General features: G+C 44.2%; 37 protein-coding genes and 1 pseudogene. 17 read left to right on the forward strand and 21 right to left on the reverse strand.

What is annotated here, in order from left to right; all coding sequences use genetic code 11:
- On the forward strand, positions 1-131 hold a 131-nt coding region (locus KTR07_RS22770; protein WP_217315515.1), incomplete at its 5' end, for a DUF4248 domain-containing protein.
- Between the two features lie 219 nt (positions 132-350).
- On the opposite strand, the gene KTR07_RS22775 is transcribed toward KTR07_RS22770, so the two are convergent.
- Positions 351-2,189: a DUF3987 domain-containing protein gene (locus KTR07_RS22775; protein WP_008767833.1), complete on the reverse strand. Its 1,839-nt coding sequence runs from the start codon at positions 2,187-2,189 to the stop codon at positions 351-353.
- A gap of 66 nt (positions 2,190-2,255) precedes the next feature.
- The gene (locus tag KTR07_RS22780) at positions 2,256-2,882 is read right to left on the reverse strand and encodes a BT4734/BF3469 family protein (RefSeq protein WP_008767834.1); all 627 of its coding nucleotides are present in this window, start codon (positions 2,880-2,882) and stop codon (positions 2,256-2,258) included.
- Between the two features lie 153 nt (positions 2,883-3,035).
- Between KTR07_RS22780 and KTR07_RS22785 the strand changes: the two genes are divergently transcribed.
- The 5 genes from KTR07_RS22785 (at position 3,036) to KTR07_RS22805 (ending at position 8,541) form a co-directional block, all read left to right on the forward strand.
- The gene (locus tag KTR07_RS22785; protein ID WP_008767835.1) at positions 3,036-3,185 is read left to right on the forward strand and encodes a hypothetical protein; all 150 of its coding nucleotides are present in this window, start codon (positions 3,036-3,038) and stop codon (positions 3,183-3,185) included.
- A gap of 164 nt (positions 3,186-3,349) precedes the next feature.
- Positions 3,350-4,912 (forward strand): ATP-binding protein, encoded by a 1,563-nt coding sequence (locus KTR07_RS22790; protein ID WP_008767836.1) that lies wholly within the window; start codon positions 3,350-3,352, stop codon positions 4,910-4,912.
- A 275-nt stretch (positions 4,913-5,187) separates the two neighbouring features.
- Positions 5,188-5,448 (forward strand): OadG family protein, encoded by a 261-nt coding sequence (locus KTR07_RS22795; RefSeq protein WP_008767837.1) that lies wholly within the window; start codon positions 5,188-5,190, stop codon positions 5,446-5,448.
- 28 nt (positions 5,449-5,476) lie between these two features.
- The gene (locus KTR07_RS22800) at positions 5,477-7,306 is read left to right on the forward strand and encodes a biotin/lipoyl-containing protein (RefSeq protein ID WP_008767838.1); all 1,830 of its coding nucleotides are present in this window, start codon (positions 5,477-5,479) and stop codon (positions 7,304-7,306) included.
- On the forward strand, positions 7,306-8,541 hold the full coding sequence (locus KTR07_RS22805) for a sodium ion-translocating decarboxylase subunit beta (protein WP_008763355.1): 1,236 nt from the start codon (positions 7,306-7,308) through the stop codon (positions 8,539-8,541). The genes KTR07_RS22800 and KTR07_RS22805 overlap by 1 nt, the downstream gene beginning before the upstream one ends.
- Positions 8,542-8,656: 115 nt before the next feature.
- On the opposite strand, the gene KTR07_RS22810 is transcribed toward KTR07_RS22805, so the two are convergent.
- From KTR07_RS22810 to KTR07_RS22825, 4 genes are all read right to left on the reverse strand, one after another.
- On the reverse strand, positions 8,657-9,928 hold the full coding sequence (locus KTR07_RS22810) for a TolC family protein (RefSeq protein ID WP_032813712.1): 1,272 nt from the start codon (positions 9,926-9,928) through the stop codon (positions 8,657-8,659).
- Positions 9,929-9,979: 51 nt separating this feature from the next.
- Positions 9,980-13,018, reverse strand: a complete 3,039-nt coding sequence (locus KTR07_RS22815; protein WP_008763357.1) for an efflux RND transporter permease subunit — start codon at positions 13,016-13,018, stop codon at positions 9,980-9,982.
- Positions 13,015-14,067: an efflux RND transporter periplasmic adaptor subunit gene (locus KTR07_RS22820; protein WP_008767840.1), complete on the reverse strand. Its 1,053-nt coding sequence runs from the start codon at positions 14,065-14,067 to the stop codon at positions 13,015-13,017. Before KTR07_RS22820 ends, KTR07_RS22815 begins: the two co-directional genes overlap by 4 nt.
- A gap of 645 nt (positions 14,068-14,712) precedes the next feature.
- Positions 14,713-14,967 (reverse strand): type B 50S ribosomal protein L31, encoded by a 255-nt coding sequence (locus KTR07_RS22825; RefSeq protein WP_005678397.1) that lies wholly within the window; start codon positions 14,965-14,967, stop codon positions 14,713-14,715.
- A 400-nt stretch (positions 14,968-15,367) separates the two neighbouring features.
- On the opposite strand from KTR07_RS22825, the gene KTR07_RS22830 reads away from it, so the two are divergent.
- Positions 15,368-16,372: a class II fructose-bisphosphate aldolase gene (locus KTR07_RS22830; protein WP_008763359.1), complete on the forward strand. Its 1,005-nt coding sequence runs from the start codon at positions 15,368-15,370 to the stop codon at positions 16,370-16,372.
- A 79-nt stretch (positions 16,373-16,451) separates the two neighbouring features.
- On the opposite strand, the gene KTR07_RS22835 is transcribed toward KTR07_RS22830, so the two are convergent.
- The 7 genes from KTR07_RS22835 to KTR07_RS22865 all read right to left on the reverse strand — a co-directional run bounded on the left by KTR07_RS22835 (position 16,452) and on the right by KTR07_RS22865 (position 23,733).
- Complete coding sequence (locus KTR07_RS22835) at positions 16,452-17,786, reverse strand: tetratricopeptide repeat protein (protein ID WP_008767841.1); 1,335 nt, start codon at positions 17,784-17,786, stop codon at positions 16,452-16,454.
- Between the two features lie 213 nt (positions 17,787-17,999).
- Complete coding sequence (locus tag KTR07_RS22840; RefSeq protein WP_011107939.1) at positions 18,000-19,160, reverse strand: sodium ion-translocating decarboxylase subunit beta; 1,161 nt, start codon at positions 19,158-19,160, stop codon at positions 18,000-18,002.
- Position 19,161: 1 nt separating this feature from the next.
- Positions 19,162-19,596, reverse strand: coding sequence for a biotin/lipoyl-containing protein (locus tag KTR07_RS22845; protein ID WP_048695632.1), 435 nt, complete (start codon positions 19,594-19,596; stop codon positions 19,162-19,164).
- Between the two features lie 24 nt (positions 19,597-19,620).
- Complete coding sequence (locus tag KTR07_RS22850; protein WP_008767844.1) at positions 19,621-20,541, reverse strand: OadG family transporter subunit; 921 nt, start codon at positions 20,539-20,541, stop codon at positions 19,621-19,623.
- A gap of 31 nt (positions 20,542-20,572) precedes the next feature.
- Positions 20,573-22,126 (reverse strand): acyl-CoA carboxylase subunit beta, encoded by a 1,554-nt coding sequence (locus KTR07_RS22855; RefSeq protein ID WP_008763364.1) that lies wholly within the window; start codon positions 22,124-22,126, stop codon positions 20,573-20,575.
- A gap of 30 nt (positions 22,127-22,156) precedes the next feature.
- On the reverse strand, positions 22,157-22,561 hold the full coding sequence (mce, locus tag KTR07_RS22860) for a methylmalonyl-CoA epimerase (RefSeq protein ID WP_002561104.1): 405 nt from the start codon (positions 22,559-22,561) through the stop codon (positions 22,157-22,159).
- A 173-nt stretch (positions 22,562-22,734) separates the two neighbouring features.
- Entirely contained in the window at positions 22,735-23,733 is a 999-nt protein-coding gene (locus KTR07_RS22865; protein WP_008763365.1) for a GNAT family N-acetyltransferase, read from the reverse strand.
- 248 nt (positions 23,734-23,981) lie between these two features.
- Here KTR07_RS22865 and KTR07_RS22870 point away from each other — a divergent pair, with 248 nt between their 5' ends.
- The 3 genes from KTR07_RS22870 to KTR07_RS22880 all read left to right on the forward strand — a co-directional run bounded on the left by KTR07_RS22870 (position 23,982) and on the right by KTR07_RS22880 (position 29,872).
- A complete protein-coding gene (locus KTR07_RS22870; RefSeq protein WP_117578843.1) occupies positions 23,982-27,176 on the forward strand; it encodes a TonB-dependent receptor in 3,195 nt (1,064 codons plus the stop codon).
- A gap of 11 nt (positions 27,177-27,187) precedes the next feature.
- Positions 27,188-29,143, forward strand: a complete 1,956-nt coding sequence (locus KTR07_RS22875) for a RagB/SusD family nutrient uptake outer membrane protein (protein WP_008767847.1) — start codon at positions 27,188-27,190, stop codon at positions 29,141-29,143.
- A gap of 186 nt (positions 29,144-29,329) precedes the next feature.
- On the forward strand, positions 29,330-29,872 hold the full coding sequence (locus KTR07_RS22880) for a carbonic anhydrase (RefSeq protein ID WP_008763367.1): 543 nt from the start codon (positions 29,330-29,332) through the stop codon (positions 29,870-29,872).
- A 113-nt stretch (positions 29,873-29,985) separates the two neighbouring features.
- Here KTR07_RS22880 and KTR07_RS22885 read toward each other — a convergent pair whose 3' ends face one another.
- Positions 29,986-30,171 carry a hypothetical protein gene (locus KTR07_RS22885; protein WP_008763368.1) on the reverse strand — a complete coding sequence of 62 codons (186 nt, stop codon included), beginning with the start codon at positions 30,169-30,171 and terminating at the stop codon, positions 29,986-29,988.
- Between the two features lie 99 nt (positions 30,172-30,270).
- Here KTR07_RS22885 and KTR07_RS22890 point away from each other — a divergent pair, with 99 nt between their 5' ends.
- From KTR07_RS22890 to KTR07_RS22910, 5 genes are read left to right on the forward strand one after another with little or no spacing between them, the layout of a single operon-like run.
- Complete coding sequence (locus KTR07_RS22890) at positions 30,271-30,807, forward strand: nitroreductase family protein (RefSeq protein ID WP_008767848.1); 537 nt, start codon at positions 30,271-30,273, stop codon at positions 30,805-30,807.
- 2 nt (positions 30,808-30,809) lie between these two features.
- Positions 30,810-31,145, forward strand: a complete 336-nt coding sequence (locus KTR07_RS22895) for a hypothetical protein (RefSeq protein ID WP_008763370.1) — start codon at positions 30,810-30,812, stop codon at positions 31,143-31,145.
- Between the two features lie 7 nt (positions 31,146-31,152).
- Positions 31,153-31,947, forward strand: a complete 795-nt coding sequence (locus KTR07_RS22900; protein ID WP_048695640.1) for a Rossmann-like and DUF2520 domain-containing protein — start codon at positions 31,153-31,155, stop codon at positions 31,945-31,947.
- Positions 31,928-32,449 carry an HAD family hydrolase gene (locus tag KTR07_RS22905; RefSeq protein WP_048695643.1) on the forward strand — a complete coding sequence of 174 codons (522 nt, stop codon included), beginning with the start codon at positions 31,928-31,930 and terminating at the stop codon, positions 32,447-32,449. The genes KTR07_RS22900 and KTR07_RS22905 overlap by 20 nt, the downstream gene beginning before the upstream one ends.
- 30 nt (positions 32,450-32,479) lie before the next feature.
- A complete protein-coding gene (locus KTR07_RS22910; protein ID WP_016267006.1) occupies positions 32,480-33,061 on the forward strand; it encodes a Maf-like protein in 582 nt (193 codons plus the stop codon).
- On the opposite strand, the gene KTR07_RS22915 is transcribed toward KTR07_RS22910, so the two are convergent.
- From KTR07_RS22915 to pheS, 7 genes and pseudogenes are all read right to left on the reverse strand, one after another.
- Positions 33,056-35,260 (reverse strand): tetratricopeptide repeat protein, encoded by a 2,205-nt coding sequence (locus KTR07_RS22915; RefSeq protein WP_016267007.1) that lies wholly within the window; start codon positions 35,258-35,260, stop codon positions 33,056-33,058. The genes KTR07_RS22910 and KTR07_RS22915 overlap by 6 nt on opposite strands.
- Before the next feature lie 48 nt (positions 35,261-35,308).
- A pseudogene (locus tag KTR07_RS22920) lies at positions 35,309-36,301 on the reverse strand (porin).
- Between the two features lie 62 nt (positions 36,302-36,363).
- Positions 36,364-37,335 carry an ABC transporter substrate-binding protein gene (locus tag KTR07_RS22925; RefSeq protein WP_048695648.1) on the reverse strand — a complete coding sequence of 324 codons (972 nt, stop codon included), beginning with the start codon at positions 37,333-37,335 and terminating at the stop codon, positions 36,364-36,366.
- Between the two features lie 88 nt (positions 37,336-37,423).
- Positions 37,424-38,683, reverse strand: coding sequence for a phosphoglycerate kinase (gene pgk, locus KTR07_RS22930; RefSeq protein WP_008763375.1), 1,260 nt, complete (start codon positions 38,681-38,683; stop codon positions 37,424-37,426).
- A gap of 94 nt (positions 38,684-38,777) precedes the next feature.
- A complete protein-coding gene (gene nth, locus KTR07_RS22935) occupies positions 38,778-39,455 on the reverse strand; it encodes an endonuclease III (RefSeq protein WP_008767855.1) in 678 nt (225 codons plus the stop codon).
- On the reverse strand, positions 39,452-40,651 hold the full coding sequence (locus KTR07_RS22940) for an MFS transporter (RefSeq protein WP_008763377.1): 1,200 nt from the start codon (positions 40,649-40,651) through the stop codon (positions 39,452-39,454). The genes nth and KTR07_RS22940 overlap by 4 nt, the downstream gene beginning before the upstream one ends.
- A gap of 147 nt (positions 40,652-40,798) precedes the next feature.
- Positions 40,799-41,818 carry a phenylalanine--tRNA ligase subunit alpha gene (gene pheS / locus KTR07_RS22945; RefSeq protein WP_008763378.1) on the reverse strand — a complete coding sequence of 340 codons (1,020 nt, stop codon included), beginning with the start codon at positions 41,816-41,818 and terminating at the stop codon, positions 40,799-40,801.
- Between the two features lie 121 nt (positions 41,819-41,939).
- Here pheS and KTR07_RS22950 point away from each other — a divergent pair, with 121 nt between their 5' ends.
- Both KTR07_RS22950 and KTR07_RS22955 read left to right on the forward strand, forming a co-directional pair.
- Positions 41,940-42,992 carry an energy transducer TonB gene (locus KTR07_RS22950; RefSeq protein WP_011107933.1) on the forward strand — a complete coding sequence of 351 codons (1,053 nt, stop codon included), beginning with the start codon at positions 41,940-41,942 and terminating at the stop codon, positions 42,990-42,992.
- Positions 42,993-43,054: 62 nt separating this feature from the next.
- Entirely contained in the window at positions 43,055-43,267 is a 213-nt protein-coding gene (locus KTR07_RS22955; protein WP_008767859.1) for a hypothetical protein, read from the forward strand.
- The last annotated feature ends 149 nt before the right edge of the window (positions 43,268-43,416 follow it).

Below are 43,416 nucleotides of genomic sequence, written 5' to 3' on the forward strand. Positions count from 1 at the left end.
AAATGAATAAATGGATTGTCCGCTGTCCCGGTCTTCAGGAACGCCTGTCCGATTTAGGTTATCAGCCGCAGCACCGTTCTTACACTCCGCTGGAGGTAAGGGTGATTGTGGATGCATTGGGAGAACCATGAGCAGGTAATAAGTATTAGGTAACAGGTAATAAGTGTTGTAGACTGCGAGGGGCGTTTTGTATTAGCTAAAGCTAAGCTTTAGAGGCCATAAAGCACCGCTTTAGAAGTCGTAAAGCATAGCTTTAGCCAATACAAAACGCTATACTCTGATTTTCATAAAGAAACGATAAAAGACGATGTTATCAACAGGTACAGTAGGTACACTTTTCCGGCCCTTCCCTAACACACGCACACGCGTGCGTGCGCGTAAGTACCTTTACCGTCAAGATTGACAATCAGTCCCTGTTTTACCAGTCGTTTCAGCCAGGTGAGGGCAGTGTTGGGCTTGATTCCCATAGTCGTAGCCTGCTCCAACAACTGTGCACGGGTAAATTGGATACCCAGTGCCTCAAAGAATGCGTCACGGTCGGCATTGGCCCTATGGCTGACTTCTGAAGGAGGAAGGAAAGACAAGATATGCGTGGCATGCTGATAGAGTGGTTTCACAAGGTTCAACACAGCCTTAAAATCTTCGGGAGTGATCGTCATATCCCAACGGGTAATGATACCGTCTTTGATATTATCAGTGGCGATTTCCTTGTCCGGTGTAAGCAGGGGATGAGAAGATGCCTGGTATTGATACGGCTGAGGATTTTCAAAAGCACGAAGCATGGCCACTACTGACATGATACGGCAGATGTTGACAGCCATTCGGGCGATGGAACTGTTCATTTCTCTGCCATTGGCAATCGTTGACCGGGTGAACAGTTCGGAAAAGAGATCATTGAACTCCTGTTTCTGTTCATCTGTGAGCCGGAGTGTGTGGAGACCATGTTCCTTGAGTAAGTTCAAGAGCTTTTTCCATTCCAGACCAATGGAGGTGAAGATGGCTTCCAAGTCCGTTTCGTTCTCGTCAAACTGATTGATCCATTGATAGATGCCGTGCATATAATAGAACAGCTGGCGTGAAAAAAGTCCGTTCTCTACTGAAGGAATGAGTGGTTTCACCTGTGCGGGTGTCCCCGAAAGCAGGAGAGAGAGGTAACTTTTCTTGTTTTCCCGGTACTCCTGATTGGTACGTCGGTTGTATGCTAACCAGTCATGGTCGAATGCTCTGCGAAGCGTCTCACTCCAGTGACCGTATTCCGAACCGATGGCGGTAGAGATCGTATCCGCCTCGGTTTCGCAGATGAGGCCTGTTCCGTTGTTATCCATAATATTTTGAAGGATACCGGTACCGGTATTGTTGCCGGAGATGAGGAACATTCTGTTTAAAGGTATTTCGGGGATTTCCGCTTTGGCACGCTCTTTGCCCATCATTTCGTAGGCGACTTTTGCCTTTTTGTAGACATTCATCTCTTTTTCAACTTGTTGGCGGATATCATCGTGGATAGGCATAACGAGCAGGCGGATGAGTGATAGTACTCCCTTGCCCGAGGCTGCCGGAGCTACAATGAAGGATTGCATGCAGGGCGATTGGTATTTGCCGGCATAATGACATCTCACGTATCGTTCCATGGTGGCACCCAGGGCAGTCAATGCTCCGAGCAAGAGTACGTCTTTTTGAGTGGCGGTAGTGCCATAACTTATGATACGTAGCAGTAGCTTCGGCCAGTCTTCTAAGGTGAAAGTAGGTAATGGGTGATGCGGGTCGCTGCCTTCCAGCAGTTCTTCTGATTCACTCTTTTCTTCTTCTACTTTATTATATACGTGCGCGTGTGTGGAAAAATTGTGCGGTGAACTTTCTGTACCTACTGTACCCGTCCGGTTGTTCATAACTTCCTTCCGGTCTTCCCTGCAGATTTTTACTCCTGTCGATTCAGCGAGGTGAAATGCCGTTCCGAGATGTATTGCTCCCTGCTGTTTCGTGAGTGCATTGGAAAACATTCGTTCGGCATGGGCGGATTGATACTTGGCGGAAATCCGGCACAGGCGATGAAAAAACTCCCGTCCTGCTTCACCACAGTCCGTTGCGATGGCGAATGCTAATTGTACGTACTCGGCGTAAGTGGGTGCAATGTCGGCACCTGCTGTTTCGACTGCTTCGGTGAGGAGGCGTAAAGATTCAATATCGGTCATTTTTTGATAATTGACAATTGACAAATGATAATTGACAATTGAAGTTTGATCATTCGTGATTATAATTTAATATTCTCTGAATAGTGCTTGTGGGTCATGGCTGAGGAAGCAGGCTCTTACGATGTCTTTGCCGGAGGTGTCTACGGCTTTTTGAACTGTTTCGATGGAGTTGTTCATTTCTGATCCGTAGGTCATTTCTACGTATTCCATTGCCCAGCTCATACTCTCTCTTACATTACGGCTCTGATCGTCTGTGTACAGGTTGCTGTAAGGTACGAATGTTTTCACACCCCGGTTGCTGGGACTGATAAATGCGAGTACAGGGTGGAGAAAAGGATCGTCGAACAGTGTACGACGCATTTCTACGGCTTTCTGATAGGAGTCGAGGTTATCTATATCTACCACTACGAGTCCGGAAGGAGATGCGAAGAATTTACTGTTCCGGCGGATGAATGTGCCGCACGGAGTCACGTATGGCAGCAAGGATGTTTTCGCCATTCGTATATCTTCGGCGCTGCGCACCTGTTCGGTCAGTGCTTTGAGATTTTCATTGCAGGTGATCATCTGATATACTTGCTCTACTGAGACTTCGCAGAAGGGAGTGAGAGTGGCGGGTGTAACGGTTTGTCCTTGTTCGTTCCTGATGGGAGCAATCGGGGGCATGAAATAAGACATTCTGAAAAAGTTTTGCATAGAATACTTCTATTAGGACGTTTAATAAATGACTTTGACTTTCAAAGCATGGTGCGAAAGTAAGACAAATAAAATAAGTCGAGTTCAGATATGTCTGAAGTAGTGTGAAAATGTTTAATATATAAGACGTGTTTTTAACTAATAATAAGAAAAATGGAAAATAAAATCGTGCATCCTAAACTCGGTGAGTTTATTGAAAAGGTGCTTAAAGTAGCACATGTGAATCTTTCAAAAATGTGTCAAGAGATACATATGGGACCTGCTACTTACCAAAAGGTAAAAAAGGGGAAGAAAAAGCTCTGATTCATTATGAGCGTATTCTTGAATATTATTATAGGACTCGCACCGAAGAAGAGTTTTTGGAGAAAGTGAATGAGTGGGCAAAACTTTATATTCGATATAAGAAGGAGAAGAATGACATTTGAATATTGGAATTTTTTAGTAGCTTTGTGAAAAAGAAAGTTGTTATGGAAGATTTGCAGAGATTATATCCTATAGGGATACAGACATTTTCTAAGATTCGTGAGGGAAATTTCCTCTATGTAGATAAGACAGAATACGTTTACCGGATGACGCATTCTGCTTCCAGTTATATGTTCCTGAGCCGTCCGCGTCGTTTTGGTAAATCATTGTTAACCTCTACGTTGCATAGCTATTTCTCCGGTCGTGAAGAACTGTTTCGTGGATTGGCGATGGAGAAGCTGGAGAAAGAATGGATACAGTATCCGGTTCTGCACTTCGATATGAGTATGGCCAAGCACGTGGACAAAGATAAACTGATGAATCTTTTAGACTTCATGCTAACAGAACACGAACGTACACTAGGGATTGATGCAGCAGGTACAGACCCTAATTTGCGCCTGACTAATCTGATAAAACGTGCTTATGAACAGACTGGCAGGAAGGTCGTGGTCCTTATTGATGAATATGACGCTCCTTTGCTGGATGTGGTACACGAACGGGAGAACTTGGGGGTATTGCGTGACGTTATGCGTAACTTCTATAGTCCGTTGAAAGCCTGTGATCCTTATTTGCGCTATGTGTTTCTTACAGGTATCACTAAATTCTCACAGCTCAGCATTTTCAGTGAACTCAATAACATCAAAAATATCAGCATGGATGAACCTTATGCTGCCATTTGTGGCATAACGGAGAATGAGATACTTACCCAAATGAAAGAAGATGTGGATAGGATGGCTGTCAAATTGAATATTACTGCGGAGGAAGTACTGGCTAAGTTGAAAGAGAATTATGACGGCTATCATTTCACTTATCCATCGCCCGACATCTATAATCCATTCAGTCTGCTCAATGCTTTTGCAGATGGGAAATTTAATTCTTATTGGTTTGGTAGCGGCACTCCTACCTATCTGATAAAGATGCTGGATAAGTTTGGAGTAGAGCCTTCTGAAATAGGAAATAAATTGGCGGCGGTCGAAGAATTTGATGCTCCCACTGAAACGATGAGTAGCATTACTCCATTGCTGTATCAAAGCGGCTATGTCACTATCAAGGATTACGATAAGGAATTGGAACTATATACGTTGGATATTCCTAATAAAGAGGTGAGGGTGGGATTGATGCGAAGCTTGTTGCCTTATTATGTAACCAATGACACACGTGAGGCGACGAACATGGTGGCTTTTATTTCCCGTGATATCCGGAAAGGTGATATGGACGCGGCATTACGGCGTTTGCAAACCTTTCTGTCTACTATACCTCAATGCGATCATACAAAGTACGAAGGTCATTACCAGCAGGTATTCTATATCATATTCAGCTTGCTGGGATACTATGTGGATGTCGAAGTACGTACTTCCCGTGGTCGTGTGGATGTAGTGTTGCGTACTGAGGCCACATTATATGTGATGGAATTGAAACTGGATAAGAATGCGACAGTTGCTATGGAACAGATAAATTTAAAGAATTATCCGGAACGCTTTGCTCTATGTGGACTGCCAGTGGTGAAGGTGGCTGTTAATTTTGATAGTGAAAGTGGCACACTGGGGGATTGGATGATTGAAAAATAGAGATTGATAAGTGAATATAAAAAGTGTAAGGACGAAGGCCATTTTCTTTAATTATCAGATTAATAACATTTTAATAACTCCCTAAAATAAAAAGAGCCCCGCAAGGGGCTTTTCCTTTGTCTTTTTAATAGACATGCAAAGAATAATGTGTTTTTTCTTATTGTAACCTTACGATTTATACTTTTTTATTCCTCTCTTAATTAATTTTATCACAAATATTTGGTATTTTCGGACGCTTTTTGGACAAACGACTTGAATTACTAATAGTTTATTATATGGAAAATATCGAAACAGCGATCCTGCTGATGGTGGTCGGCATGGCTACCGTATTTGTTATTCTGCTGATTGTGATTTATTTAGGTAAGTTACTGATTACTCTTGTCAACAAGTATGCTCCCGAAGAAGTGATTCCTGCGAAGAAGGAAGCGCTACAAGGTCCTGCGCCTATTCCGGGTAATATAATGGCGGCTATCACAGCAGCTGTGAATGTGGTGACATTAGGAAAAGGAAAGATTACAAAAGTAGAAAAGTTATAAACCTATCAAAAGTATATCATAGAAAAACATGAAAAGAGAAGTTAAGTTTAGTCTGGTTTTCCGAGATATGTGGCAATCTGCCGGAAAATATGTACCTCGTGTAGACCAACTCGTAAAGGTAGCTCCTGCCATCATTGAAATGGGCTGTTTCGCCCGTGTAGAAACAAATGGCGGAGGTTTTGAACAAGTGAATTTATTGTTTGGTGAAAACCCGAATAGAGCCGTGCGCGAATGGACGAAGCCGTTCCACGAAGCCGGCATACAGACACACATGCTCGACCGTGCATTGAACGGACTCCGTATGAGCCCCGTTCCGGCAGACGTCCGCAAGTTGTTCTACAAAGTAAAGAAAGCACAAGGCACAGATATCACCCGTACATTCTGCGGATTGAACGACGTACGCAATATCGCTCCTTCCATCACGTATGCCAAAGAGGCAGGCATGATCTCACAGTGTTCACTCTGTATCACCCATTCGCCGATCCACACGGTAGAGTACTACACCAATATGGCGTTAGAACTTATCAAGCTGGGGGCGGACGAGATTTGCATCAAAGACATGGCAGGTATCGGTCGCCCCGTTTCATTGGGCAAGATCGTGGCCAATATCAAAGCGGCACATCCTGAAATTCCTATTCAGTATCATAGTCATGCCGGTCCCGGTTTCAACATGGCAAGCATCCTCGAAGTATGCGAAGCCGGTTGCGACTACATTGACGTAGGTATGGAACCGCTTTCATGGGGTACGGGACACGCCGATCTTCTCAGCGTACAGGCTATGCTGAAAGATGCCGGATATCAGGTACCGGAAATCAATATGGAAGCCTACATGAAAGTGCGTGCGCTGATTCAGGAATTTATGGATGACTTCCTCGGCTTGTATATCAGCCCGAAGAACCGTCTGATGAACTCGCTGCTGATCGGTCCGGGACTTCCTGGCGGTATGATGGGTAGTCTGATGGCTGACCTCGAATCGAATCTGGAATCTATCAACAAGTATAAAGCCAAACATAACCTGCCGTTTATGACACAGGATCAGCTGCTGATCAAGCTATTCAACGAAGTGGCGTATGTATGGCCCCGCGTCGGTTATCCTCCATTGGTAACTCCGTTCAGCCAGTACGTGAAGAACCTTGCCATGATGAATGTGATGGCAATGGAGAAAGGCAAGGAACGCTGGGGAATGATTGCCGACGATATCTGGGATATGCTGCTAGGTAAAGCAGGACGCCTGCCGGGTACACTGGCTCCCGAAATCATCGAGAAAGCCGAACGTGAAGGACGTAAATTCTTCGAAGGTAATCCGCAGGACAATTACCCCGACTCACTCGACAAGTATCGCAAGCTGATGAAGGAAAACAAATGGGAAGTGGGAGAGGACGACGAAGAACTCTTCGAATATGCCATGCATCCGGCTCAGTATGAGGCTTACAAGAGTGGAAAAGCGAAGGAAGACTTCCTGGCAGACGTGGCAAAACGTCGTGCAGAGAAAGATAAATCGCCGGAAGAAGATGCAAAACCAAAAACACTGACTGTACAGGTGGACGGACAGGCTTATCGTGTGACGGTAGCATACGGAGATGCCGAACTGCTTGCTGCACCTGTAGCTGCAGCTCCGGCAGGAGAGGGCAAAGATGTTCTTTCTCCGCTGGAAGGTAAATTCTTCCTGGTGAAGAATGCGCAGGAATCTGCCTTGAAAGTTGGCGATGCGGTGAAAGAGGGCGATGTGCTTTGTTATGTGGAAGCAATGAAGACTTACAACGCTATCCGTGCCGAATTTAGCGGTACGATAACTGCTATCTGCGCTAATCCGGGAGACACTGTTTCAGAAGATGATGTATTAATGAAGATAGGATAATGAACGAGATATTTGAGAACTTATATGACATGACTGCGTTCAGCAATATCATTGCCGAACCGCAGTTTCTGATAATGTATGCCATCGCGTTCGTCCTGCTTTATCTGGGTATCAAGAAACAGTACGAACCGTTGCTGCTTGTTCCGATTGCTTTCGGTGTGTTGCTTGCCAACTTCCCCGGAGGAGATATGGGAGTGATACAGGCAGACGAGAATGGTATGGTGATGATAAACGGTGTGATGAAGAATATCTGGGAAATGCCTTTGCATGACATTGCGCATGAACTGGGAATTATGAACTTCATCTATTATATGCTGATCAAGACCGGTTTCCTGCCTCCGATCATCTTTATGGGGGTCGGTGCGTTGACGGACTTCGGACCGATGTTGCGTAATCTGCATCTTTCCATCTTTGGAGCTGCTGCACAGTTAGGTATCTTTACTGTTCTGTTGGTAGCCATCCTGATGGGATTCACTCCGCAAGAAGCTGCTTCACTGGGTATTATCGGTGGTGCGGACGGACCGACAGCCATCTTTACAACGATCAAGCTGGCTCCGCATTTGCTGGGTCCGATCGCTATTGCCGCTTATTCTTATATGGCACTGGTGCCTGTGATCATTCCGTTGGTAGTGAAGCTGTTCTGTACTAAGAAAGAACTGAGCATCAACATGAAGGAACAGGAAAAGAAATATCCTTCGAAGACGGAAATCAAGAATCTGCGTGTACTGAAGATTATTTTCCCGATTGTAGTGACTACGATTGTAGCTCTCTTCGTCCCAAGTGCAGTACCTTTGATCGGTATGCTGATGTTCGGTAATCTGGTGAAAGAAATCGGAAGCAATACTTTCCGTCTGTTCGACGCTGCTTCCAACAGTATCATGAATGCTGCTACTATCTTCCTCGGACTTTCGGTAGGTGCAACCATGACGGCTGAAGCCTTCTTGAACTGGACGACAATCGGTATTGTCATCGGTGGTTTCCTTGCATTTGCTCTTTCTATTACCGGTGGTATCTTCTTTGTGAAGTTAGTGAATCTATTCTCCAAGAAGAAGATTAATCCGCTGATCGGAGCGACCGGACTGAGCGCTGTTCCGATGGCAAGCCGTGTGGCGAATGAGATTGCGTTGAAATACGATCCGAAGAATCATGTATTGCAGTATTGTATGGCAAGTAACATCTCAGGGGTAATCGGCTCGGCAGTAGCTGCGGGTGTACTGATCTCCTTCCTTGCATAATAAAAAGAACAACCAATAAAAATTAGGCACGGATTACGCGGATAAACACGGTTTTTAGTTACTCAACTCTTAAAACCGTGAAATCCGTGTCATCCGTGCCTAATTTTGTTTTTATCTATTCGCTGGTCACCTTCTTGTATTCAGCCACAGCCATCTTCTCTGCCAGATAAGCATTGATCAGATTGGTGTGTGCTTGCGTCCATGACAACTGGGCGGAAAGTACATCTACCATGCTCGCTTTTCCTTCATTGTAGGAGAAAGTGGCCAGATCCAGATTCTCATTTGCCAGACTCATGTTTTCTTTCGCTGTTTTCACCTGAGATTCTGTTTCCGTCAGTTTGGTGAGAGCTGCCGACAGTTCTTCGTTGATATTGTCCGTCATATAACTCTGTTGCAACTTTTGTATTCCGATATATGCCTTCTGCTGTCGGTTCGTCTTGAAACGGGCTCCCCAGCGGAAAATGGGAATATTCAGATTGACTCCTACGATGGGATTAAAAGATACGTCGTATCCCAAGTTGGGTGTGGCCGTTGCCCAGCCACCGCTGAAATACATGTTTAATTGGGGATTGAACTGGCTGAGAGCCGCTTTACGTTGTGCCTGGCTCTTCATGATGTTTACTTCCGTACTGGCATAATCGGCACGTCGTTGCAAAACATCTTCCAGAGGCAGTATCCGGACAGGAGCGGAGATCATTCCGATGTTGTACAGGCTGTCTACAGGAGTATTCGGTGCTTCTCCCATCAGAATATTCAGCTGTTGCAGCGCTAATGTATAATTCTGGCGGGCTTTGATATACTGCAGTTCCGCTTCTTTCAGCCGGGTGGAAATCATCAGAAGATCTGTACGGCTGATCATTCCGTCATCGAAACGGTCCTGAATAATGTCATATTGCTGTTTGACAATGCTCTGGTATTTGTCGGCTGCTTGTAGCATGGCTTTTGAAGCGGAGGCATTCCAGTAGACAGCATCACTTTGATAGTGAATCTGGTCTAACGTGAGTTCCTCGTTCAGCTGGTTCAGCTTTTCGTCTGCCTTCGCTATCTGATGTTGGGCATTGAGCGCACCGCCTGTGTAGAGTGGCTGTGATACGACAAATACTCCCTGGTAGGTATGGTTGCGGTATTCGCCCACCGGTTCGTTCCATGCGCTAAGGTCGCTCATGTTCAGGGTACCGTCTGCATTTACGTCGATTTTCGGCAGGAAACCTGTATGGGCTATCTTTCGCGCCTCCGAACTGGCCAATGTCTTTAGTTTTTGTTGTTTCAATATCTGGCTGTAAGCCTCCACTTTTTCGCGGTAGGCGTCCTGACTCAGGCAGGGCTGTTGCGCCCAGGCTGTGGAGCCAAGGAGCAACAGTGAAAATAGTATGAGTTGGGTTTTCATTTCTTTCATGGATAATCTTTTAATGGATAATGGATAGTTGATAATGGATAATTATTGTTCTCCTTTGATCCGGTGGATGGCGCAATAGGCTACAGGAAGGACGAATAGTGTCAATGCCGAGGCTACTAACAGTCCGCCCATGATGGTGGCGGCCATTCCGCCGAACATGGCGTCGAACAGTAGCGGTAACATACCCAGAATCGTTGTTCCGGAGGCCATCGCTACCGGAATGATGCGACTGGTCGTGGCACTGATGACTGCGTCCAGCGGTTTTTTGCCTGCTGCTGTTTCCAAATCGATTTGGTCTACCAGTACGATAGCGTTCTTGATGTTCATACCAATCAGACCTAGCAGACCCAATATGGAGAAGAAGTCGAACGACTTGCCGAGTACGAGCAGTCCCAGCACGATACCGATGAAGATCAGCGGCAGCATTAACAGGATGACGGTCGGCTTGCGATACGTCTTGAACAAGAAGAGCAGCGTCACAAACATCAGGAAGAATGTCAGCGGTAAGTTTTTGGCCAGCGCTTCATTCGATTCCACCTGACTTTCCTGTTCGCCGAAATACTTCATGGTATATCCTTCCGGTATTTTTATCTCTTGCTGTACTTGCGACCATACCTGGTTGAAAGCGGAAATCGCATTGGTTCCGCGACGCGGGTCGCATTGTGCCATCATCACCATCTGCCGGTTATAGTCTTTCACGTTCGAGAACCGGTACTGGAAGTCAAATTCAGATACTACCTGTTCCAGGCTGGTCGTCTCGTTGCCTGTCCCGAATACGGGCAGTGTGCGCAGATCATTGATCCGGAATGAATCCAGCTGGTTATTTTTCAATAGGATAGGAAGTACCTGATCTCCCTGCCGGTATTCTCCCAAAGTCATTCCTGTGGTACCGATCTGAATGCTCTGTGCCATTCCCTGTCGGGATACACCCAGCGGTTGTGCCCGTTCCGGGCTGTAAACCGGTTTCCAGACGGGTATCTTGTTTCCCCACGAATTGCGGATATTAATTAAATCCGGATTCTGGTGCATAATGGCTATTGCCTGATTGGTAAGTGATACAAGCGTATCCACATTCGGACCGATAAAGCCGATTTCGATAGCCGCATCCACTGCGGGGGACAGTTTGAACAAGCTGGTCCGTGTGATTGCACTCGGATAATTGGCTTTCATATATCCGTCAAAATCTTCTTCGTATTCTTTCGTATATTTACTGTCTGTCAGTTCGACGAGTACATTGGCAAAATTCGGTTTCGGACCTACGGAAGTGGAGGCAAGGTAATACCTTAGCGGGGTGCTGCCGAATGTGATGGATACCTTTTTTACTTCCGGCTGCTTCGCCAGGTGCTCTTCTACCGATTTCATCTCTTTCACTACGTCATTGATGCTGTATCCGTCCGGATAGAATACATCCGCCCGGAAATAAGGCTTATCGAGCGACGGGAAGAAGTTCTGCGGCATCGTTCCCATAATAATGAGCGAGATGATGAAGAGGATCACCATGGATACCAGTGTCACTGCTTTCTTGCGGATCAATACTCCGAGAACGGAAGCGAACTTATGATAGAACGGCTTGTCGTATGGATCTTTCGTGCTGTCGCCTGTTTTGGCTTTCAGAATGAAATTTCCGAATACGGTAGTCTGCGTCAGGGCAAGTACCCAGCTCAGTCCTAGTGAAATGGCAAGTACCACAAACAGCGGTTTTACGATTTCCGCTACAGCAGAGGGAGCAAGGTAAAGCGGCAGGAAGGAGCAGATGGCAATGAAAGTTGCTCCGAGCAAGCCCCATTGTGGTCCGGTTGCTCCGTCTATCAGGGCTTTCCGTCGGTTTACACCTCGGGCAATGGCTATTTGGGCGTTGTCCGTCACTACGATGGCGTTGTCCACCAGCATACCCATGGCGATGATAAATCCTGCCAGAGACGTTCTGTTGAGTCCGACGCCGAAGAAAGACATGATGAGCAGTGTACCTCCGATAGAGAAAATCAGCGAAGAGCCGATGAGCAGACCGGCACGGAGCCCCATCACCAGCATGATAATGACAATCACGATCAGGATGGATTCGATCAGGTTGATGATAAATCCGTTGTTGGCTTCGTTGGCGATCTCGTTTTCGAGGTAGAGGCTTTGCAGTTCCAGTCCCACAGGCATGAGGGGGAGGAGCTCGTTCAGTTTTACTTTTACGTTCTCACCCGTCTGCACTACATCTCTTTGCGGGTCGGTGGAAACACCGATGCCGATAGCCCGTTTCCCGTTCACATGCATGATGTTGGATGGAGGGTCGAGATAACCTTTCTCGATCACGGCTATGTCGCCCAGTTTCACCTGTCCGGCTTTGGTGGTGATTACCTGGTTGCGGATATCGTCTATGTTGGCATACATTCCGTTGGCTGTCACCCGTAACTGCTGTACGCCTGCACGGATTTCTCCGGTGTTGATAATCTGGTTCTGCGATTGCAGCAGGTTGGCCAGCTGTTTGGGATCGATCCCCATTCCCACCAGTTTGTTGGTAGAAACGAAGATGTTGACTACTTCCGTCTGTACGCCAAACAGCGCTACTTTCATCACGCCGTCTGCTGTGACAACCTGCGTCTTGATCCGTTCCGCCCAGTTGCGCATTTCCTCATAGGTGAAGCCGTCATCTGCCGTCAGTCCATAATAAATGCCGAATACGTCGCCGAAATCATCGGAGACGGTCGGGGTGGAAGCACCGCTGGGCAGCTGCGGTTGAATATTGAGCACTTTGCGTCGCAGTTCGTCCCATTTCTGAGGGATGGAACTGGCGGAAAGTGAAGGTTGCAGTTCGAACGTGATTTTGGAGAGCCCGTACATGGACTCTGATTTTATCTTGTACACGCCGCTCATACTTTGTATCTCACGGGAGATAGGCTCTGTGATCAGCCGTTCTACTTCTGCCGGTTCGGCTCCCGGATAGCGTGTCATGATGACCGCTGATTTGATAACGAAGGGGGCATCTTCTTTCTTACCCAGCTTTCCGAAGGAGGTAATACCTCCAATCAGCAGTACGGCAAGGAAGAAATAGATGATCTTCGTGTTATCCAGTGAATATTTTGCTAAATTCATTTGTCTATTGATTTAATACTTTCTCCTTCTACCAACTGGTATACTCCTGCTATGACGATTTGTTCTCCGGGTTTCAGTCCTTCGGACACGAGTACTTGCGCCTCTCCTGTGGGGGCATTGACGACGATTTTGCGTTTGTGCACTTTGTTGTCCTCTACTACCCAGACATACATGTTGTTTCCGTCACTTTCGCCGAAAACAGCACTGAGCGGGATGATTGTCCAGCTATCCTGCACCAATGGGCCTACATCGGCTGTGAAACGGATGCTGCAAGTGAAGCCGGGCTTCACGGCATATAAGTCCCGGTCGAATGAAGGGTCGTCGATAGTGATGCTGACCGGAATACCCGTTCCTTCGGTGGATATGTCCAGATATTCCTCCAGTCTCGCCTTGAACACATGGCCCTTGAAGGTATCAAACTCTACAAGGAAACGGGGATCTTTGGCACGGAGGAGATAAAGATATGCATCCGGTATGGTGAACTTGATACGCAGGTTCTGTGTGTTGACCAGTTGTACGATCCCTTCTCCTGAATTGACACGCTGGTAGTTCTCCACCAACCGCTTCTCGATAGAACCGTCGAAAGGGGCCGTCAGTTTGGTGTCACGCATGTTGTTGCTGGACAGTTCGTACTCCGATTTTGCTTTCTGATAATTGGAAAGGCTGATTTCATACTCCTGCACGGAGATCGCTTGCCGGGAGAGCAGGCGCTTGTTGCGTTCCACTTGTGCGGAAGCCGTTTCGTAGGCAGACTTGGTGGCAGCATACTGCAATGCGATATCTCTGGGATCGATAGCTGCAATCAGTTGCCCTTTTTTCACTTTCTCTCCTTCGATAACAGGCAGGCTGATGATCTGTCCGCTGACGCGGAATGCCAGTTTGACATACTCCACTGCTTCTACAATGCCGGAGAAGTCTTTTCTGATTACTGACCTTGATTCGACAATAGTTGTCTTAACAGGTCGGGTGGCGGGTGCCGTCATCTCTTTTTTTTGCCCGCAGCCTTGAAATAGGATGGCTGCGAGTGCAATCACATAGATATTTTTCATAAGTCGTTCATTGTTTGGGAAGTAAACAATTTGATACTTGACTATGTTCAGTAGAGACGGGTATATTAGAAATGTGAAATTAGTATCAACATTAAAGGAAAATGATTGTTTATAGATAAAAAATGCCTTTTCTGTTGATTTTATCAGAGATTATTCCCACTTTTGCACCGCACTAGTATTACAGTCGCGGAATGCGATATGAGAATTTAATTCTCGAATTTAAGCTACGAGCATGTGGGAATATGCTCGTGGCTTCCTTAGATATACGGTTCTGTCCCCCGTGTGGAGCGTTAATGCGCCCACTGTATCTCATCCCTCGTGGACTGTAATATGTAGTGCAACGGGTCAGCAGGACCGTCTTTTTTGCCTGCTGAATATTATTATATATAATAGGAAGTATTTCTCCTGAATAGTACTATTTAATAAACCATCATTTTTCAGGAGATCAGACAATATAATGGTATGGTATATTCCCTTAACTATACCATTTTTATATTACCTGGTAATAGTTCCCCTTAGCCAGTTAATATACGGACCGCACTACTCTGTGAAGAATGGTGCGGTCCTTTAGTTTATCTATGAAACGAAAAAGAGGAAATTTCCAACCGGAAATCTCCTCTTTTTTCATCTTAACGAAAGATTGAATTATTTCTTCTTACGGTCACCGTAACGGCTCATGAACTTATCAACGCGACCTGCAGTATCTACCAATGTAGATTTACCTGTATAGAACGGGTGAGAAGTGTTAGAGATTTCAATCTTCAGCAACGGATAAGTTTCACCTTCGAATTCGATGGTTTCTTTAGTTGCTACAGTTGATTTAGACAAAAACATATCACCATTTGACATATCTTTGAATACTACCGGACGGTATGATTCTGGATGAAGGCCTTTTTTCATTTCAGTATCTGTTTTTTTAATTTATATTCTGTTACTATTTTGGTAAGAAATAGTGTAATGGTCATTTTCAGAGCGCAAAGATAGCACATTTCTCCGGAATAGAAAAAACTTTGCTGAAAAAACTTCTGTGAATTATGCTATTTCTATGAATTATATGATTGGCACGAAAAGAATGTCTTGTGCTTTTTATGGTATAATACCTGTTTTGGGATAGAACCTTTCAGCCGTTTATTTGCTAGGTGGACATTACAATCTAATGTCAGACCCGCTTACGGATGAATATTTGCTGATCGATTTAAACCTTTTTCTATTATATTTTTCTTTCCGATGCTCGTTATTCGGTGGATAATGCTTACTTTTGCGTAGAATTTTAATTCACTAACAATAAACTTTAAACAAAATGGTTAATTACAAAGACTTAGGATTGGTAAACACAAGAGACATGTTTGCTAAGGCTATTAAGGGTGGATACGCTATCCCAGCATTCAACTTCAACAATATGGAACAGATGCAGGCTATCATCAAGGCTGCAGTAGAAACAAAATCTCCGGTGATTCTTCAGGTTTCTAAAGGTGCTCGTCAGTATGCTAACGCTACTTTGTTGCGTTACATGGCTCAGGGTGCTGTAGAGTACGCAAAAGAATTAGGTTGCGCACATCCTGAAATCGTTCTTCACCTTGACCACGGAGATACTTTTGAAACTTGCAAATCTTGCATCGATTCAGGTTTCTCTTCAGTTATGATCGACGGTTCTCATCTTCCTTACGAAGAAAACGTTGCTTTGACTAAGAAGGTGGTTGAATACGCTCATCAGTTCGACGTAACAGTTGAAGGTGAACTTGGTGTATTGGCAGGTGTAGAAGATGAAGTTTCTTCTGACCACCACACATACACTGACCCTGAAGAAGTAATCGATTTCGCTACTCGTACAGGTTGTGACTCATTGGCTATCTCTATCGGTACTTCTCACGGTGCTTACAAGTTTACTCCGGAACAGTGCCACATCGATCCGGCTACCGGTCGTATGGTTCCTCCTCCATTGGCTTTCGAAGTATTGGATGCTGTAATGGAAAAACTTCCGGGATTCCCTATCGTACTTCACGGATCATCTTCAGTTCCTGAAGAAGAAGTTGAAACAATCAACAAGTTTGGTGGTGCTCTGAAAGCTGCTATCGGTATTCCTGAAGAAGAATTGCGTAAAGCTGCCAAGTCTGCTGTTTGCAAAATCAACATCGACTCAGACTCTCGTCTGGCTATGACTGCTGCTATCCGTAAGACTTTCGCTGAAAAACCAGCTGAATTCGACCCACGTAAGTATCTTGGTCCGGCTCGTGACAACATGGAAAAACTGTACAAGCACAAAATCCTTAATGTGCTGGGTTCAGACAACAAATTGGCTGAATAATCACAGATTATCCTATTATATAGAAAGGCTGCAATCGTTTGACGGTTGCAGCCTTTTTTACGTAATATCCTTTATCTGCTTATTCCGGTTTCTGAGCGGGCACATTTCCTCCCAAGAAGAAATCTTCTATCTTTTGCTTACTTTGAATGTCTTTCAGCCAGTTGGCTGCAGCATTATAATAATTCTTAGTGCCTAAAACGAGTTCGCCTCGTTCGTTTAGTTTCGCTTCTTCTTCCTTATCTTCTTTCGGGCGTGTTTTTAAGAATGCTTCCAGACAGCGTTCGGTGTTTTTCTTGTCTTTCAGCGAATAGAAATAAATGAAAGCCATATCATAGAGCAGCTTATGATTTTGTTTATCGTATTTCCGGTAGCGTTCTCTGATCGATTCAATCTGCTCTTTAGGCATCTGTGCCATTTTGTAGCAGTCGGTCATGCCAATATAGAGCCGTACCATATTACTGTCTTTGGGAATAGTCAGATCAAGCGCTTTTTCGAGATACTCTACGCCTAACTTCTTCCATGAAGTCTTGGCGCAGGCACGGCCGAGATAATAAAGCAGGTTTACGTTTTCAGGATCATGTTTTCGGGCGGCTTCCAGAAAGTCATGTGCTTCGTAATATTTCTCTTCCGCATAATAGCTGATACCCAGATAATAACAGGTATGAAAAGAACTGTCGCCCTGGCTCACCAGGTATTCATAACGCTGGATAGCGGTAGGATAATCCTTATTCAGACAATATGCCAGTGCATTCTGGCGGTTGACAGCGATGTTGGTGGTGTCAATCTGCCGATATTTCTCCGTGGCTTCAATTGCTTCGTTGAAATAAGAACCGGCTATGTTCAGTGCGGCGAGCTTGGCGGCGGCAAGATAGTCGTCGGGGTATTTCTCCTGTATATTATAGTAGCACCCCGTGGCGGGGAGAAGCTCTCCCATACCTTCGAAACTTTGGGCCTGCAGATGCAAGGCGATGGCGGAACTGTCTTTCTCTGTCATCAGACTACTTTCTCCTAAAGCATCCTGAAACTTCTGTAAAGAGAGCAGTAGTCCGATGTATTGAATACGCACATATTTGTTTTCCGGATTCAGATCAAGTGCCTGTTCATAATATTTCAGTGCCTGTTGGTATTTGGCCAATGAACGGCAGCATTCGGCTGCTTCGATATATGCACGGGTATTGGCAGTGTCATTGGTTATGATTTCCTGATAAGTGGAAAGTGCTTCTGTATTCATCCCAAGTCCCCGTTGTGCTTTACCTTTTTGCAAGAGTAGGGGAATTGTCGGCTTTTCTTTGGCAATGAGAGTGAGAGCTGCCTCGTAATCGTAGTTTGCTATTGCTTCCTGAACATGATTGATGCGCTGCGCCATCACCAGGGTGGTGGTACAAAGGAAGGCGAGGAGAATAATCCGTTTCATAAATATTTATTTTAGTGTGTCGTAACAAAGACGCAAGATGCTAAAAAATATCGTATTTACGAATTATTCGTAGCCTTTTTGGAATAGATTAACGGAATGATAAGAGAAGATAACATAATGATAAGTGCGGATATTGCATCTAAAACAGCAATATCCGCACCTAATATTTTGTCCCGGCATTCCGAATGGAAGCCTGACAGGGGCACCTTGTCCCTACATTAAGAATCCTAACAGGATACCGGCAGCAACAGCTGAACCGATTACACCTGCTACGTTCGGACCCATAGCGTGCATCAGCAAGTAGTTGGTTGGATCATATTCCAGACCGACAACTTGTGAGATACGTGCAGAGTCGGGAACGGCAGATACACCTGCATTACCGATCAACGGATTGATCTTATTGCCCTTCTTGAGGAAGAGGTTGAAGATCTTAACGAAGATCACACCTGATGCGGTAGCAATGATAAATGACAGTGCACCGAGGGCAAAGATCTTGATGGAGTCGAGTGTCAGGAACTCGGAAGCCTGAGTAGAGGCACCTACTGTCAAACCTAACAGGATAGTGATAACGTCAATCAGCGGACCGCTGGCTGTGTTAGCCAGACGACGGGTTACACCACTTTCTTTCAACAGGTTACCGAAGAACAGCATACCCAGCAGAGGCAGACCGGAAGGAACCAGGAAGCAGGTCAGCAACAGACCGATAATCGGGAAAATCACTTTCTCTGTATGAGAAACGGCACGTGGCGGTTTCATACGGATAACGCGTTCGTGTTTGGTGGTGAGCAGACGCATGATAGGCGGCTGTATCACCGGAACTAACGCCATATAGGAGTAGGCGGATACCGCAATGGCTCCCATTAAGTTAGGTGCCAGCTTGGACGAAAGGAAGATAGCCGTCGGACCATCTGCTCCACCGATGATACCGATAGCACCGGCCTGCATCGGGTCAAATCCCATTTCCAATGCGATCATGTATGCACCGAAGATACCAAACTGGGCAGCCGCACCGATCAGCATCAGCTTCGGATTGGAGATTAGCGCCGAGAAGTCTGTCATGGCACCGATACCTAAGAAGATGAGCGGTGGATACCAGCCGGACGTTACTCCCTGATACAATATGTTCAATACAGAACCTTCTTCATATATACCGACTTTTAGTCCGGCGTCCATATTGAAAGGTATATTACCGATCAGAATACCGAATCCGATAGGAATTAACAACATCGGCTCGAACTCTTTGGCTACAGCTAAGTAAATAAAGCCTAAACCGATAATGATCATAGCAATATGTCCACCTGTCGCGTTGGCAAATCCCGTGTAGGTCCAGAAATCGGCAAGGTTATTTCCTAAAAAGTTAATAAAATCTCCCATATTATTCAATAATTACGAGGTCATTACCTTCAAGAACAGAATCTCCCTTGTTGACATTGATGGCAGTCACTTTACCGTCTTTGTCTGCATTGATATTGTTTTCCATCTTCATGGCTTCCAATATAATGATAGTCTGTCCTCTTTTCACTGTATCACCTACATTTACTTTGATGTCAAGGATAACGCCTGGCAGTGGGGACTTAACGCCTGATTTGCCGGTAGAAGGAGCAGCCGGTTTTACTACCGGTGTGGTAGGAGCAGCCGGTGAGTTAGGCATAGGGCGTACTACTGCCGGTTTGGGAGTAGCTTTCGGTTGTTTCTCCATTTCTACTTTGTAATGCGTACCGTTCACTTCTACATGAGCGATATTATCTTCAATATCTCCGATGGTTACTTTGTATGAGTTACCGTTGATTTTATATTTATATTCTTTCATCGTTTTATCTTTTTAGGGAATGATTTACTTTCTGTTAGGATTTTCACGCAAGGTGTAAATCTTCGAACTCCACGGTGAATAACTGCGCTTCACACGAGTGATGGTCAGCACCGTTTCTTCTACGTCGTGTACCTCATCCTGCATTTCGTGTAATGCCATTGAAATAGCAGCATAAACTTCACCCGGAGCCTGTGAAAGCTCTTTCGCTTCGACTTTATCGATGCCTTTAGCCTTCATCGCATTGCGTTTGCTCAGGTTGACAGCAACTTTACCTACCACCTTGAAGGCAATGAAGAGAAGAATCAATCCGCAGAATACTACGCTCATGGCTGAAATAGACATACCGATACCGACTGAGTCATGTTCTTCGAACTTTTCCATCTTGGCATTACTGTCAAGGGTTTTGTTGTTCGTGCTCGGGGTTACGTATTTGTCTTTGCTTCCGCCTTTTACTTCCCAGTCTGCTGCTCCGTCGCTTATGCGTGCATAAGACTGGTTGGGACCTAAAGTTCCTGCTGGTATGACAACTTGATCAAGTAGCTTTCTGCCTGAATCAAAAAGACCGACCCAATTGGCTGTTTCGGGATTCAGTTTGAAGCTGGTATGGAAGGTACCACGATTAGGTTCGCCGTCTGCCCAAAATAACGCATGTTGGCGTGGCTTTACTAATGTAAGTATGTCACCTTTCGGGATAAAATAAGTTACTGTATCGCCCGGCTGGCTGCTTACTTTCAATAAACAAGCTGCTAAGTCTGCGCTACCGTATGATTTGTTGAATATTTCAATCCATGCACTGTGCAAGCCGTAGTCATCCTGAAAGTTGTTTTGATTGTCTATCAGGACTTCATTCAGCAATAGCTTATTGTTCGACTTTTGCTCTCCGCAGGAAGTCAATCCAATCAGCAACAGCAGAGAAAGGAATATTCCGATTTTGGTTTTGTTCATAATCGTTCTTGTTTTAATGTGAAAAGTTGGATTACAACGGAATATTACCATGTTTCTTCGCCGGGTTAGACAGTTTCTTAGTCTGCAACTGCTGCAAAGCACGGATCACGCGGAAACGTGTGTTACGGGGTTCGATGACATCATCGATGTAACCATACTTAGCTGCATTATAAGGATTGGCAAACAGTTTTGTATATTCTGCTTCTTTTTCGGCAAGGAACTGAGCCGGATTTTCCTGGTCTTTGGCTTCACGCGCGTACAATACTTCTACTGCACCTGCACCACCCATTACAGCGATTTCAGCTGTTGGCCAAGCATAGTTCATGTCACCACGAAGTTGTTTACAACTCATCACGATGTGAGAACCACCGTAAGATTTACGCAATGTGATTGTTACTTTAGGTACAGTAGCTTCACCGTAAGCATACAGCAGTTTGGCACCATGAAGGATAACGCCATTGTATTCCTGGCCTGTTCCCGGAAGGAATCCCGGTACGTCTACCAACGACACGATAGGGATATTGAAAGCATCGCAGAAACGAACGAAACGTGCGCCTTTGCGAGATGCGTTGCTGTCGAGTACACCGGCAAGGAATTTAGGCTGATTGGCTACAATACCTACAGACTGACCGTTGAAACGGGCAAAACCGATAATGATATTCTTGGCATAGTCTTTCTGGATTTCCAGGAATTCACCGTTGTCCACGATAGCGCTGATAACCTCGTACATATCATACGGTTTGTTGGGGCTGTCGGGGATAATATCGTTCAGAGAATCTTCCAGACGGTCGATCGGATCTGTGCAATCCACGTATGGAGCTTCTTCGAGGTTGTTTTGAGGAATATAGCTCAGAAGTGTGCGGATCAATGCCAGACCTTCTTCTTCTGTTTTGGCAGTGAAATGAGTAACACCCGATTTGGTAGAGTGAACGCTTGCTCCGCCGAGGTTTTCCTGGCTTACGTCTTCACCGGTTACAGTTTTCACTACTTTCGGACCTGTAAGGAACATATAAGAAGTACCTTCCATCATCAGTGTGAAGTCTGTCAGTGCCGGAGAATAAACAGCACCGCCGGCACAAGGACCGAAGATACCGGAAATCTGCGGAATGACACCCGAAGCGAGGATATTGCGCTGGAAGATTTCTGCGTAACCTGCCAAAGCGTTAATACCTTCCTGGATACGTGCACCGCCCGAGTCATTGATACCGATACAAGGAGCACCCATCTTCATTGCCTGATCCATAATCTTACAGATCTTCAGTGACATTGTTTCCGACAGTGAACCTGCAGTAACGGTAAAGTCCTGTGCAAAAAGATATACGAGACGACCTTCGATAGTACCGCAACCGGTTACTACACCATCACCCGGATAGTGCTTTTTCTCCATGCCGAAGTTCGTGCATCTGTGCTCAACGAACATGTCCATTTCTTCGAAGCTACCTTCATCCAACAGCATGGCTATACGCTCACGCGCTGTGTATTTCCCTTTTTCATGTTGCTTCGCAATTGCTTTTTCGCCGCCTCCGATGCGTGCAACGGCACGGCGTTCAATAAGCTCTTTAATTTTTTCAAGTTGATTACTCATGAGTTCTTGTTGTTTTTTTAGAGTTTATGATTAGTGTTCGCAGAGTTCTGTCAGCACACCCAGTGTTGATTTCGGGTGAAGGAAAGCGATGTTCAGACCTTCGGCACCTTTGCGGGGAGCCTTGTCAATCAGACGGATTTCTTTGCTTTCTGCTTCTGCCAAAGCATTAGCTACGCCATCTTCTACGGCAAATGCTACGTGATGAACACCTGCACCTTTGTTTTCAATAAATTTAGCAATGGTGCTTTCGGGGCAAGTCGGCTCCAACAATTCGATTTTTGTTTCACCTACCTTTAAAAAAGCGGTTCTTACTTTTTGATCTTCTACTGTTTCGATGTTGTAACATTTCAGACCCAATACGTTTTCGTAGTAAGGAAGGGCTTCTTCGATGCTTTTTACAGCAATGCCCAGATGCTCAATGTGTGAAATCTTCATAACTATATTTTTTTATATGGTTTAATTATGTGCTTATATGGCATAAAACAGCACAAAGAAAGACATTTCTTGTCTAATAAAGAAATATTTCTGCATTTAATTATTGGGGAATAAAGCATAAAAAATGCTCCGGATGGGTGACAAAGACGGGTTTTGTAATCTTGAGATTACATTTAGACATAAAACTTGACCAGAAGATTATTCAGCCATGGCCAGCTGATACGGAACCAACGGCGGGTACTGCTTTGTTTGCCTCCGAAACGGAGTACGAAATCACGATAACCATGTTTGCGGAAGGGAAGTCCTACATCCATGAACTCCATGTGACGGAATCCCCGTTCATGGGCATCTTCAAGTGCTTTCCATACTGCCAGTATGCCGGGTGACTGCAGTGCATAGGTCTTTCGCATTCCTCCTGAAAACCAGATAAAAGCATTTTCGCCGGAATAGATGCAGACGGAGCCGCCGATAATCTTTTCCTTGTATTTTACGATGAATATTTTTGCCTGTTTTCCTCTGATAAGCATGCTGTTCATGTGGCGGAAAAAGTCATTGGCAGGGAAATATCTCCGTATTCGTGAAGAATAAACTTTGTGCAGCATCCGCGAGAATTCCTTAATCTCTTCCACCGTATGGGCTTCTACTACTTTGGCTCCGTTTTTGAGTCCTTTCCGGATCTGACGGATACGTGACGGGCTGAAACGGTCTTCCGCTTTCTGCGTACTATGCAGAGAGTTACGGACACGCAGCCAGTTGACCGGAAAAAAGTCGTTCTTTCGGAAGAAACGGTAACCGAACATGGAATTATCCAGATTGCGGAATTCAATAAGAATGCAGGTGCGTGATGCTTCTTGTGTGAGATGCTCCAGCATTTCACCGAAAATTTCTTCCTCCTTCTCTTTACTTGCCGGTAGAGAAGTGTCCAGAAATTCACCTGCACCATATACCACACATTGTTTGACAAGAGAGGAGGGAAGCCACTTTTTGGTCTTGCGTATGGCGGCAAGCAGGCGTGCTACAGGTCTGCCTTCTTCTGTTGCCACTATCAGTAGCGGGGTATATCCCGGAGTCGATTCATAGATCTGAAACAACTCCTTGGAATGAAAAGTATTGGTTCCCGGTAAATCAGGAATGTCTTTTCCGCGATAATATGTTGTTAGTTTAAGTGGCATCCAAATACAAATTTACACTTTTTATTCTTCATTCAACAATAAAAAAGAGAATTTGTTGGCTTAGCCTAAAATTTGTCTTTTTATCCTTTGCATATATTTGAGGAAAAAAAGGCTTGGAAAAGCGAATTTTTGTATTATTGTCGTCCTTTGTGAGTACAGAAGTAAAATGGAAACGTCTATGTAAAAGATTATGCTAATTGTATTTTACTAAACAAAGGAAAATTAATATTAACTTTAAATTAAAACGAATGAGAGAGAATGCATTTGTTGAAGCGTGGAAGACACAGCATAGACGCGTTTCCATGATTTTAGGGCTGACTTTATTGTGTGCCCCTTCTGCCATATCTGTTTATGCAGAAAATGGTGTGAATGATATTACTGTGCAAGCCGTCATGCAGACAAAGACAGTGAAAGGAACTGTTTTAGATGAAAATGGAGAACCGTTGATCGGTGTTTCTATTGTGGTGAAAGGTACAAGTACAGGTACGATAACTGATTTTGACGGTAAGTTCTCCATTAATCTTCCGGGCGGAAGTAAAGAACTGGTTGTTTCTTATATCGGATATAAAGAACAGGCTATCATTGTGAGCGGAAATGCCCCGCTGAATATAAAGATGGTTCCGGATACACAGGCTTTGGATGAGGTAGTGGTCATCGGTTACGGTACGGTAAAGAAACGTGATTTGACAGGTGCGGTTGCTTCTGTGAAATCAGAGGATATCACCATGAATCCGGGCGTGAATCCGATGGATGCGCTGCAAGGTAAAATTGCAGGTCTGGATATCACTAATTCTTCAGGTCAGGCAGGTTCGTCACCGACAGTTCAGTTGCGTGGTACCCGCTCTTTACAGTTGGATGAGGATGGTAATATCTCTTCAGATGCATTTAAGCCGACTTATATTATCGATGGTATGCCGGGTGATATTGCTACCTTGAATCCCAATGATATTGAATCTATCGAAGTACTGAAAGATGCATCTTCTACAGCTATCTACGGTTCAAGTGGTGCGAATGGTGTTATTATCGTGACTACGAAAGGATCCAAGAGTGGAAAACCGGTCATCAATTTTAATGCTTATGCCGGAACGACTATGGGTGCCCGAGTTCCTAAGATGCGTACGGGTGACTCATACATTAATTATATAAAAGATTCTTATAAGCCTGTCGGTACTACTAATGAGGAGGAAATTTTCGGTGAAAGATACGATGCCATCAAAAACAACCAATGGGTAAACTGGGGAGATGAAGTATTACACTCAGGTTTGAAGCAGAATTATAGTATTTCCGTTGCCGGAGGTACTGAGAAGACGAAAGCCTATTTCTCGTTGAACTATACTGATGAGAAGAGTATGTATGAGAATGATGACTATAAAGTGTACTCTACCCGTGTCCGTATAGATCAGGAAATCAATAAATGGATGAATGCCGGTATTAATGTTCAGGCATCTTTCTCCAACAAGAATTCACGTAATGCCGTTTTGGAAAGAGCATTGTTTGCCACCCCGTTAGGTACTCCTTATAATGAAGACGGCTCTATCACGGAATTCCCGATTCCAGGTTCATCATCAGACCCGAATCCGTTAGCAGACGAACAGGATGGAGTATATAAGAATAATACTAAAGCAGGAAGGGCTTATGTTGACGCTTATCTTGAATGGAAACCGGTAAAAGGATTGTCTGTCAAGTCACAGCTTGGAGGCAGTTATTCTCAATCTCGTGCCGGTAAATTTATGGGAGAAGGCTCCTATAATGTGTTGAAAGGCAGTACGGTGGCATATGGCGAAGCTACCAATAAGACGGGATATAATTACAAATGGGAAAACATAGTAACTTATCACAATACATTTAATAAGGATCATGACCTGACGGTTACAGGGGTTACTTCCTGGAATTACAATCAGAGTGAAGAATATTATGTCTATGGTGAAAACCCGGCGACCAATGATATGTTGTGGTATGCATTGCAGAATGCTGATAATAAGAAACTGAACAGCAAATATCTGATGTCGAAAGGGATGGGCTTTATCGGTCGTGTCAACTACTCATACAAAGGTAAATACCTGTTTTCTGCTTCCAGTCGTTATGAAGCGGATTCCCGTTTGTCGAAAGACAATAGATGGAATTTATTCCCGGCAGTTTCTGTAGGCTGGAGAATCTCGGATGAAGCATTTATGGCTGGTACAAAAAGCTGGTTGGATAACTTGAAACTGCGTGTAGGCTATGGTGTTGCCGGAACTACTGCCGGTATTGCTGAATACAGTTCTATGGCATCTTTGGAAAATGTGACAACCTCTTTGGGAGGAATGACTGTTCCGTCAGCCAAGTTTACGGAGTATATCACTAACCGTAATCTGACATGGGAAAAGACTCATGACTTGAATATTGGTATTGACGCCAGCTTCCTCAATAATCGTATTGATCTGACGGTGGATTTGTATCGGACAAAAACAACGGATGTAATTCTTTCTCAGGCATTGCCGACATCTATTATGGGTAATTACACAGGTAGCACTACTTATAAAATGAACAAGAATGCTGCTGAAACAGAAAATCGCGGTATTGAACTTGCTCTTAATACTCGTAATATTGTGAAGAAAGATTTTACTTGGAGCTCAACAGTGACATTTACCGCCAACAAAGAAAAAATTAAATCTTTGATCGAAGGGCAGGATATGATGTTCAATGCAAAAAAGGGTGATATGGTGTTCAAAGTCGGCGAAGGAGTCGGTTCTTTCTATAGATATAAAGTGTTGGGTATCTGGCAATATAGCGAAAAGGAAACTGCTGCTTTGTTCGGATGCGAACCGGGCGATATTAAGCTGGATTTACCTAGTGTGAAGAAGGACGGAAATGGTTATTATTATATGAATCCTGAAGGAGAGCGCGTTGATATTACGGCAGAAAATCCTTATGGTGTACGTGCGGATTATGATCGTCAGGTAATAGGTCGTAATACTCCGGACTGGACATTGGGCTTTAAGAATAATTTCAGATACAAAGATTTTGATTTGTCTGTCTTCCTTTATGCACGTTGGGGGCAAATGATGAACTATGGTAGTGTGATAGGTAAATATTCGCCTAATCCGGATTACAATATTCCTACTTATTTTACTTACTATGACAAGACGATCGAAGCAGATCAGGATGTCTTGTTCTATGCTATCGATAAATCCAAGGATAGAAGTGCTTATGAAGGATATGATTCGATGTATTATGTGGATGGATCATTCTTTAAACTTAAAAACGTAACATTGGGTTATACGTTACCCGGTAAACTTACAAAACGTTTTGGTATCAGTAATCTGAGAGTTTATGCGACAATGACCAACCTGTTTACTTATTCGCCAAACAAATATGTGAAGAATTACGATCCGGAAATGAACGGAAGCATCAACTTCCCATTGTCTCGTGATTGCATATTTGGTCTTAATTTAACTTTCTAAAAAATAGCAATATGAAAAAGATATATAGTTTAGTTCTACTTGTTGCCGGTGTTTTTTCTTGGGGCTCTTGCAGTCTTGATGAAGTGAACCCCAACAACTCGGGTCAGTTCTCCGATGGTTCTTATACATTGGAAACTTATAAGGCATTCACCAACTCGTGCTATACAGCCTTGATCAACAACATCTATCAGAGTAGTGACTATCTGGTTTGTACGGAAGCGGGTACTGATATTTGGGAAGAACCTAAATCGGGCTCCAGCTATCAGCGTTATCATAGTTATAACGGTATGAAAACCGATGATAGCTATTATTATAAAGTGTGGCAATATTCTTATCTGTGTATCAACAGCTGTAATATTGTGATTGACGGAGCTGAGAATGTGACAGGGGATGAGACTGAAATTAATGAATGTGTGGCACAGGCCAGATGTCTGCGTGCTTACTATTATATGAATCTGGTGGAGCAGTTTGGAAATGTCGATTTGCAGTTGAAGGCTGCCGATAGCGAGAATATTTCTTTTGATGCTCACCGTTCTACCGTTCCCGAAATTTATGCTGCCATTATCGAAGACCTGAAGTTTGCCGTAGAGAATCTGCCTGTAAGTTTCAGTGATTACTATAGCCGCGTTACAAAGAAATCGGCGATGGGATTATTGGCACGTGCATATATTAATGGTGCCGGTTATGATCTGAAAGATACCGATGGTGTCAGCTTTCTGGAAAAAGCCTATGATACGGCGACAACCATGATTAATAATAAAGCGATTTATGAGTGGTATATGCATCCTGCTTTTGCCGATGTATTCAACGAAAATAATAATCGTAACAATGAAGAAGCTCTGTTCATTGCTGCGGGTGCCGAAAGAAATTCGGACGCTTACACCAATGGTAACTACTCACAAAGTGAAATGTTCCGTCACTTCTTACCTTCGTTGGGAACATATACGGATCTGGGTTTGGTAGACAAGACTTCAAACTTCGTTTACGGTCGTCCGAACAGTAATATCTTCCTGCCATCCAAATATCTGATGGACTGTTTTGCTGCTGATATGAACGACTCTCGTTTTCGTTATTCATTTATTTCAGCTTACTCGTCTTATTCTATACCGGCATGGGGGGCGACTTATGAATATGGAGGTTCAGCGTGTGCCAAAGAAATCACAAGCACACTTGCTACTAAATTTGGTATTCCCGCATCTAATATAGGTAAGAAAGTTTATCCTCATTTTAACTTGGAATCCAATAGTACAGCCGATGCTAATTACTGCCAGCTGGCTATCTGGAATGCAGATGGAACAGCGAAGACTACTCAGGATAAAACAGATGGTAATATTCTTCATCCTGCTATGCCTTTAGATCCGGCAGAAGCTCATCAATATGCCGTTTATTGTTCTTTGAAGACGCTGACAGAAGAGGAAAAAGCTCAATATCCGGGGTTGGTTCTTAATGTTTTCGATCTTTACGATGAGAATGGAACAGCCAGGGCTACCTATGACAAGCCTAGTGCTGCCAGTGCTTTGTGGTTATCTATTTATCCGGCTCTTTCTAAATTCAATATGCCGGGTAATAAGTTTGTCGGCAGAGACGTTCAGAGAAAAACTGTGGATGTGATGATCATGCGTATGGCGGAAGTTTACCTGATTGCTGCTGAAGCATCGGTACGCTTGAACAAGGGAGATGCTGCCAAATATATTAATGTACTCCGTACGCGTGCCGGTGCCGGTACGGTCAGTGAGTCGCAAGTGGATCTGAATTATATTTTCGATGAATATGCCCGTGAACTTTGTGGCGAATGTGCCCGCTGGTATTTGCTGAAACGTAATGCTGCTTTTGAGACTCGTTTGGCTGCTTATAATAAGCGTGCTGCTGAGCACTTTAAGAAAGAATTCTATTTGCGTCCTATTCCTACGAAATATCTGGATGCGATCAATAATCCGGCAGAATTCGGACAAAACGCCGGTTATTAATCAGTTAATTAATAATCAAGCATAATTAATAGGAGCCGGGCAGGAGATTTCTCTTGTCCGGCTCTTTGTTTCCATACCTGTATCCTGCGTAAAAGTTTAAAAAGGATTTCCGGTATATTTTCATTGTTTCCTGATACAGCTTTTTATTATTTTCTTTATTTTTGTGTGTCCAAACAAAATAGCGCTATGATAGAAGAAATGCTTGCTTATAACAGAGAGTTCGTTAAGAACGAGGGATATAAAGAATATATAACGAATAAGTATCCCGATAAAAAGATTGCTATCTTATCCTGTATGGATACACGTCTGACAGCTTTACTCCCGGCCGCACTAGGCATTAAGAACGGAGACGTTAAAATGATCAAGAATGCAGGAGGCGTCATTTCCCATCCTTTCGGTAGTGTGATTCGCAGTCTGCTTGTCGCTATCTTCGAGTTAGGTGTGGAGGAAATAATGGTGATTGCCCATTCTGATTGTGGAGCCTGCCATATGCACAGTGAAGAAATGCTTGAGAAGATGAAGGCACGGGGTATTAATGCCGATTATATTCATATGATGAGTTTTTGTGGAGTCGATTTTCATTCTTGGCTAGATGGCTTTGAAGATACGGAGAAGTCGGTAAGGGGAACGGTCGATTTTATAGTTCATCATCCTTTGATTCCGTCGGACGTGAAAGTGCACGGGTTTATCATAGACTCCACTACTGGAGAACTGACGCGAATTGTATAGGAAATCGCCCTTTCTGCCTATCAGGAACTGCATAAAACATGGTGTCACTATCGCAACAGGATAGTGTCACTATCACTGTCTCATGGTGTCACTATGTCATTGGGATACCGACACTATCCCAAATGAAAAAAATAAGGCAGCTTTTTATCGGCTGCCTTTATCTTTCTGCGGTTATATACTTTCTTTGACTCATGCACTCGTTTGTAACAAACGGGGTGTCCGTGCTCTTTGATTTCTGCCTCACGGCTGGCTTTACGATTCGCTTTGATGTAATCGTCTTGTGTAATTCGTTTTTTCATAATGAATATATTTCTCAGTGCAAAGATACAATTTCATTTCTTATTACGATCGGTTTGCGCTATCTTTGCATACATAAATCAAATGAAAACGGAAATAATATGGAAAATTTCAGTGAACTGATAAAGAATCGCCGCAGTATGCGCAAATTTACGGATGAGGAGTTAACACAGGATGAGGTTGTGGCACTGATGAAAGCTGCCTTGATGTCTCCCAGTTCCAAACGTAGTAATAGCTGGCAGTTTGTGGTAGTCGATGATAAAGAAAAGTTGAAAGAACTGTCTCACTGCAAAGAGCAGGCTTCCTCGTTCATTGCGGATGCTGCTTTGGCGATTGTTGTGATGGCTGATCCGTTGGCAAGCGATGTGTGGATTGAAGATGCTTCTATTGCTTCCATCATGATACAGTTGCAGGCGGAAGATTTGGGGCTGGGAAGCTGTTGGGTACAGGTTCGCGAACGTTTCACTGCAACCGGAATGCCGTCTGACGAGTTTGTTCATGGAATTTTGGATATTCCTTTGCAACTGCAGATTCTTTCCGTGATTGCCATCGGACATAAGGGAATGGAACGTAAGCCTTTCAACGAAGAACACCTCCAGTGGGAGAAAATTCATATTAATAAGTTCGGAGGAAAATAACGATGGGAGCTGTCAAAGCAAATAATAATAAAGATACTTATAAGGCTACTGCCGTCGCTTTTATTGTCATCGGAACTCTTTTCCTGATAAATAAACTGCTCCCCTTTGCTTCTATAGGTTTGCCTTGGGTGATGAATAAGGACAATTTGTTGTTGTATGCCTCTATCAGTTTTCTTATTTTCAAACGTGACAAGTCGGTCGGCTTTGTGCTGTTGGGACTGTGGCTGGTAATGAATATCGGTTTGGTAATGTCATTGCTCGGTTCCTTGTCCGGTTATCTGTTGCCATTGGCACTGTTGATCATCGGAATTATTTTATTTTGGGTTTCAAAACGTTAAAGAAACAATGAAAAGAAGTATTGAAGATACGCCCGTTGTGTTTCTCGGTGCCGGAAATCTGGCAACTAATCTGGCGAAAGCGCTTTACCGGAAAGGATTCCGTATCATGCAGGTGTACAGCCGAACGGAAGAATCGGCTCGTACGTTAGCCAATGAAGTGGAAGCGGAATATATCACTGATTTAAAAGACGTATCGAATGAAGCGAGATTATATATTATTTCATTGAAAGATGCCGCTTTCGTCGAACTGTTGCCTCAGATCACTGATGGGAAGCAGCATGCGCTGCTGGTACATACGGCAGGTAGCATCCCGATGAATATTTGGGAAGGTCATGCGGAACGCTACGGAGTATTTTATCCGATGCAGACGTTCAGCAAACAACGTGAAGTTGATTTTCGGGAAGTACCTTTCTTTATTGAGGCAAAAAGACCGGAAGATGCCGAGCTGCTGAAAGCGGTTGCCGGTACGCTCTCTGATAAGGTGTACGAAGCCGATTCGGAGCAACGCAGAAGTCTTCATCTGGCAGCCGTCTTTACCTGTAACTTTACCAACCATATGTATGCTCTTGCCGCCGAATTGCTGGAAAAATATCATTTGCCATTTGATGTCATGCTTCCCCTGATTGACGAAACGGCACGCAAAGTGCATGAACTCGCTCCTCGTGATGCGCAGACCGGACCGGCTGTACGCTATGACGAGAATGTGATGAACAAGCATCTTTCTATGCTGGCAGGCAGTCAGGCATTGCAGGAAATTTATAAATTAATGAGTAAAAGTATTCATGAGCACCATCAATTATGATCTATCCCGCATCAAAGCGCTGGCTTTTGATGTTGACGGAGTATTGAGTTCGACAACAGTCCCGTTGCATCCTTCCGGAGAACCGATGCGTACGGTGAATATTAAAGACGGTTATGCCATTCAGCTGGCAGTAAAGAAAGGACTCCATATTGCTATCATTACCGGTGGACGGACAGAAGCGGTACGTATCCGGTTTGCAGCATTGGGTGTGAAGGATCTGTATATGGGGTCTGCAGTGAAAATTCATGATTACCGTGATTTCCGCGATAAATACGGTCTGTCTGATGACGAAATTCTGTATATGGGCGATGATGTGCCTGATATAGAAGTGATGCGTGAGTGCGGGTTGCCTTGTTGTCCCAAAGATGCAGTTCCGGAAGTTAAGTCGGTTGCAAAGTATATATCTCATGCCGATGGCGGTCGTGGCTGTGGACGTGATGTGGTGGAACAAGTATTGAAAGCTCATGGCAAGTGGATGGCGGAAGATGCTTTCGGCTGGTGAGTTGTAGATCACTAAATGATAAATAAAACTATGCTTGGAAATTTAGATAAATATCAGATTATATTAGCCTCCAATTCTCCCCGCCGGAAAGAACTGATGTCAGGCTTGGGAGTGGATTATGTGGTCAGGACATTGCCGGATGTGGATGAATCATATCCAGCCGATCTGGCTGGTGCTGCGATTCCGGAATATATCTCCCGCGAAAAGGCGGATGCTTACCGGAGTATTATGCAACCGGGGGAACTGTTGATTACGGCAGATACGATTGTCTGGCTCGATGGTAAAGTGCTTGGAAAACCGGAAGGTCGGGAAGGGGCGGTTGAAATGCTCCGTTCTTTATCCGGTAAGTCACATCAGGTGTTCACCGGTGTTTGTCTTACGACTACTGAATGGCAAAAGAGCTTTACTGCTGCATCCGATGTGGAATTTGATGTTTTGTCCGAAGAGGAAATCCGGTATTATGTGGACAAATATCAGCCTATGGATAAAGCGGGAGCGTATGGAGTGCAGGAATGGATCGGATATATAGGGGTAAAGTCTATTTCGGGCAGCTTTTATAATATAATGGGACTCCCCATACAGAAACTGTACGGGGAGCTGAAGAAGTTATAATAAATCCAGCATTAACGGGATGTCCTCTTCTTGAATACCTTGTTTGAGAAGAGCTTCCTTGTCTTTCCGAAACATCTCCAGAAAGCGTTCACGGTTTCCGTTGGCTGTGATTGACTTGCCGTACAGGGCGGCCGCTTTCTGAATGTCTCCCATTGTCCATGCGACGTGTCCGGCATTCATATAGTCGATAGCCAGTGGCTTCTGTTCAATGATTTTTTCGTAATATTTCATGGCTTGTTCGTATTTCCGGCTGATGAATGAACACCACCCGATGCCGCGCCATGCTTTTATGCAATTACTTTCGATGAAATCCAGTTTGAAAAAGTAGTTGGCAGCTTCTTCGTATTGTCCGAGTTCGGCCAGGCAACTGCCGATATGGAAAATAACATTGGTATCTTCCGGTGTAGCTTCTTCCACCTTTTTATAATAGCTCAATGCAGCCTGATAATTTCGGTTTAACCGGTAACAGATAGCCAGATGGCGGTTGTTCCAGATGTTATCCGGTTTCAGTGTATCCGCTTTCAGATAAGCATCGATCGCTTCTGCATACTTCTTGTTTTTTTGCAGGGCATATCCCAGTTTCTGATAATATTCCGCACCTCTTCCCTGAAGTGCTCCGATCGTTTCCATTTCCTCGTACACTTCTATTGCCTCATTCCAGCGTTCTTTCTTTAAATAGAAATCTGCGATCGGGAACAGGATATCTTCACTATATAATACGTTACTAAGTGCAGGAATGTGGTGTAAATCGAGTTTCTCCTTAAAGATGTCCCTAAACTCGTGGCGGCGTACACTGAGCTTGAAGAAACGGTACAGGTCATGCAGATATTGATTGCTGACGGTTCCCGGTCGCTCATTGAATTTCTTCATTGTTTCCGCACTCGACTTTTCGGACAGCTCTGCCACTTGCTGTTCACCGAGCTGGCTTAGCATCATGTCTTGCTGTGCCTTTGGCAACTGCCGGATCGTAAAGAAGAGTGAATACTTATCACTGTTACTGAAAAATCCTGATTGAAGAATTAAATCCAGCAATGTATTTTTCTCGTTACCTTCCTGTTTCAGTTGCTTGATGACATCGGATTGCTGCTTGCTGAACGGGTAAAACCAATTCTGTACTTCCCGGAAGAACGGATAACTTTTCAGTGCCGCAAATGTACTCATATATACGTCGGCTCCTTCCAGTTGCAGCTCATTCATTTCGCGCAACTTGTCTCCCAGTCCTGATTGTTCGAAAGCGTCCGCCCAATCCGGATTCTTGTCATCGTTCTCATCCTCATTCTCCTCAAAGCCGAATCTCATGTTCCGCATGGACGAAACATTCTTCAACATTTCAGGAATAATTTCCTCTCTCATTTTCTTGTCTATCTTTTCTGTTTCCTGGCATAGTAGCATTTGGCGATAGATACGTGCCACATCCTCTTTGAATGGAGGAATCTCATCCATGAGGTCGACTCTCTTGACCAGATCGTTGTAGAGTGAGAGACGGTTCCTGTAGATATGGAAAATGAAAATGACACCTACCAGTGCACGTTGACCGGCATTGACATCCGGATGGCGGTAAGCATCCAGCAACCACATGATTTTACGCAGGTCAAAACATTCCATCAGACTTAATGTGACAGCACTGATAAACAGGCACAGATCATTCACCGGAAGAAGTTCGGAGGTAAGCATGGATTGTGCATCCTCTTCCTCTTCGGGAGTCCATGCACTGTTGGTCCATGTTTGCAGAAACATATATTTAAGTGTTTCTTCATGCCGTTTCAGTACCTCGTCCATCTTTTCGTCAGACAGCAGTCCGCTGACTGCCAAGTCGTCATTGAATGACTCCAGCATGTGCAGCAATTTTTTGAGTGTATATGCTGACAGACTTTCCGGTCGGGGAGTGCGGCGTACCTCATGATAATATCTTGATGAAGCATTGTCCAGCATAAGCAGGCGCGAACGGTCGGCTATTTCCCAGGTATCAGCTACGAGTTTTCTGTATACATTCCAGCGTTCTGGGTCGTTTGCGCCTTGGCGCATATACTCCAGCATATACTTGTAGGAGGTTTGCAGCTGCTCCAAGCGGGTACGTAAATCCCAGTCCGGACATTGCCAGAGCAGGGATTCCAACTGCATCAAAGCTTCTTTAAGTCTTTTTTCTTCAAGCAGAGAGCGTATATAGGTGTATTGTTCATTAATCGTTTTTTCATTCATAATGGTTCAATTATTTATAGGTAATAGAACAAAAAGGATGCCAAAAAGTTAGAATCTGACTTGCACCTGTGCTTGTATCAGATTAGAATCCTTTTGTCCGTCTCCTTTTTTATCACAAAAAGTGTATTGTGCCTGCACACGGCATCTGGGATAAAACCAGTATTGCAGTCCGGCAATGTAATTATTTTGTTTGAAATCTGCCGCTTTGTTCGGATTGAAATAATCGAAAGAGGCGATAAAGTCGAAATTTTGTAATAAACGTACGCTGCCTGTCGCATAGAATCCTTCGCTTTTTACGTTTCTGTCTTTTCCTGCAAGATATTCCGTACGGAAGTTGAATGCGGAAGTGGTAACAACCCCTCCCAGGCTCCAGCGTTTCTTGGCGTAATTTTCTCCTGTTTTGATTCCCGAATATTAGGAGTCACCTATGGCGTGTCCGGTTCCCCGAATGAAAGATCCTCCTACAGACAGCCATTTGTTAGGATACACCATCAGGTTGCCGACTACATCTTTCTGACTGTTTTTGTCTTTGGTGTTTAATCCCTGTCCGTTCATGACGGCAAATTTGTATTGCAGGAGATCATGAAATAGTTTTCCGTGAATCATCATACCGATGTCTCGTCCGGAAGTCATTCCATAACATTTGTCACTGCCGCTGACTCCTGCCAGATAACAGACTGACTGAGAATAGCAGTTGATCAGCTCTACCGTTGTGGGAGACAGTTCGTTTTCAATGGTGTAAGGAACTTTAAATTCTCCGATACGTGCTGTAAGTCCGGAGAGGATCCGGTAGTCTGTATATACTTCGAGCAGCATACCACCGTTGTAGAAATCATACATGAAATCGCATGTCCATCTGTCGGTGATTTTACCGTGTGCCATGAAGATGATCCGTTTGATGTCGAATGTATTGTCGGGATTGGCGGCATCGTCATATGTATACCCCAGTTGTGCATAACCGGCAAGACTGATTCGTTCTTTCAGTGTATTGACTACTTGATTCAACGGCGTTTTCTCCTGTGCGGTGAGCGTATTCTGCATACTAAGCAGGGTGAACGCGATCATTGAGAGTCGAAAGAGTGTTTTTCGCATGTGATTAGTTGTTATTTGATTGTTGTTGAATTTGTTTTTGTAAAAGTTGTATCTATCAGATTTTTGTATCCGGAATATGTCTGAGATATCCGGTTATTTGTTTTCAGCCATGTTACTGCTTTATCCAGGGCATCGGCTGAGGGGCGCTCCGCTTTTCTGTAAACAGGGAGTGCAATGAGGCCGGTCAGGTTTTCCGGAACGCCGATATCTATCAATACCTGTTTCCATTCTTTTTGCGGGTGCATTTTTATATAGTCTATTCCCAGATTATATCCGGTGATTAATAGTTCGATTTCTCTTCTTTTTTCGTTGATGGCTTCTCGGGAGAAAGCGGTGACAGTGAAATCAATTCCCAATTCCTGTGTGCTGATCAGAGACCGGTGACGGGCATTCATTGCGATGGATGCGGCAGGGTCGGGGAGGAAGGATGCGTCAATCTGATCGTATTGCAGCATTTGCAGGCGAAGAGGGAGCTGGGCGATTTCCGGTTTGTTCACTTCTGCCTGACTGATTCCCGCTTTGTTCAGTAGCTGTCCGGTTGCATACTCGATAATCGTATTATGTGAAACAGCTATATTTTTTTCTTTGAGTTCCTGAAGTTGGTTGATACCGCTTTCTTTGGAGACTATAAAACAGAAATAACCGTCATGTTTCAAAATGATTCCTAAGTCGGTATGGTGGATAGCCTGTAGAGTTACTGCACTGGGATAGTCGGTGATCATGCCATCCATTGATTTGAACTGGAACGCTGCGTCGCGGTCATAGGCGGAATTGAAAGAAAGGATGGTCAAATCCAATCCCAGCGAATCGTAGATTCCTTGTGCTTTAGCTATGTGAAAAGGCAGTCCGTCCAGAGTCGGGAGCATTCCCAGTGTGAGTGGTTGTAATTCTGTTGAAGGTATAAAGACGCTTTCTCCTTTTTTTCTTTGGCAAGAATAAAGGAAGAAAAGGAGGATACAGAATATGAGTGCTGCTCTCTTCATGCCTTAGTTGATGGGTCAGATATAAATAAGGGCAACTCTTTTCACAAAGAACTGCCCTCGTATCTAAAATTACATTGTTATAAATTCATTATTCATTAATGGCAGCGATACCCGGAAGAACTTTTCCTTCGATTGCTTCGAGCAATGCGCCACCACCTGTAGAAACATAAGATACGCCGCTAGCCAGACCGAACTTGTTAACACAAGCTACAGAGTCACCACCCCCCACAAGTGAGAATGCACCGTTCTTAGTTGCTTCAACGATAGCTTCACCTACTGTACGTGAACCGTGAGTGAAGTTTTCAAATTCGAATACACCTGTAGGACCGTTCCAAAGAATAGTTTTGGATTCTTTGATTACGTTAGCGAAGATTTCTTCAGTCTTAGGACCGATGTCAAGACCTTCCCATCCGTCAGGAATTTCATCAACAGCGCAGAACTGAGTGTTAGCGTCGTTAGAGAAAGCGTCAGCGATCTTAGCGTCAACAGCCAGTACAAGGTTTACACCCTTTTCTTTTGCTTTCTTGATCAGATCCAAAGCCAGGTCAAGTTTGTCGTCCTCACAGATAGAGATACCGATTTTACCACCCATTGCTTTGGTGAATGTATAAGTCATACCACCTGCGATGATCAGGTTGTCTACCTTATTCAACAGGTTTTCGATGATTTCGATTTTAGAAGAAACTTTAGAACCACCCATGATAGCAGTGAACGGACGTTGGATGTCGTTCAATACTTTATCAACAGCTTTTACTTCTTTCTCCATCAGGTAACCGAACATCTTGTTGTCAGTGTCGAAGTATTTAGCGATCAGAGCTGTAGAAGCGTGTGCACGGTGAGCTGTACCGAATGCGTCGTTTACGTAGCAGTCAGCGTAAGAAGCCAATTTCTTGGTGAATTCTTTCTGGCTTTCTTTGACAGCCTTCTTTGCAGCAGCCTTTTCTTCGTCTGTGGCATCTTCAGCCAAACCTCTTGGTTTGCCTTCTTCCTCAGCATAGAAGCGAAGGTTTTCGAGCAACAGAACTTCTCCCGGTTGCAGAGCAGCAGCTTTTACAGCGGCTTCTTCGCCCATGCAGTCGTTAGCAAACTGAACTTCAACGCCCAGCAGTTCAGACAGATGTTTGATGATATGTTTCAAAGAGAATTTGTCGGCAACGCCTTTCGGACGGCCCAGGTGAGAACCGATGATGATGCTACCGCCGTCAGCCAAAATCTTCTTCAAAGTAGGAAGAGCTGCACGCATACGAGTGTCATCTGTAATGTTGAAGTTTTCGTCCAGGGGTACATTGAAGTCCACGCGAACAAATGCCTTTTTACCGGCAAAATTGAATTTGTCAATTGTCTGCATAATACTCTATTTTTATTTAAAAGTGTTTTTAATATTCTCTTTTTTTGATCGACCGCAAAGTTACTATTTATTTCGGTTCCTTGCTATTAAATCGTTATTTATTCTTGGCTTTTGGTGCCTCTTTTGTAACTTTATAAGTGTTACAGAAATATTTGCACATCATTTGCAAACCGCAGGTGTCACATTTCGGCGTACGTGCCTGACAAACATAACGACCATGCAGAATAAGCCAGTGATGGGCTATGGGTATTAATTTTTCCGGAATGTTCTTCACCAGTTCTTTCTCTACGCTGAATGGAGTCGTACAACTGTCCGGCACCAGTCCGATGCGGTGACTGACACGGAAAACGTGGGTATCAACCGCCATCGCTGCTTTGTTGAAAACGACGGACTGAATCACATTGGCGGTCTTTCTTCCTACACCGGGAAGTTTGATCAGGTCATCCATGTTGTCGGGCACTTTGCTGTTGAAGTCATTAACCAGCATTTTAGCCATTCCTACCAGATGTTTGGCTTTGTTATTCGGATAAGATACGCTCCGGATGTATTCGAAAATAACTTCAGGCGTACTGGCAGCAAGAGCTTCCGGAGTCGGGAAGTCCTTGTAGAGAGGCGGAGTGATCATATTTACTCGTTTATCCGTACATTGTGCAGAAAGGATTACAGCGATCAGTAATTCATACGGATTATTGTAATGTAATTCTGTTTCGGCTACAGGAACATTTGCCTGAAACCATGCGATTACTTTTTCATAACGTTCTTTCTTTCTCATCTTAACTTGTTTTTATGGTAGTGAGGCGTTACTTTTAATTTGAAATAGACAGCGGAAACTACTGTCAGGCAGGCACCGAAAAGATATGCTTTGTCAAACGAACAGATTTCGGCTATATATCCTCCGGTCAGCATACCGATACCAATTCCTACATCCCATGAGGTCAGGTAGGTGGAAGTAGCTGTTCCCCGTTGGTTGTTGGGGGCAAGGTTTACGAACAGAGTATTGAATGCCGGAAACATAATTCCGAATCCGATTCCCATCAGCAGGGCAATTCCGAAAAAGAGAATGGTGCAGGCAGCATCATTCCATTGAATCAGATATACACAGGATGCGAGCAGGAAGAAACTTATTATAACCAGATTGAGTCCGGCGGCAATTACTTGGGTTATCTTTCCCCGGTCCACCAGCTTTCCTGAGAATATACGGGAAATGGCCATACCGATCGCCATAAAGGTAAAAAAGAAACCTGTTTGTGTATGGATTCCTATTTCGCGGGCATACATGGCTACATAATTGGTGGTCATTCCGTAGGGGATGGAGAGTAGCAACAGGCTGAGTCCCGCAGGCATTCCTTTTAATAAAATGAAACGGTCGAGTGAAATCGGTTCACGCTTTACCGGTGGTTTATAAGGTGTTTTCACCAGGCTTGCGGACAGGAATCCCAGCATACAGGAACCGAGCGCATAGCAGAATATTGTAGCGAAAGAAACCCCTCCGTCATGTAAAAACAGTCCGAACATCGGTCCGATGGACATGGCGATATTATTGGTCAGTCCATAATAGCCCAGCCCTTCACCTCTGCGGGAAGAGGGCATAATGTCAATGACTACTGTATTTCCACCTACTGTGACCATGCCGAAAGAGACTCCATGAATAATTCGGAATATAATAAATAGGGTAAGCGAGCCGGCGATAAGATATCCCGCAAACATCAGCATAAAGATGAAATAAGCGAAAAGATAAAGCGGCTTACGGGCAAACGTATCCAGCAGATAGCCGGAAAACGGACGGATGCAGAGTGCAGCTACCGTATAACAGGAAAGCACGATGCCGATAGTGGAATTTCCTGCCTGAAAGAACTCGGATAAATAGAACGGCAAAACAGGAATCAGCAACCAGAAACCGAAGTAGAGCAGGAAGTTGGCTGCCAAGATGAAACAATAACCGGGAGTAATGAGTCTATCCTTTGCCATAATAAGTGAACGTTCAATTTGCTGATCGGAACGGTGATAAGCCATCCCGTTTCAGTGTAATCGGTATATTGATTAAATGCCAATGTCCCAATTACCATCAGATGGTTTTATTGGCACATTGGCATACTGGTAAATTCTGTGCTCTATTTAATATGCCGCTTCGAATTCTTTTAAGAAGCGTGTATCATTTTCGGAGAACATACGGAGGTCTTTCACCTGATATTTCAGGTTCGTGATGCGTTCGATACCCATTCCGAGAGCATAACCGCTGTATACTTTGCTGTCGATGCCGTTTGATTCGAGTACGTTCGGGTCTACCATACCGCAACCGAGGATTTCCACCCAACCGGTATGCTTGCAGAACGGACAACCTTTACCACCGCAAATGTTACAGCTGATATCCATTTCAGCACTTGGTTCTGTAAATGGGAAATAAGACGGACGCAGACGGATTTTGGTGTCTGTGCCGAACATTTCTTTGGCGAAGAGCAGCAATACCTGTTTCAAGTCGGTGAATGATACGTTTTTGTCTACATACAACGCTTCTACCTGATGGAAGAAACAGTGTGCACGGTAGCTGATAGCTTCGTTACGGTATACACGTCCCGGACAGATGATGCGGATAGGAGGTTTGGAAGTTTCCATCACACGGGTCTGTACGGAAGAAGTATGAGTACGGAGTACTACATCCGGATGAGCTTCGATGAAAAATGTGTCCTGCATATCGCGTGCCGGATGATCTTCGGCAAAGTTCAGTGCCGAGAATACATGCCAGTCGTCTTCGATTTCCGGACCTTCGGCGATGCTGAATCCCAGACGTGCGAAGATATCAATGACTTCGTTCTTTACAATTGTAATCGGATGACGTGTACCGAGTTCAATCGGATAAGCCGAGCGGGTCAGGTCAAGACCGTCGCAACTATTATCCTGGCTCTCGAACTGTTCCTTCAACGCATTGATTTTGTCCTGCGCTTTAGTTTTCAGTTCATTCAGTCTCATGCCGACTTCTTTTTTCTGTTCGGCAGCTACGTTACGGAAATCCGCCATCAAATCGTTAATGGCTCCCTTCTTACTCAGGTATTTGATGCGGAGAGCTTCGAGTTCTTCGGCATTGGAGGCGTGCAAAGCTTCCACCTCTTTCAGAAGTTGTTCAATCTTAGCTATCATATTTTTGATGTATTGTTATTCAGTTTCTTAGTAAAAACCGTGCAAAGATATAATTTTATCACGAACCATCGAAATAATTTGTATCTTTGTTGCCGAATGTACCGAAAATCGGGGAACACTTATGAAAAAGATTGTTATTTCTCTTCTGCTATTGACTTTATCGTTTCGCCTGTCAGCTCAGATCGACTATCTGGAGCCGGTGAAGCCTTTTACTACCTATACGGGTGAGTTGGGTGAGTATTATCGAAATGTCTTTTCTTTGCTTAATACAGGTTTTCAACAGCGTCCTTACGCGCGTTTTGTAGCCATTCCTTCTTTTTCACCGGAATATGCAATGTCGGTAGAGAAGAAGAACGGACGTTGTCTGTTGATTGCGAATACTTTGTCGCGTACCTATTGGCAGGCAGAGAAAGGAACGGTGAAAGTGGAAACTAAATCAGTGGAGATCAGTCAGTCCTTATACCAGTCTTTGGGAGCTATCGCCCGTCTGGTAACCAGCCAGATACAGGATTTGGACGGTTCGACAGCCGGACTGGATGGAGTTGTTTATTACTTCTCATCGACAGATGCGAAAGGAAAAGAGATGATGGGACGGAAGTGGTCACCCATGAAAGGTACTTTGATGGAGCGGCTTGTGTTGGTTTGTCAGTCGACTTACATGTTTTCTCAGGGAGAAAATATTTCGGAACAAGCATTGGCGGAGGAAGCAACCGCTTTATTGAAAGAGCTGGAGCACCGTACCAAAGAACAGCCGGACGCTCACAAAAAGCCGATGTATGTGGGGATTTATTCTGTTGGTCCGAAGCTCAAAACGCATTCGGGAAAGCAAATTGAAGAATTACCCTGCTTGGCTGATGTTTGTGTACGGGAATATGTAGCCGGACAAATGATTTATCCTGCGGAATTGCTTAAAGACAATGTCTCGGGATATGCTTTGTGTGAGTTTACTATAGATAAGGAGGGAGTGATTCTTCGTCCTCATATATTAAAATCGACTCATCCGGAGTTTGCAGAAGAAGCTCTTCGCATTGTGAAGGAAATGCCAAATTGGACACCGGCACTGGTGGGAGGCAAGGCGGTTGAAAGTGATTATACCCTTTATGTCCCTTTCCGTCCCCAGTTGTATAAAGAACAGTTGCAGATACGCGAACGCGAGTTGTCCAAAAAACATTAACGCCCGGAACTTTTCTCTTTTTATATTGTATTATCATTGTAACCAATAAAAAAAGAGAAGATATGGATGATATGATTAACAGACACGATTCGATTGCTGAGGAAAATATCGAACCGAATGGCCGTCCGGCTAAGAATGAGTTTGAAGAATGGAGCACTGAAGTTACCGATCGTGCAGATAATGTATTCAAAGGTGATACGAAAGACGGTCCCATCAAGGATCGTGAGAAACGAATAAAAGAAATGGATGAAGTGATAAAAAAGGACCTTGAATAAAGGTCCTTTTTTATTGTATATATGATATCTTTTTTAACACGATCTCGTGCTTATCGTTGTAGGCCATGAGAAACTTTTCAGTAACTTTGTAGCCCGAAGTTACGAAAAGAGTGTAATTTATTGGAAATGAGCGTAGGTTAATTGCTCTT

Origin of the sequence: Bacteroides sp. MSK.20.82 (assembly GCF_019052485.1) — a bacterium.
GTDB classification, from domain to species: domain Bacteria; phylum Bacteroidota; class Bacteroidia; order Bacteroidales; family Bacteroidaceae; genus Bacteroides; species Bacteroides thetaiotaomicron.

Bases quoted from the DNA above. Each gene is read 5' to 3' on its own strand.
- KTR07_RS22775 (WP_008767833.1), bottom strand. From the start codon at position 2,189: ATGACCGATATTGAATCTTTACGCCTCCTCACCGAAGCAGTCGAAACA.
- KTR07_RS22780 (WP_008767834.1), bottom strand. From the start codon at position 2,882: ATGCAAAACTTTTTCAGAATGTCTTATTTCATGCCCCCGATTGCTCCC.
- KTR07_RS22785 (WP_008767835.1), top strand. From the start codon at position 3,036: ATGGAAAATAAAATCGTGCATCCTAAACTCGGTGAGTTTATTGAAAAG.
- KTR07_RS22790 (WP_008767836.1), top strand. From the start codon at position 3,350: ATGGAAGATTTGCAGAGATTATATCCTATAGGGATACAGACATTTTCT.
- KTR07_RS22795 (WP_008767837.1), top strand. From the start codon at position 5,188: ATGGAAAATATCGAAACAGCGATCCTGCTGATGGTGGTCGGCATGGCT.
- KTR07_RS22800 (WP_008767838.1), top strand. From the start codon at position 5,477: ATGAAAAGAGAAGTTAAGTTTAGTCTGGTTTTCCGAGATATGTGGCAA.
- KTR07_RS22805 (WP_008763355.1), top strand. From the start codon at position 7,306: ATGAACGAGATATTTGAGAACTTATATGACATGACTGCGTTCAGCAAT.
- KTR07_RS22810 (WP_032813712.1), bottom strand. From the start codon at position 9,928: ATGAAAACCCAACTCATACTATTTTCACTGTTGCTCCTTGGCTCCACA.
- KTR07_RS22815 (WP_008763357.1), bottom strand. From the start codon at position 13,018: ATGAATTTAGCAAAATATTCACTGGATAACACGAAGATCATCTATTTC.
- KTR07_RS22820 (WP_008767840.1), bottom strand. From the start codon at position 14,067: ATGAAAAATATCTATGTGATTGCACTCGCAGCCATCCTATTTCAAGGC.
- KTR07_RS22825 (WP_005678397.1), bottom strand. From the start codon at position 14,967: ATGAAAAAAGGCCTTCATCCAGAATCATACCGTCCGGTAGTATTCAAA.
- KTR07_RS22830 (WP_008763359.1), top strand. From the start codon at position 15,368: ATGGTTAATTACAAAGACTTAGGATTGGTAAACACAAGAGACATGTTT.
- KTR07_RS22835 (WP_008767841.1), bottom strand. From the start codon at position 17,786: ATGAAACGGATTATTCTCCTCGCCTTCCTTTGTACCACCACCCTGGTG.
- KTR07_RS22840 (WP_011107939.1), bottom strand. From the start codon at position 19,160: ATGGGAGATTTTATTAACTTTTTAGGAAATAACCTTGCCGATTTCTGG.
- KTR07_RS22845 (WP_048695632.1), bottom strand. From the start codon at position 19,596: ATGAAAGAATATAAATATAAAATCAACGGTAACTCATACAAAGTAACC.
- KTR07_RS22850 (WP_008767844.1), bottom strand. From the start codon at position 20,541: ATGAACAAAACCAAAATCGGAATATTCCTTTCTCTGCTGTTGCTGATT.
- KTR07_RS22855 (WP_008763364.1), bottom strand. From the start codon at position 22,126: ATGAGTAATCAACTTGAAAAAATTAAAGAGCTTATTGAACGCCGTGCC.
- mce (WP_002561104.1), bottom strand. From the start codon at position 22,561: ATGAAGATTTCACACATTGAGCATCTGGGCATTGCTGTAAAAAGCATC.
- KTR07_RS22865 (WP_008763365.1), bottom strand. From the start codon at position 23,733: ATGCCACTTAAACTAACAACATATTATCGCGGAAAAGACATTCCTGAT.
- KTR07_RS22870 (WP_117578843.1), top strand. From the start codon at position 23,982: ATGAGAGAGAATGCATTTGTTGAAGCGTGGAAGACACAGCATAGACGC.
- KTR07_RS22875 (WP_008767847.1), top strand. From the start codon at position 27,188: ATGAAAAAGATATATAGTTTAGTTCTACTTGTTGCCGGTGTTTTTTCT.
- KTR07_RS22880 (WP_008763367.1), top strand. From the start codon at position 29,330: ATGATAGAAGAAATGCTTGCTTATAACAGAGAGTTCGTTAAGAACGAG.
- KTR07_RS22885 (WP_008763368.1), bottom strand. From the start codon at position 30,171: ATGAAAAAACGAATTACACAAGACGATTACATCAAAGCGAATCGTAAA.
- KTR07_RS22890 (WP_008767848.1), top strand. From the start codon at position 30,271: ATGGAAAATTTCAGTGAACTGATAAAGAATCGCCGCAGTATGCGCAAA.
- KTR07_RS22895 (WP_008763370.1), top strand. From the start codon at position 30,810: ATGGGAGCTGTCAAAGCAAATAATAATAAAGATACTTATAAGGCTACT.
- KTR07_RS22900 (WP_048695640.1), top strand. From the start codon at position 31,153: ATGAAAAGAAGTATTGAAGATACGCCCGTTGTGTTTCTCGGTGCCGGA.
- KTR07_RS22905 (WP_048695643.1), top strand. From the start codon at position 31,928: ATGAGCACCATCAATTATGATCTATCCCGCATCAAAGCGCTGGCTTTT.
- KTR07_RS22910 (WP_016267006.1), top strand. From the start codon at position 32,480: ATGCTTGGAAATTTAGATAAATATCAGATTATATTAGCCTCCAATTCT.
- KTR07_RS22915 (WP_016267007.1), bottom strand. From the start codon at position 35,260: ATGAATGAAAAAACGATTAATGAACAATACACCTATATACGCTCTCTG.
- KTR07_RS22925 (WP_048695648.1), bottom strand. From the start codon at position 37,335: ATGAAGAGAGCAGCACTCATATTCTGTATCCTCCTTTTCTTCCTTTAT.
- pgk (WP_008763375.1), bottom strand. From the start codon at position 38,683: ATGCAGACAATTGACAAATTCAATTTTGCCGGTAAAAAGGCATTTGTT.
- nth (WP_008767855.1), bottom strand. From the start codon at position 39,455: ATGAGAAAGAAAGAACGTTATGAAAAAGTAATCGCATGGTTTCAGGCA.
- KTR07_RS22940 (WP_008763377.1), bottom strand. From the start codon at position 40,651: ATGGCAAAGGATAGACTCATTACTCCCGGTTATTGTTTCATCTTGGCA.
- pheS (WP_008763378.1), bottom strand. From the start codon at position 41,818: ATGATAGCTAAGATTGAACAACTTCTGAAAGAGGTGGAAGCTTTGCAC.
- KTR07_RS22950 (WP_011107933.1), top strand. From the start codon at position 41,940: ATGAAAAAGATTGTTATTTCTCTTCTGCTATTGACTTTATCGTTTCGC.
- KTR07_RS22955 (WP_008767859.1), top strand. From the start codon at position 43,055: ATGGATGATATGATTAACAGACACGATTCGATTGCTGAGGAAAATATC.